This is a genomic window from Mesorhizobium sp. B4-1-3 (assembly GCF_006439355.1).
Classification (GTDB): Bacteria; Pseudomonadota; Alphaproteobacteria; order Rhizobiales; family Rhizobiaceae; genus Mesorhizobium.
This window is the reverse complement of record NZ_VFTG01000014.1, coordinates 1-55,084: the sequence shown is the minus strand read 5'-3', so window position 1 is coordinate 55,084 and position 55,084 is coordinate 1. Positions and strand designations below refer to the sequence as shown.

The 55,084-nt window shown below is 64.2% G+C and carries 55 protein-coding genes and 2 pseudogenes; 25 read left to right on the top strand and 32 right to left on the bottom strand.

Going from position 1 to position 55,084, the window contains the following annotated elements; genetic code table 11:
- The first annotated feature begins 370 nt into the window (after nt 1-370).
- Nucleotides 371-961 (top strand): glycosyltransferase family 9 protein, encoded by a 591-nt coding sequence (locus FJW06_RS30190; protein WP_181178408.1) that lies wholly within the window; start codon nt 371-373, stop codon nt 959-961.
- A 344-nt stretch (nt 962-1,305) separates the two neighbouring features.
- On the opposite strand, the gene FJW06_RS18330 is transcribed toward FJW06_RS30190, so the two are convergent.
- The 3 genes from FJW06_RS18330 to FJW06_RS18320 all read right to left on the bottom strand — a co-directional run bounded on the left by FJW06_RS18330 (nt 1,306) and on the right by FJW06_RS18320 (nt 2,779).
- A complete protein-coding gene (locus FJW06_RS18330; protein WP_140753634.1) occupies nt 1,306-1,548 on the bottom strand; it encodes a DUF982 domain-containing protein in 243 nt (80 codons plus the stop codon).
- Between the two features lie 683 nt (nt 1,549-2,231).
- Nucleotides 2,232-2,477: a DUF982 domain-containing protein gene (locus FJW06_RS18325; protein ID WP_040988331.1), complete on the bottom strand. Its 246-nt coding sequence runs from the start codon at nt 2,475-2,477 to the stop codon at nt 2,232-2,234.
- Between the two features lie 107 nt (nt 2,478-2,584).
- Entirely contained in the window at nt 2,585-2,779 is a 195-nt protein-coding gene (locus FJW06_RS18320) for a hypothetical protein (RefSeq protein WP_140753633.1), read from the bottom strand.
- A gap of 427 nt (nt 2,780-3,206) precedes the next feature.
- Between FJW06_RS18320 and FJW06_RS18315 the strand changes: the two genes are divergently transcribed.
- Together FJW06_RS18315 and FJW06_RS18310 are read left to right on the top strand one after the other, a co-directional pair.
- The gene (locus FJW06_RS18315) at nt 3,207-3,566 is read left to right on the top strand and encodes a metalloregulator ArsR/SmtB family transcription factor (RefSeq protein WP_140753632.1); all 360 of its coding nucleotides are present in this window, start codon (nt 3,207-3,209) and stop codon (nt 3,564-3,566) included.
- Nucleotides 3,567-4,147: 581 nt separating this feature from the next.
- A complete protein-coding gene (locus FJW06_RS18310; RefSeq protein ID WP_140753631.1) occupies nt 4,148-4,933 on the top strand; it encodes a fumarylacetoacetate hydrolase family protein in 786 nt (261 codons plus the stop codon).
- Here the strand turns inward: FJW06_RS18310 and FJW06_RS18305 are convergent, their stop codons facing one another.
- The 5 genes from FJW06_RS18305 to FJW06_RS18285 all read right to left on the bottom strand — a co-directional run bounded on the left by FJW06_RS18305 (nt 4,934) and on the right by FJW06_RS18285 (nt 9,907).
- Nucleotides 4,934-5,743: an ABC transporter permease gene (locus FJW06_RS18305; RefSeq protein WP_140753630.1), complete on the bottom strand. Its 810-nt coding sequence runs from the start codon at nt 5,741-5,743 to the stop codon at nt 4,934-4,936.
- A gap of 5 nt (nt 5,744-5,748) precedes the next feature.
- On the bottom strand, nt 5,749-6,582 hold the full coding sequence (locus tag FJW06_RS18300) for an ABC transporter permease (protein ID WP_140753629.1): 834 nt from the start codon (nt 6,580-6,582) through the stop codon (nt 5,749-5,751).
- Nucleotides 6,583-6,604: 22 nt separating this feature from the next.
- Entirely contained in the window at nt 6,605-7,720 is a 1,116-nt protein-coding gene (locus tag FJW06_RS18295; RefSeq protein ID WP_140753628.1) for an ABC transporter substrate-binding protein, read from the bottom strand.
- 66 nt (nt 7,721-7,786) lie between these two features.
- Nucleotides 7,787-8,881: an ABC transporter ATP-binding protein gene (locus FJW06_RS18290; RefSeq protein WP_140753627.1), complete on the bottom strand. Its 1,095-nt coding sequence runs from the start codon at nt 8,879-8,881 to the stop codon at nt 7,787-7,789.
- Nucleotides 8,882-9,010: 129 nt separating this feature from the next.
- The gene (locus tag FJW06_RS18285; RefSeq protein WP_140753626.1) at nt 9,011-9,907 is read right to left on the bottom strand and encodes a LysR substrate-binding domain-containing protein; all 897 of its coding nucleotides are present in this window, start codon (nt 9,905-9,907) and stop codon (nt 9,011-9,013) included.
- A gap of 97 nt (nt 9,908-10,004) precedes the next feature.
- On the opposite strand from FJW06_RS18285, the gene FJW06_RS18280 reads away from it, so the two are divergent.
- From FJW06_RS18280 to FJW06_RS18270, 3 genes are all read left to right on the top strand, one after another.
- Nucleotides 10,005-11,585, top strand: a complete 1,581-nt coding sequence (locus FJW06_RS18280; protein WP_246674687.1) for an amidohydrolase — start codon at nt 10,005-10,007, stop codon at nt 11,583-11,585.
- Between the two features lie 32 nt (nt 11,586-11,617).
- The gene (locus FJW06_RS18275; protein ID WP_140753624.1) at nt 11,618-12,550 is read left to right on the top strand and encodes a dimethylarginine dimethylaminohydrolase family protein; all 933 of its coding nucleotides are present in this window, start codon (nt 11,618-11,620) and stop codon (nt 12,548-12,550) included.
- Between the two features lie 170 nt (nt 12,551-12,720).
- Entirely contained in the window at nt 12,721-13,443 is a 723-nt protein-coding gene (locus tag FJW06_RS18270; protein ID WP_140753623.1) for a 3-keto-5-aminohexanoate cleavage protein, read from the top strand.
- 46 nt (nt 13,444-13,489) lie between these two features.
- On the opposite strand, the pseudogene FJW06_RS18265 reads toward FJW06_RS18270, so the two are convergent.
- The 11 genes and pseudogenes from FJW06_RS18265 to FJW06_RS18215 all read right to left on the bottom strand — a co-directional run bounded on the left by FJW06_RS18265 (nt 13,490) and on the right by FJW06_RS18215 (nt 26,066).
- Nucleotides 13,490-14,548 (bottom strand): annotated as a pseudogene (locus FJW06_RS18265) (Gfo/Idh/MocA family oxidoreductase).
- A 103-nt stretch (nt 14,549-14,651) separates the two neighbouring features.
- Nucleotides 14,652-15,437: a ThuA domain-containing protein gene (locus tag FJW06_RS18260; RefSeq protein ID WP_140753622.1), complete on the bottom strand. Its 786-nt coding sequence runs from the start codon at nt 15,435-15,437 to the stop codon at nt 14,652-14,654.
- 143 nt (nt 15,438-15,580) lie between these two features.
- Nucleotides 15,581-16,816: a glycosyltransferase gene (locus FJW06_RS18255; protein ID WP_140753621.1), complete on the bottom strand. Its 1,236-nt coding sequence runs from the start codon at nt 16,814-16,816 to the stop codon at nt 15,581-15,583.
- A 252-nt stretch (nt 16,817-17,068) separates the two neighbouring features.
- Entirely contained in the window at nt 17,069-18,607 is a 1,539-nt protein-coding gene (locus FJW06_RS18250) for a DUF2778 domain-containing protein (RefSeq protein ID WP_246674685.1), read from the bottom strand.
- A 569-nt stretch (nt 18,608-19,176) separates the two neighbouring features.
- Nucleotides 19,177-19,574 (bottom strand): annotated as a pseudogene (locus FJW06_RS18245) (DUF2231 domain-containing protein).
- Nucleotides 19,575-19,814: 240 nt separating this feature from the next.
- Nucleotides 19,815-21,074 (bottom strand): NAD(P)/FAD-dependent oxidoreductase, encoded by a 1,260-nt coding sequence (locus FJW06_RS18240; protein WP_140753619.1) that lies wholly within the window; start codon nt 21,072-21,074, stop codon nt 19,815-19,817.
- Complete coding sequence (locus tag FJW06_RS18235) at nt 21,071-21,793, bottom strand: methyltransferase domain-containing protein (RefSeq protein WP_140753618.1); 723 nt, start codon at nt 21,791-21,793, stop codon at nt 21,071-21,073. Before FJW06_RS18235 ends, FJW06_RS18240 begins: the two co-directional genes overlap by 4 nt.
- Nucleotides 21,790-22,857 (bottom strand): type III polyketide synthase, encoded by a 1,068-nt coding sequence (locus tag FJW06_RS18230; RefSeq protein WP_140753617.1) that lies wholly within the window; start codon nt 22,855-22,857, stop codon nt 21,790-21,792. Before FJW06_RS18230 ends, FJW06_RS18235 begins: the two co-directional genes overlap by 4 nt.
- A gap of 232 nt (nt 22,858-23,089) precedes the next feature.
- Complete coding sequence (locus FJW06_RS30185) at nt 23,090-23,248, bottom strand: hypothetical protein (protein ID WP_181178406.1); 159 nt, start codon at nt 23,246-23,248, stop codon at nt 23,090-23,092.
- A 97-nt stretch (nt 23,249-23,345) separates the two neighbouring features.
- Nucleotides 23,346-25,202 (bottom strand): DUF4396 domain-containing protein, encoded by a 1,857-nt coding sequence (locus tag FJW06_RS18225; protein WP_140753616.1) that lies wholly within the window; start codon nt 25,200-25,202, stop codon nt 23,346-23,348.
- Between the two features lie 381 nt (nt 25,203-25,583).
- A complete protein-coding gene (locus tag FJW06_RS18215; protein ID WP_140753615.1) occupies nt 25,584-26,066 on the bottom strand; it encodes a DUF2127 domain-containing protein in 483 nt (160 codons plus the stop codon).
- 104 nt (nt 26,067-26,170) lie between these two features.
- Between FJW06_RS18215 and FJW06_RS18210 the strand changes: the two genes are divergently transcribed.
- The 4 genes from FJW06_RS18210 to FJW06_RS18200 all read left to right on the top strand — a co-directional run bounded on the left by FJW06_RS18210 (nt 26,171) and on the right by FJW06_RS18200 (nt 27,996).
- Nucleotides 26,171-26,647, top strand: a complete 477-nt coding sequence (locus tag FJW06_RS18210; protein ID WP_348644055.1) for a phosphatase PAP2 family protein — start codon at nt 26,171-26,173, stop codon at nt 26,645-26,647.
- 123 nt (nt 26,648-26,770) lie between these two features.
- Nucleotides 26,771-27,004, top strand: coding sequence for a hypothetical protein (locus tag FJW06_RS18205; protein WP_140753613.1), 234 nt, complete (start codon nt 26,771-26,773; stop codon nt 27,002-27,004).
- Nucleotides 27,005-27,103: 99 nt separating this feature from the next.
- Nucleotides 27,104-27,250 (top strand): hypothetical protein, encoded by a 147-nt coding sequence (locus tag FJW06_RS30180; RefSeq protein WP_181178404.1) that lies wholly within the window; start codon nt 27,104-27,106, stop codon nt 27,248-27,250.
- Between the two features lie 530 nt (nt 27,251-27,780).
- Entirely contained in the window at nt 27,781-27,996 is a 216-nt protein-coding gene (locus tag FJW06_RS18200) for a hypothetical protein (protein ID WP_140753612.1), read from the top strand.
- A gap of 45 nt (nt 27,997-28,041) precedes the next feature.
- Here the strand turns inward: FJW06_RS18200 and FJW06_RS18195 are convergent, their stop codons facing one another.
- Nucleotides 28,042-28,458: a helix-turn-helix domain-containing protein gene (locus FJW06_RS18195; protein WP_140753611.1), complete on the bottom strand. Its 417-nt coding sequence runs from the start codon at nt 28,456-28,458 to the stop codon at nt 28,042-28,044.
- 97 nt (nt 28,459-28,555) lie between these two features.
- Between FJW06_RS18195 and FJW06_RS18190 the strand changes: the two genes are divergently transcribed.
- Together FJW06_RS18190 and FJW06_RS18185 are read left to right on the top strand one after the other, a co-directional pair.
- The gene (locus FJW06_RS18190) at nt 28,556-29,419 is read left to right on the top strand and encodes an NmrA family NAD(P)-binding protein (RefSeq protein ID WP_140753610.1); all 864 of its coding nucleotides are present in this window, start codon (nt 28,556-28,558) and stop codon (nt 29,417-29,419) included.
- Nucleotides 29,420-29,458: 39 nt separating this feature from the next.
- Nucleotides 29,459-30,046, top strand: coding sequence for a dihydrofolate reductase family protein (locus FJW06_RS18185; RefSeq protein ID WP_140753609.1), 588 nt, complete (start codon nt 29,459-29,461; stop codon nt 30,044-30,046).
- A gap of 215 nt (nt 30,047-30,261) precedes the next feature.
- Here FJW06_RS18185 and FJW06_RS18180 read toward each other — a convergent pair whose 3' ends face one another.
- Nucleotides 30,262-31,482, bottom strand: coding sequence for a cytochrome-c peroxidase (locus tag FJW06_RS18180; protein ID WP_246674683.1), 1,221 nt, complete (start codon nt 31,480-31,482; stop codon nt 30,262-30,264).
- 272 nt (nt 31,483-31,754) lie between these two features.
- Here FJW06_RS18180 and FJW06_RS18175 point away from each other — a divergent pair, with 272 nt between their 5' ends.
- The 5 genes from FJW06_RS18175 (at nt 31,755) to FJW06_RS18155 (ending at nt 37,214) form a co-directional block, all read left to right on the top strand.
- Nucleotides 31,755-33,287, top strand: coding sequence for an acid phosphatase (locus FJW06_RS18175; RefSeq protein ID WP_140753607.1), 1,533 nt, complete (start codon nt 31,755-31,757; stop codon nt 33,285-33,287).
- A gap of 223 nt (nt 33,288-33,510) precedes the next feature.
- On the top strand, nt 33,511-33,933 hold the full coding sequence (locus FJW06_RS18170) for an OsmC family protein (RefSeq protein ID WP_140753606.1): 423 nt from the start codon (nt 33,511-33,513) through the stop codon (nt 33,931-33,933).
- A gap of 5 nt (nt 33,934-33,938) precedes the next feature.
- Nucleotides 33,939-34,463, top strand: a complete 525-nt coding sequence (locus FJW06_RS18165) for a hypothetical protein (RefSeq protein WP_140753605.1) — start codon at nt 33,939-33,941, stop codon at nt 34,461-34,463.
- Between the two features lie 253 nt (nt 34,464-34,716).
- The gene (locus FJW06_RS18160) at nt 34,717-35,460 is read left to right on the top strand and encodes a 2OG-Fe(II) oxygenase (RefSeq protein WP_140753604.1); all 744 of its coding nucleotides are present in this window, start codon (nt 34,717-34,719) and stop codon (nt 35,458-35,460) included.
- Nucleotides 35,461-35,591: 131 nt separating this feature from the next.
- Nucleotides 35,592-37,214 (top strand): ABC-F family ATP-binding cassette domain-containing protein, encoded by a 1,623-nt coding sequence (locus tag FJW06_RS18155; RefSeq protein ID WP_140753603.1) that lies wholly within the window; start codon nt 35,592-35,594, stop codon nt 37,212-37,214.
- Nucleotides 37,215-37,224: 10 nt separating this feature from the next.
- Here the strand turns inward: FJW06_RS18155 and FJW06_RS18150 are convergent, their stop codons facing one another.
- From FJW06_RS18150 to groES, 7 genes are all read right to left on the bottom strand, one after another.
- Nucleotides 37,225-37,905, bottom strand: coding sequence for a gamma-glutamyl-gamma-aminobutyrate hydrolase family protein (locus FJW06_RS18150; RefSeq protein ID WP_140753602.1), 681 nt, complete (start codon nt 37,903-37,905; stop codon nt 37,225-37,227).
- 121 nt (nt 37,906-38,026) lie between these two features.
- On the bottom strand, nt 38,027-39,919 hold the full coding sequence (gene htpG, locus FJW06_RS18145) for a molecular chaperone HtpG (RefSeq protein ID WP_140753601.1): 1,893 nt from the start codon (nt 39,917-39,919) through the stop codon (nt 38,027-38,029).
- 57 nt (nt 39,920-39,976) lie between these two features.
- Nucleotides 39,977-40,279, bottom strand: coding sequence for a DUF982 domain-containing protein (locus FJW06_RS18140; protein WP_140753600.1), 303 nt, complete (start codon nt 40,277-40,279; stop codon nt 39,977-39,979).
- Nucleotides 40,260-40,655 carry a helix-turn-helix transcriptional regulator gene (locus FJW06_RS30620; protein ID WP_246674682.1) on the bottom strand — a complete coding sequence of 132 codons (396 nt, stop codon included), beginning with the start codon at nt 40,653-40,655 and terminating at the stop codon, nt 40,260-40,262. Before FJW06_RS30620 ends, FJW06_RS18140 begins: the two co-directional genes overlap by 20 nt.
- Nucleotides 40,656-40,741: 86 nt before the next feature.
- A complete protein-coding gene (locus tag FJW06_RS18130) occupies nt 40,742-40,963 on the bottom strand; it encodes a hypothetical protein (RefSeq protein ID WP_140753599.1) in 222 nt (73 codons plus the stop codon).
- Nucleotides 40,964-41,030: 67 nt separating this feature from the next.
- Nucleotides 41,031-42,659 carry a chaperonin GroEL gene (gene groL / locus FJW06_RS18125; RefSeq protein WP_140753598.1) on the bottom strand — a complete coding sequence of 543 codons (1,629 nt, stop codon included), beginning with the start codon at nt 42,657-42,659 and terminating at the stop codon, nt 41,031-41,033.
- A 55-nt stretch (nt 42,660-42,714) separates the two neighbouring features.
- The gene (gene groES, locus FJW06_RS18120; RefSeq protein WP_140753597.1) at nt 42,715-43,029 is read right to left on the bottom strand and encodes a co-chaperone GroES; all 315 of its coding nucleotides are present in this window, start codon (nt 43,027-43,029) and stop codon (nt 42,715-42,717) included.
- Between the two features lie 329 nt (nt 43,030-43,358).
- On the opposite strand from groES, the gene FJW06_RS18115 reads away from it, so the two are divergent.
- The 5 genes from FJW06_RS18115 to FJW06_RS18095 all read left to right on the top strand — a co-directional run bounded on the left by FJW06_RS18115 (nt 43,359) and on the right by FJW06_RS18095 (nt 47,159).
- Nucleotides 43,359-43,706 carry a hypothetical protein gene (locus FJW06_RS18115; protein ID WP_246674680.1) on the top strand — a complete coding sequence of 116 codons (348 nt, stop codon included), beginning with the start codon at nt 43,359-43,361 and terminating at the stop codon, nt 43,704-43,706.
- Between the two features lie 13 nt (nt 43,707-43,719).
- Complete coding sequence (locus FJW06_RS18110; RefSeq protein WP_140753596.1) at nt 43,720-43,998, top strand: protein usg; 279 nt, start codon at nt 43,720-43,722, stop codon at nt 43,996-43,998.
- 237 nt (nt 43,999-44,235) lie between these two features.
- Complete coding sequence (locus FJW06_RS18105; RefSeq protein ID WP_140753595.1) at nt 44,236-44,712, top strand: Hsp20 family protein; 477 nt, start codon at nt 44,236-44,238, stop codon at nt 44,710-44,712.
- Between the two features lie 91 nt (nt 44,713-44,803).
- Nucleotides 44,804-45,313, top strand: a complete 510-nt coding sequence (locus FJW06_RS18100) for an Hsp20/alpha crystallin family protein (RefSeq protein WP_140753594.1) — start codon at nt 44,804-44,806, stop codon at nt 45,311-45,313.
- 421 nt (nt 45,314-45,734) lie between these two features.
- Complete coding sequence (locus FJW06_RS18095) at nt 45,735-47,159, top strand: hypothetical protein (protein WP_140753593.1); 1,425 nt, start codon at nt 45,735-45,737, stop codon at nt 47,157-47,159.
- Nucleotides 47,160-47,191: 32 nt separating this feature from the next.
- On the opposite strand, the gene FJW06_RS18090 is transcribed toward FJW06_RS18095, so the two are convergent.
- The 3 genes from FJW06_RS18090 to FJW06_RS18080 form a co-directional block, all read right to left on the bottom strand.
- Complete coding sequence (locus FJW06_RS18090) at nt 47,192-48,073, bottom strand: hypothetical protein (RefSeq protein ID WP_246674678.1); 882 nt, start codon at nt 48,071-48,073, stop codon at nt 47,192-47,194.
- Nucleotides 48,074-48,181: 108 nt separating this feature from the next.
- Nucleotides 48,182-49,843 (bottom strand): acyl-CoA synthetase, encoded by a 1,662-nt coding sequence (locus FJW06_RS18085; RefSeq protein WP_140753591.1) that lies wholly within the window; start codon nt 49,841-49,843, stop codon nt 48,182-48,184.
- A 103-nt stretch (nt 49,844-49,946) separates the two neighbouring features.
- On the bottom strand, nt 49,947-50,645 hold the full coding sequence (locus FJW06_RS18080) for a YafY family protein (protein WP_140753590.1): 699 nt from the start codon (nt 50,643-50,645) through the stop codon (nt 49,947-49,949).
- Nucleotides 50,646-50,766: 121 nt separating this feature from the next.
- Between FJW06_RS18080 and FJW06_RS18075 the strand changes: the two genes are divergently transcribed.
- The 3 genes from FJW06_RS18075 (at nt 50,767) to FJW06_RS18065 (ending at nt 53,617) form a co-directional block, all read left to right on the top strand.
- A complete protein-coding gene (locus tag FJW06_RS18075) occupies nt 50,767-51,171 on the top strand; it encodes a VOC family protein (RefSeq protein WP_140753589.1) in 405 nt (134 codons plus the stop codon).
- 254 nt (nt 51,172-51,425) lie between these two features.
- Nucleotides 51,426-52,520 carry a KamA family radical SAM protein gene (locus FJW06_RS18070; RefSeq protein ID WP_140753588.1) on the top strand — a complete coding sequence of 365 codons (1,095 nt, stop codon included), beginning with the start codon at nt 51,426-51,428 and terminating at the stop codon, nt 52,518-52,520.
- Between the two features lie 230 nt (nt 52,521-52,750).
- Complete coding sequence (locus FJW06_RS18065) at nt 52,751-53,617, top strand: BA14K family protein (protein WP_140753587.1); 867 nt, start codon at nt 52,751-52,753, stop codon at nt 53,615-53,617.
- A 222-nt stretch (nt 53,618-53,839) separates the two neighbouring features.
- Here FJW06_RS18065 and FJW06_RS18060 read toward each other — a convergent pair whose 3' ends face one another.
- Nucleotides 53,840-55,066, bottom strand: a complete 1,227-nt coding sequence (locus tag FJW06_RS18060; protein ID WP_140753586.1) for an FAD-binding oxidoreductase — start codon at nt 55,064-55,066, stop codon at nt 53,840-53,842.
- Nucleotides 55,067-55,084: the final 18 nt, after the last annotated feature.

Sequence of the window (55,084 nt, the reverse complement as noted above, 5' to 3'; positions counted from 1 at the left end):
TGCAGTGTTGCGCATCCCAATGTACCGGGCTTTGCGTCTGGCATTCCCAACGCATTCGATTGTTTGTGCGTCTGCAGAGGGATCGGTCTGGCTCTCGACTTTAAGCGCGATGCGAAGAGAAATAATTGATAAAGTGTTGTTAGACCAGCCATTGTCGAGCGTCTCTGGATTACGTGCTCTGATCCGCCAGCTTGGCCCCGTAGAATATGTACTTGATATTCGGTCTAGCAGACGAACAATACCAAGCTACTTGGCAACCGCTGGGTTGAATCTTCGATACCTAGCATGTTTTCCTGGCTTCGCTCTGCGACACAACATTCCTGGCCTTGGAGAGATGAGACCACCGACCAACGCTCTCCGCTGGCACCGAATGGCGGAAATCGTTGCCGGGCGCCTTCTGCCGTTTGAAACGGTCGTGCCTATTATGCCGGAGGCGGCTCATGAAGCGGCCCGTCTGGTGCCCATCGGAAGTCCTTTCATAGGCCTGTCGCCAGGGCCATCGGTCAACAAGTTCTGGGGCAAGGACAAATGGCTTTCCCTTGCTGCTTACGCTGCACGAGGCGGCAACGTTCCGGTGTTCTTGATCGGCCCGCAGGAGCAGGATCAGCGAGAATGGATAGACCGCGCAGGCTTTCAAATAGTCGATGCAACGGCGGTCCGAGATCCGTTGATACTTCCTTGGATATTTCATGCTCTTGCTGATCGCGCCGTATGTATCGTCGCAGCCGAAAGCGGTTTAGGTCATTGGGTCGCGACGCGGTCGTCCGCGATCCTTACGCTTGCAGGGCCAACGAATGCACGCCTGTGGCGGCCCATCACCCCGCACCATTGGGTCGTCGAAGCGCAGGAGTTTGGGTCTTCGAAAACAGAGGACATTCCGCTGGAAGTTGCCATTGCCCGTCTCGACGAAATCGTTAGGCAACGACCACGCTTGAACCGCGATACCGGCAAAGCTGCCTAGGATTGCGTTTCCGTTAGATCGGGGGCCTTCAAAGGGCCGACGCCCCGCCAGTCCTGGCTTGCTTCTGTCGTGTGTGCCCGTGGATAATAACCGCCCGTTTACCACGTGCCGGTGCTCGCGTTGCGGCCTGCCGGTCGACTCGCCGAAATGGAGCGGCCTGAACCCGTCAGGCAACCCCGAAGCCAGCGGCCGGCGTTTTCATGTACGGGACGCGTGCTTGAACGCATTCCAAGTATGCGTCGGCCGTCACCGCGCCTCCATTGAAACGCAAGCCCGCCGCGGCAATGGGAAACCGCGACGGGCTTGGTGACGCCCGTCACGGGCGCCATGGGAAAAAAATTGGGTTACGCCAGCAGGCCGGCCACCTTGGCCGCCTTGCGCAGCGTCTTGCGGGCTTCGACCGGGCTGCGCAGGCCGTCGAGCGCGTCGCGGCAGACGCGGCTCGCCGAGCGCCAGGCGCCGTCGCGCGCCTGTCTGGGCCAGCGCTGGTCGAGGCATTCCATCGCCTCGAAGCAGCTCGAAACCTTGCGCTGGCCGTTTGGCTGGAAATCGATCACGACCGGCTCGGAAAACCAGACATCGTTCATCACTTCCTCCGTTCTTATGATCGTCTTTTGAGCAAGCAATCGGCGCCGGATGGCGCCCGATGCGGCTCCGCGATTGCGGACCCGCGCGTTAACCAATCACCGGGCGTTAGGTTCCGAAGAATTTCAAGGCTGGGGAACTGCGGGAAAGTGTGAGCGGTTAGGCTCGGCGCTTTCGCCCTAACCTTCCGCCCCGCTTGCACAAAAACAACGAGATAGAGTGATCGGGCAGCGTCCGGAAGGGCTCAGGGGCCAGCCAATCCGCGATTGCCGACGTTGAAAAAATAGCGTGACCAAAGTCACTGCCGCATCCTCGCGGGCAGCGCTAGTCAATGCGGCAGGCTGATGAAACGCGGGAAGATCTCTCATGCTTATCGCCGTGCTCGCATCCACCATGACCGTTGCCACCTTGATGGCGACCGCTTTCGGACTCTACGAGGAAGCGCGACTGCACCGCTCGCGCCCTGAGACGGATCGTGCGCGCGCGTTTCGAACGGAGCGCCGGCTTCCCGTCAAATGGCGCGACCGATAGGCCCGTCACCGCCAGGCATGTTCACGCCGCTTCAGTTGGCCATATGCATCTTCCGGGCCGGAATCCTGTTGTCTCCGGCGGCGTTGGCGGTGCTGGTGCTTTTATGGCTTTACTATCGCTAGGCGGGCCTGCGGAGCGCCGGGCTCGCCATGCTTCATTCCACCAGCACATGCGCCTCGCGCGCGGCGACGATGAAGGCCTCCCTGGCATTGTCGGCCGCAACGTCGCCGCGGATTGCCCGGCGGCAGGCGCGCAGGGCCGCACCATGCAGCGCACTGCCGGCATCGCGCCATTGGCCGGTCAGCAGTTCGACAGCCTGTTCGGCGTTAGATATGTGGCGGATCGAGCCGGAAAGCCCGACGGCCACTTCGACCGGCCTGGAAAACCATCCCTGGATCATCGTTAAACCTCCCGAACTATGTCGGATCACGATATATTTTATCGTAGAGTTACGCCGCGAAACGTCAACTTAACGTGAAGCCGTTTCACGAGGGCGGCTCAGCCAGCTCATCTTCCAAGCGGCCTGCGTGAAAGCTCGATTAGTTCCGCCTCGTCGGTGATGCCCGCCATGTAATTGGCGATGATGCGCGAGGCGCGCGCTTCCTTCTGCTCGGCAGTCTCGCCTTCGAAATTGCCGTTCTCGTAGACACGGCCGAACATAGCCGTTTCGTTGGGGGTGAACGTGTTGCGTATGACGGACATGGCTTCCTCCTCCAGCCCGGCCCCTCTTGCCTGGCTAACAATAGCACGCTTCGAGGTTGGGAGTGAGTCGCGGCAAGATCGTGGCCTAAATCTCGTCAGCCGGGCACGCCGACTGCTGTGTTTTCTTGCCTGCGGCTGGCCGCTGCTTTGCTGGCCTGGTTATATTCTTGCCGAACGAGCGCTGCACTGATACGCATTAGCAGCGCGGAATTTTTCCGAGTCTCCATTGACTTGAGCCCAGAAAAGCCGCGCATTTCGTCCGAGAGCAGCAACCCCGACGTGGTGGCAACCGGGTTACGAAGGGGTTCTGGTCGAAAAGAAGCAGGGCAGGTCCCGTGTCCAAACCGGGGCAGGCTCGTCAACGCTCTGGAACTCTGAAGCCATTGCCCCCATGGCCTTCGGAAGAGCATGAACCACGGGGAAATCGATGGTTACGAAGAAACTTACCGCCAACGCAGAAAGCGCGGCAGCCTTTCTTGCGGTGATGGGCAACGAGAAGCGTTTGCTCATCATGAACTACCTCGCCGAGGGCGAACTCTCTGTCGGCGTGCTCGCCGACAAGGTCGAACTCAGCCAGTCAGCGCTGTCGCAACACCTGGCCAAACTGCGCAGGTTTGGCCTGGTCGAAACCCGCCGCGATCGTCAGATGGTTTATTATTCCTGCAAGTCTTCGGCAGCGCGCGAGCTTCTGACACTGCTTGATGGCCTGCTGACGATGGACAAGCCGCTTGCCGGACCGGCAAGGCAGGCTTTGATCGAGAGGATGCGGCGGCCGCAGGCTGCCTGAACGGACTGCAGCGCGCGGACGAGGCCGGGGGGCCTTCGTTCGGCGCGGCGCCTCGACGGCGCGGATTGCGTACAAGTGGGCCGCATCGCGACGCCGCCCACGTTTTCTTGCATCGCTCCTGCCATGCCGCTCGCCGGGCGGTTCATCACGTTTGTTTGAGAGGCGTTGCTTCGAAGTCCGATATCCGCTGTAAATAACTGATAATAGGCTATTTTCTTGTGTTTATGGATGCCGGCCCAGCCAAAGATTACAGATTTGTAAGTCGCCCGGCCGGGCGCTGTTGGCTAAATTTCGAGTCGATCCACACCCCCGGATCATCACGGTGCCGAACTTCCACTTCGGCCCGTAAGAGGCCCGCCGCTCCCGGCGGGCCTCTTTCGTTTTGAGCTCCCATGCCTTGCCACGTCCACCAAGGGCGATCACAGGCCTGGTCCCGCCGGGAAGTTCCTGTCCGGCAGTCTGGGCACTCGATTCCCCGTCACTTATCGTCTCGCTTGGTTCACATTGCGCAATGATCCATGCTGGGTTCCCGATCCGCGACGCGGCGGGCAGCGAGGCATTCTTGATCTTCGGTGCTGACGATGTTCGATACGCAAAAGGCCAGGACTGCTTCGCGCCTGTTGGTGACCCACTGGGACAATGGTACCCGTCTCGACGCGATACCCGAGACGGTGCGGCCGCAAACGCGCTCGGAAGGCTATGCCGTCCAATCGCATGTAATGGATCGCTCGGCGGCTCCGCTGTTCGGATGGAAAATCGCCGCGACCAGCCTGGCTGGGCAGAGACACATCAACGTCGACGGTCCGATGGCGGGGCGACTGCTGGCGGAGAAGGCGGTCGAGGTCGGCGGAGCCGTTTCGCTGGCGACGAGCAGGATGCGCGTGGCCGAGATCGAATTCGCCTTTCGCTTGGGCCGCGAGAGGCCGCGCGCGGAGCCCTATGAGATCGCCGAGGTGATGGATGCCGTGGCGGCATTGCACCCGGCGATCGAGATACCGGACTCGCGATACGACGATTTCTGCGCGGTCGGCGCCGCACAGCTCATCGCGGACAATGCCTGCGCCAACCTGTTCGTCATCGGCGAGGCCGTGGAAGGCGATTGGCGCGATGTGGATTTGGCGAAGCACCCGGTGGTCGGGATCGTCACCGGGAAGTCGCGCCACGACGGATCGGGAGCGGCCGTGCTGGGCGATCCCCGGATTGCCCTTCAATGGATCGTCAACGAATTGTCGGGCCTGGGCATCGCGCTCGAGCCGGGGCAGATGGTGATAACCGGCACCTGCGTCAAGCCGATAAAAGTCGAGCCCGGCGATGAAGTCACCGGTGACCTGGGCAGGTTCGGCCGCGTCTCGGTCCGGTTTGTCTGATCAGACCTTTGCAGCGCGCTGCCTTGTGACGACGCTGCGCACCGCGAGCACCAGCACGGTGATGAGGATCAGGATCACCGAAAGCGCCGCGATCGCCGGATCGATGTTGTCGCGCAGGCCCATCCACATCAGCCGGGGCAGGGTGATGGCGTTGACTGAGGTAATGAACAAAGTCACGCCGATCTCTTCCCAGGAGAGCACGAAGGAGAGCAGCGCCGCGGTGACGATGCCGAACTTGATATTGGGCATGATGACGCGCGTCGCGCGTTCCCACACGGTGGCGCCAAGGCCGCGCGCGGCAAGGTCGATGCGCCGGTCCAGCTGACTGAGTGACACCAGGATCAGAACCGTAGCGAACGGCACCGTCATCACCGAATGCGCCATGGCGACACCCAGCCAGGTGTCGTAGCCGAAGAACGAGGTTAGGCCCGATACCGAGGTGAGCAGGAAGTAGAGCGTCACCGCCGAGACCACCGGCGGCACCACCATCGGCAGCAGCACGAAGCCGACAAGGGCGGCGGTGAAGCGCGGCTGGAACATCCACACGCCGAGGCTGAAGGTGAGGGCAAGCGCGGTGGAAAGGATGCTGCTGACGATGCCGATCCTGAGCGACAGCAGGATCGAATCCAGCCAGCGCGGATCCTCGATCAGCGAGCGGTAGTGGCGCAGCGACAGTTCCCCGGTCGGCATGGTCAGCATGCGGCTCGGCGTCAGCGACACCGGTATGACGGCAAGCAGCGGCATCAAAAGGAACAGCGCCACCAGCACGGCCAGGATCAGCGAAACGGGTCCGGGACGGTAGGTCGGCATCCTGGCTACACCAATTCTTTCGGTTTGACGTAGCGGAACAGAAGCGCCATCAGCGCGCCGACGAACACCACCAGCACGACGCTGATTGCCGCGCCAAGCCCCCAGTCCGGGCTCTGGAAGATACGCAGGTAGATCAGTTCCGCGATCATGACGGAGCGGCCGCCGCCGAGGATTGCCGGCGTGACGAAGAAACCCAGCGAGAAGACGAAGGTGATCAGCGCCGAACCGATGATGCCGGAGCGCGTCATCGGCACGAACACCGTCCAGAAGGTGCGCATGCGGCTGGAGCCAAGCCCGCGCGCCGCGAGCAGCACGCGCTCGTCCAGGCTGCGCATGGCGGACGCCAGTGGGAACACCGCGAAGGGGATCAGAAAATGCGACATGCCGACGACGACGCCGAATTCGTTGCGCACCAGGGTCAGTGGTTCGGAGATGAAGCCGATCGACTGCAGCCATGTGTTGATCAGGCCGCGATTTGAGAGCAGCGCCACCCAGCCGAAGGCGCGCGTCAGCACCGAGATCCAGAACGGCACCAGGATGCAGAATTCGGCAAGCACGCGCTGTACCGGGCTGCCGCGCACCCACACCACGGTGATGGCATAGGCTGCGGTGACGGAAACCACGGTGACGATCGCCGCGATGCGCAGCGTGCGGATGAACACCGACTGCACCAGATCGTCGGTAAGCAAGGCGTGGTACTGGCCGAGCCCGGGCGTGGGGAGCGTAAAGCTCCACTTCACCACCCCGAGGAAGGGCCAGGCATAGGCAAGGATGAGGAACAGGAGCAGCGGCGCCATCAGCAGCGCCGCGCCCACCCTGTCGGAGAGGATGCCTCTCATCGGTCTGAAAATCTCGGCCCGATCAGGCCGAGATGATCTTGGTGTATTCGTCGAGCGCGGCGCCGTAGTTCTTGGCGTACCACTCCATATCGAGCGGGATCTGTTTCGACATGTTCGCCGGATCGACCGGGTTGATGCGCTTCTTGTCGGCCGGGATCAGCGCGTCGGCCGCCGGATTGGCCGGGCCCTGGCCGAGCTTGTCGAACATCACCAGTTCCCTCTGCGGATCCTGGGTGCTGGCGATGAACTTCATCGCCGCTTCCTTGCCGCCGGGATTGTTCTTCAGCACCGCCAGTGCGCCGGGCGAGATCAGGCCCTGGTCCCAGATGAACTTGATCTGCCCGCCGGAGTCCTGCTCGATCAGCGAAGCGCGGGTCGACCACACGATCGCCATCGAAGCCTCCCCGTTGAGCAGCACGCTCTGGCTCTCGGCGCCACCGCCCCAATAGGAGACGACGTTTTCCTTGAAGGCGGCGATCTTGTCATGCGCGCGCTTCAAATCCAGCGGATAGAGCGAGGCCGGCGCGACGCCGTCGGCGAGCAGTGCGGCTTCCCAGCTCGACACGCCCCATTTGTAGAGTGAGCGCTTGCCGGGGAATTTCTTGACGTCGAAGAAGTCGGCCATGCCGGTCGGCGCATCGGAGCCGAATTTCTGCGAATCGTAGGCGATGACATAGGAGAAGAAGTAGGTGGACGCGGCATATTCCCAGCCGAAGCCAGGCCGCATCTTGCTCTTGTCGACGATCTTGTAGTCGATCGGCTCGAGCATGCCCTGGCCGCCGAGCGTGATGGCCGAGAACGGATCGACGTCGACGAGGTCCCAGGTCGGCGCCCCGCTCTTGAACTGCGCGGCGATCGCGCCTTCGGTCGGGCCCGAGCCGTCCATTTTGACCGGGATGCCGGTGTCCTTGGTGAAGGCCTGGCCGTAGGCCGTGTCATAGGCCGTGATGGCGTCGCCGCCCCAGTTCACCAGCACCAGGCCTTTGGTCTCGGCCTGAGCGCCGGTCGAGCGCAACAGCATCGGCGTGCCGGCGAGCACGAGGCCCGCGAGCTGCGCGAACTGGCGGCGTGAAATCTCGCCGCGCTTGGTCCGCTCGGCCAGTGATTCGATGGTCTGTTTCTTCGTGTTGTTCGTCATGTCAGTTCCCCTTCGTTGATCTGAACCGGAAGCCGGTGCGGCGATGTCAGGCCGCGACGGCGCTCTTTACTGTCCTCCGTCCGGAAGGAGGAAACCTTTTTCAGCCGGCCATGTGAGCCAGACCGAATTGCCTTTGCTGAGTGCGGCCGCAGCCACCTCGTTCGGCACCGAGACGGTTACCTTGGCGCCCTGGCGCGTGGTGAGGTCGAGCTTTGTCGCGGCACCCAGATAGGTCGAGGCGACAGCGGTCGCGGCGATGCCGTTCTCATTGACCGACGCTTCCGGCGCGATCGACATGTCCTCGGGGCGGATCGCGAGGATCGCGTCGCCTTTGATCGCTTCGGCCTTACAGCGCATGTTGACCGCGCGGTCCTCGCAGAGCCCGGTGGCGCCATTGTCGGCGGGGCGCACGCCCTTCACCGGGAGCATGTTGATCTCGCCCAGGAACTCCGCGACGAAGCGGTTGGCCGGCCGGTCGTAGACCTCGTCCGGCCTGCCCACCTGCAAGAGCTTGCCGTGATTGAAGATCGCGACGCGCGACGATAGCGCCAGCGCCTCGCTCTGGTCGTGGGTGACGAAGACGAAGGTCGTGCCGGTCTCCTGATGCAGCCGCTTCATCTCGGCCTGCATCTGGCCGCGCAGGCTCTTGTCCAGGGCCGAGAACGGCTCGTCGAGCAGCAATACGCCGGGTTCGAACACCAGCGCGCGGGCCAGCGCCACACGTTGCTGCTGGCCGCCGGAAAGCTGTGCCGGCAGCTTCTTCTCATGCCCCTTGAGGCCGACGCGCTCGATCATCTCGCCAACGCGTTGCTTGATCTCGGCGGCGGATTTCTTGCGCACCTTGAGCGGGAAGGCGATGTTCTGTTCCACACTCATATGCGGAAACAAGGCATAGCCCTGGAACACCATGCCGGCTGCGCGCTGCTCGGCCGGCCGATTGGTGATGTCGACGCCATCGCTGAAAAGCTTGCCTTCGCTCGGCTGCACGAAGCCGGCCAGGATCATCAGGAAGGTGGTCTTGCCGGAACCGGAAGGTCCAAGAAGCGTCAGGAACTCGCCGCGGCCGATATCGAGCGACAGATTGTCGAGGGCCCGGAACGAGCCGAAGCTCTTGCCGATCCCGTTCGCCTTGATTTCTGCGGCCCGGCCGGGTTGCTGCATCCTGGCTCTTTCCTAAGTTCCCAATGAAATCGTAGGCATCGCTGCGGCTCACCGCAACCGAATAGTTTTCGCCTGATCGGCAAATTTGATTCACGCGTGGTGCGGAGGGGCGACGTGGCAGCGCCGATCTCAATACTTAGCCAGGCTGCTCTCCGACAGCTTCGCCCTCAGCCAGTCGCCGAAAGCATTGAGCACCGGGTGCCCCGCCTTGGCGTGCTCGAAGACGAGGAAATAGGATCGCGGCGAGGGGACGGTCGCTTCGAACGGCTTGACCAGCCGGCCTTCGCTCAGCGCCTGGCGGCCGGTCAGCTCGTCGCCCAGCGCAATCCCCTGGCCGGCGATCGCCGCCGAGAAGACGAGATTCATGTCGGAGAAGAAGATACCACCCTCGGTATCGGGATTTTCCACCTTGGACAGCGCCAGCCAGCGCGCCCAGTCCTCGGTGTCGGAAAGATGCAGCAGGTTGGCTCGCAGCACGTCGGCGGGTCTGGAAAAACCGCCGACCTTGTTGAGCAGTCTCGGGCTGCAGAGCGGAGTGAAGGACACTTCGCAGAGCAGTTCCACGGCCCGGTTCGGCCAATTGCCGACGCCGAAGGCGATGAAGGCGTCGGCATCCGGATTGCTGACGTCGTCGAGCCGCCGCGGCGTGAGCACCGAGAGCGTCACGTCCGGATACATCTGCTGGAACTCGCCGATATGCGTACACAAAAACATCGAGGCGAAGCCCGGCGGGCAGGAGATGGCGAAGGAGCCGCCGACTCCGGCGCCGCTGTTCTGGGTCCTCGCGTCGCCGAGCACGGTCAGCGCCTTCCTGACATCGGCCGCGTAGCGCTGGCCGCGCGGCGTCAGCGCCACGCCCTTGCCGATGCGCTGCAGGAGATCGAAGCCGAGATCGCGTTCGAGGAGCCGTAGCTGATGCGAAACGGCGCTCCGGGTGAGGTGAAGCTCGTCGGCGGCGCGCCACACGCTGCCGTGACGGGCGAAGCTGTCGAGGGCGCGCAGCGCCTGCGTGGACGGTATTCGCAAGGGGCCTCAGGTGAACCGAATTTGCACGAGCCGGGAAAACATATCACTTTTTGCTGAGCCACTTCACTGCTTTCTTTGAGTCATGGACAAACCGGTCATGACCTCGGCGCAAGAAACCGCGCTTGCCTGTATCGATAAAATCCAGCCGCTGCTCTCGGCCTGGACGCGCACCATCTTCGATTTCGGCGAAACCGCCTGGCGCGAGTACCAGTCGGCCGCCTGGTATGTCGAGCGGCTGAAGCGCGAAGGCTTTTCGGTCGAGGAAGGCTCGGGCGGCATGCCGACCGCCTTCTGCGCCCATTGGACGAATGGCGATGGCCCGGTGATCGGCATGTATGGCGAGTATGACGCCGTGCCAGGCAACTGCCAGGATGCCGCGACGGTGAAGCGCCCGCGAGAAGGCCTGGGATTCCAGGCAGGCGGCCACACCGATCCGCATTCGGGGCTCGGCATCGGCAGCCTCGGCGGGTTGCTCGCCACCAAGGCGGCGATGCTGGAACACGGCATCAAGGGCACGCTGCGCTTCACCGGCGAGCCGGCGGAGAAGGTGAGGGGCTCGAAGCCGATCCATGCCGCGAAGGGCTATTATGACGGCCTTGCCGGCATGATCTCCTTCCACCCCTTCTACATGCTGCCGCTCTGCAATACGGCGCGCTGGGACACGCATTGCGGCGCCGCCTATTCGATGATCTACCGCTTCGTGTGCGACGAGCCCGAGAACTGGACCCGCGCGGCAAGCGACGGCGCCCCGATCCCACAGGCGCACTCCGCGGTCAGGGCGCCCGGCGCCAATGACGCGCTGATGATGATGTACTTAGCCTCCAAGGCGTTGCGCGATTCCATGCTGACGCATCAGGGCGGCTGGTCGATCAGCGAGGCAATCCTGACCGCGGGCCAGGCGACCGCCGACAATTTGCCGGCCGGTCTGGCCGAGATCCAATACATGATCCGCGTGCCGACCATCGCCATGGCCGAGCAGGTGACAGCAGTGCTCGACCGCAACGCGGAAGCGGCGGCTAGGATGAGCGGCTGTCGCTACGAGCGCCACTGGGTGTCGAAGTCGCGGCCGGGGCTCGCCAACCACGCCATGGCCGACATCACCTACGCGGCGCTCTCCGCTGTTGGCGCGCCGCACTGGAACGAAGAGGCGAGGGCGATCGCCCGCGAGGTTCAGGTCAATGCCGGCGGTGAGGCGACGGAAAATCCGTTCATCGACAAGCTGGAACAGCTGATTTCGCCGCAAGAGGCCGAAGCGATCCTGCGCCGCGACTTGCCGCCATCGCAGGTGAATTCCACTTCCGACGACTACACCGACATGAGCTGGCACGCGCCGACATCGCGTTTCTACATCGCCCGTCCGGCGCTGCGCGCAGCCGCCGGCCACACCTATCCGGCCTGGGCGATGAATGCGCTGGGCGGCATCCCCGCCACCATCGATCCGATGGTCACTTGCGCCGCCAAGACCGTCGCGCTGACGGCGTTGCGCCTGCTGGAAGACAAGGCCGCGCGCGATGCCGCCATGAACGAGTTCGTCAGGCGAACCGGCGGAGGGGTCGGCGGCTCGAACTGGGTCGCGCCGCTTTGCGACTACGAGCCGCCGATCAACTTCCGCTGGCCGGAATATGTCACCACGCCGCGCGGGCGCGATTGGTGGATCCCGGCCGCTTCCACCGCATGATCGATCAACAGAACAGTCCAGAGGAGAACACCATGACCGTCCATGACCGCATCGTCGCCGAGCCGTTCTCGCTGCAGCGCCGCAACCCCAATGGCGGCACCAAGCCGCTGACCGCCTGGGGCTTCGCCAACGAGACCGATGTGCTGACCGACGTGCTGCTCGGCTCGCCGAACTTCCTGCGTCATCTCTCGACCAGCTCGCTGTCGAGAAAGCATCTGCGCGAGGCGCCCTGCAACATCCAGATCGCGCAGGCGCAGCACAAGGACCTCGTCGCGGCCTACGAGCATTTCGGCGTCAACATCCACTGGCACGAGCCGACGCCGGAACTGCCGATGCAGGTTTATTCGCGCGACTCCAGCGTCATGACGCCTTACGGCGCCTTCATCACGGCCATGGCCAATTGGTGGCGGCGCGGCGAGAACTATGCCGCCATCCGCACCTATGAAAAGCTCGGCATCCCGATCTACGACATGGTGACTGCCGGCACCTTCGAGGGCGGCGACTTCAACGTCATCGAGGAGGGTGTCGTGCTGATCGGCTGCGGGGGCGCCCGCACCCAGGAAGAGGGCGCGCGCCAGGTGAAGGAATGGTTCGACAAGGAAGGCTGGGAGACGCGTTTGGCCTTCATCGACGAATATTACGTCCATATCGACCTGATGGTGGTGCCGATCGCCGAAAAGCTCACCGCCGTCTGTCTCGCCTGCACCGAGCCCGGCATCGTCGAGTGGCTTAAGGGCAAGGGCCACGAGATCATCGACGTACCCTTCCAGGACACGATGGCGCTCGGCTGCAACTTCATGTCGCTCGGCAAGGACAGGGTGATCGCGCCGACTTCCAGCAAGACGCTGATCGGCCAGCTGAAGGCGCGCGGCTTCGAGGTCGCGGCCGTCGACATGAGCGAGATCTCCAAGACCGGCGGCGGCATCCACTGCATGGCGCAGGCGCTGAAGCGCGTGCCCGCGTAACGGGCTTTCAAGGTCCGAAACCACCGAAGGGGAACGCTTACCCCCTGGCCGGCGCGCCAGGGGGTATTTCTGTTTGCAGGTCCGGCCTGTCAGGAGACTTCGCCACATCCGTTCCGATCGTCCTGGCCCTGCGCTAGGCTCCCGCCAGCCGAAACAGGATTGCCGCAGAGATGATTGTCCAGGCCTGCATCAACGGCGCCCGTCCCGCCGACTTCCATCCCGCATTGCCGCTCGATCCTAAGGCGATGGCGCGCGACGCAGCCGCCTCGGTCGCTGCGGGTGCGGCCGAGTTGCATGTCCATGCGCGCGACGCCGACGGCCAAGAGAGCCTGGCGCCGGGAGCGATGGACAGGACGGTCGCGGCACTGCGCCGCGCCTGTCCGGGCACGCTGATCGGCGTTTCCACCGGCGCCTGGATCGAGAAGGACGATCTTCGCACGCTGGTCGCCATCTCCGGATGGCGCGAGCTGCCAGATTATGCCTCGGTCAATCTCAGCGAGACGGCGGCCCCCGTCGTCATGGAAAGTCTGCGCCAGCGCGGCATCGGCATCGAGGCCGGCCTGGCATCCATCGCCGACGCCGAACGGCTGGTTGGCCTCGATCATGGCGGCCGGGTGCTGCGCGTGCTGATCGAGATTTCCGAGCAGACGCTGGACGACGCGTTTGCCGTCGCCGACGGCATCGAGACGGTGCTGCAGCGCGCCGGCATCCGCCGCTCCATCCTGCTGCATGGCGAGAACGCGACGGTATGGCCATTCGTGGAAAGGGCGGCGGCGCAGAAGCTTTCGACGCGGGTCGGGCTGGAGGACGGCAAGGAATTGCGGGACGCAAGCGTGACGGATGGCAACGCCGCGCTGGTGGCTGCGGCGGTGGCGATTTATCGCGGGGCGTAGCAACAGCCAATCTCCCCCGCAAGGAGGGAGATCAGCAGTTCCAGCTTCACTGTGTATCCGCGTTGGCCCTCAGCTCCGTGCGTTTCTCGTCTGACACCGCCGCAAGGTCCAGCACCTTCTGCAGACCCGCCGCGTGGCGGAAGGTCGGCTCGGTTTGCGCGCCGCTCCTCACCGCCTCGACGAAGCGCTGGTAGTTGGTCGGCACGGAGCCTGCATCGAGCTCTTCCCACTTGGCGTTCTCGACATTGCCGCCGACACAGGCCTTGAGCAACGAGCCATCGAGATTATGCACCACCTCGACGGCGCCCTTGTCGCCATGGATGCGCAGGCGCAGTTCGTTGATATGTCCGGTGGCCCAGCGGCTGGCATGCACCACCCCGAAGGCGCCGTTGGCGAAGTCGAGCGTCATGGCGAAGCTGTCATTGGCGTCCAGCTGGTACTCGCCGATGCGGTTGCCCGGCGCCTTGTCGAAGGCACGCAAGCGGCAGAACACATGGTCGATGCCGAGCGCCGCGCCATAGCTGGCGAAATCGAGGATGTGGATGCCGACATCGCCGAGCACGCCGTTGGAACCATGGCCGTGCGACAGTCGCCACAGCCATTTCGGATCGGTGCGCCAGTCGCCCCAGAATTTCGACACGAGCCAGCTCTGCAGGTAGGATGCCTCGACATGGCGCACCGTGCCGATCTCGCCGGCCTGCACCATCTGGCGCGCCCTCTGCAGCGCGGCGACGTTGCGATAGGTGAGGTTGACCATGTTGACGATGCCGGCAGCTTCCGCCGCATCGGCCATTTCGTTCGCTTTGCCGAAATTTTCGGCCAGCGGCTTCTCGCACAACACCGGCTTGCCGGCGGCGACCAGCGCCATGGTGGTCGGGTGGTGGATGCGGTCGGGCGTGACATTGGCGACCGCGTCGAAATCGCCCCAGTCGAGCGCCGCCTCCAGCGAGGTGAAGCGCTTCGGAATTTTGTAAGCGTCGGCGTATTCGCTGACGCGGGCCGCATCGACATCGACCGCGCCGACGATCTCGACCCCCTCGATGGCGCTGAAGCGGCGGGCATGTTCCTACGCCATCCAGCCGGTGCCGAGTATCAAAAGCCGCATTTTCTGCTCCTTCGAGCGATTTGGTTCGATTCAATCATGAGGAGCGAATGTGACCCAGGCGCTGTTTGCGCGCAATCCCAGCCGAAGCCGGGAGGCGCCTTTTTTAGCGGAAGCCAGCCTCGCCATGCGCATGCAGCTTGGGCCCGCGCTCCTCGATCGACTCCAACGCCTTCTCGACCGGCACGTTCGGCGCGTTGAGGATGGCGGGATTCGACCCTTGTGGGTTCACCGCCCACTTCACTGCGTTGCAGAGCACCTTCTGCACGGTAGCGTCGTGATAGGTCGGATAGGTCTCGTGTCCGGGCCGGAAGTAGAAGACATTGCCGGCGCCGCGCCGGTAGGTCAGCCCCGAGCGGAACACCTCGCCACCCTGGAACCATGAGATGAAGACGGTTTCGAGCGGCTCCGGCACGGCGAACTGCTCGCCATACATCTCCTCGTTCTCGAGTTCGAAGAACTCGCCGACGCCTTCGGCGATCGGATGGCTGGGGCTCGTCACCCACAGCCGCTCGCGCTCGCCGGCCTCGCGCCATTTCAACGTGCAGGGGGTGCCCATCAGCCGCTTGAAGATCTTCGAGAAGTGCCCGGAATGGAGCACGATCAGCCCCATGCCTTCCCAGACGCGCTTTGCAACACGCTCGACCATCTCGTCGGCTACCGCGCCATGGTCCTTGTGGCCCCACCAGACGAGCACGTCGGTTTCCGCAAGGCGGGCTTCCGGCAGGCCGTGCTCCGGCTGCTCCAGCGTGGCCGTCGAGGCGGAGATCGCCTTGTCCGCATTCAGCGCGTTGGCGATGGTCGCGTGCATGCCCTCCGGATAGATGCCGGCCACCACCTCATTGGTCCGCTCATGGATGTTCTCGCCCCAGACGACAGCGCGAATTGTCATGGATAGCCTCGTGATGATTGGGAGCCGCCCCGCGCCATAGATAGCGCCTCCGCCGGGTATTGAAAGCGGTTTTCGAGGCTCGCTTTAGGGCGGTGTGGAGAAAGGGCTAGGAGAGCGGCACAACACCCAACTCTCAGTTCTCTTCACCTCATCCTTTCCGCCAGCCATCTCGCTGCTGCGTCCGCCCCATCTGCGTGGATCTCGCGGGCCACCTTGTGGGCACGAACCCGGACCTTCGGCGCCAGTGCCACGTCCAGCGCCGCTGACAGCGATGCCGTCGTCGGCACCGGGCCGTCATGCGCGGCGCCGACGCCGAGTTCGGCCACCCGCCGCGCCCAATAGGGCTGGTCGCCGGTCTGCGGCACAATCACCTGCGGCGCTCCCGTCCGCGCAGCAGCGACGGTGGTGCCGGCGCCGCCATGATGGATGACTGCGGCGACGCGGCCGAACAGCGCCTGCTGGTTGACCTCGCCGACGGCGAAGCAATCGTCGCCGTCGTCGACGGGGGCCAACTCGGCCCAGCCCTGCGCGAGCACTGTGCGGAGGCCCTTGGCGCGGATCGCGTTGACGGCCGCGCGGCCGGCTTCGCTCGCGACCGATATCGAGCCGAAGCCGACATAGACCGGCGGCGGGCCCGCATTGAGGAAAGCTTCCAGCCCGTCGGGGAGGGGCCGTTCATCCGGTAGGATGAAGGCGCCGGTCCGCACGGCGTCGATCAGGTCCGAGGGCAGCCACGGTGCCAGTGTCGGGTCGCAGGCGAGTAGGACCGGATTGCCGTAGACATAGTCCCGGACATTCTTTACCGGGGGCAGCCCGAGCGACGCGCGGTGGCCGTTGATCGCCTCGCCGAAAAGGGCGTTCTTGGTCCGGATGTCGATGTCCCACAATAGCCGATTGTCGGTCACCCCGGCCGGCAACGGATGTCCAGGATATTCATGCGGCCGGTTGTGCGGCGAGGGCAGCCAGATCGGGCAGAACGTGCCGAGCATGTAGCGTATGCCGCGCTGCTCCGCGACCAGTCGCGCGGCGGCGCAGGAAGGGAAGAGGCCGAACGCCACCACCGCGTCGCAGCCTTCGGCAGCCGCGCTCAGCGCCTCATATTGCCTGGCGACGATCTCGGCGGCCTGGCCGGAAATGAGTCTGGCCCGGTCCTCGGGCGAGGCCGACCGCGACCGGTTGATCATTTCCTTCGCCCATTCGCGCACCGGCGCGAAGGCCGGCGCCAGCGACACGCCGGCGCGGGCGAGAAGGGCGGCAAATTCCGCATCGGCCGGCGCGCTTACCCTGGCCTCGACGCCATGCGCCTGCAAAGCCGCGCCCAGCGCCGCCAGCGGCTCCACGTCGCCGCGCGAGCCGTAAGTCGATAACAAGATCCGCATTCCCTGCTCCGTCGTCGTTTTTCGGAGCAGCGTTGATACGCCACGGCCGGGGACTTGCCGCAAGCCCGGGCTGCGCCATATCTACATCCTGGGAAGGGTCGTCACCGTTTCCTCGGGTGAGAGGTCGCGATGGTTGCCATGGTTTGAAATGGCGATGGCAAAACACCCGGGTGCCTCTCGGCTACCAGGCCCTTCCGATCAGCAAGTGGGGATCGATAAAAGCCGGCGACCCGTTCGCCGGCCGATGAGGGTTTAACCTTGGCGGCCTTCCTGGGCGACCTGGGTGGGAGAGCTTGTGAGCCGCGGGACGACGACAAGGCGCTTGATCTTGCCCTTTTTGTAGGCGGCAAGGAAGCGGTGGTAGTCCTTGAAGACGACGCACCCATTCGACTCGGCGCGGCCGCCGCGCAGCATATAGGTGTGTGCGAGCAGGCCGTTGCGGCCGTATTTGTTCCGGCCGCTGGCCGGCGTCAGGCGTATCGCCTCGACGCCGTGAAAGCGCGATTCACGGATCGACAGATTGTAGGTGTCGGGCGGCGTCGGGCCGACATTCTTGCGGTCGACGAAGCGCGGCTGATCGACCATCGAACCCAGACCCGAATGCGCCTCCAGCTTCGAACCGTCGGGCATGTATACGGTTCTCGCCGAAATGTCATAGACTGCCACGCCGTTGCCCGTAGAAGGCCCGCTGAAGAGGTTGCGGAAGGCATTGCCGAGCCCGCCTCGCTCCGGCGTGTCCGGCTTGGCATAGGCGAGCATTTCCGACGCCTGCGCCTTGCGCTTGCCAGGCTTGGAATCTGCCACCATCGGCTTCGAATTCGGCACGCCCGGCAGGGCCTGGTCGCCGCTTCTCGGCGAGGCCGCCGTCGGGGTGCTTGGCGCGGTGTCGGCCGCGACCGGCAGCGGCTTGGCCCTGGCCATCTGCGGCTTGGTGGTGGTCTCCGGCTGCCTGATCTCCGGCTTCTGCGGCTTCGCCGCCTTCTGTTCGGGCGCCTCGGTGGCGCGCTCGAGCGTGGTGCGCGGGCGAAGGCCGGGCACGGCGATCGTGTCGGGCAGATCGTCCTGCGGCGGCAGCGAGGCGACCTGATACGTGCCATCCTGCCCATTGTCCGGCTTGCCGGCGGGCGCGTCGCTGTTTTGCAGCGCGACGGCGGTCGGAACGTCGGCCGTCTCCTCCGGCGATATGTTGGCGAGCGCGAGCGCCAGCTCGGCGCCGGCGATCTGAGCGGGCTGCGAACCGAACCGCTCTTCCGCGGGGGCACCCGGCAGCGCGCCGCCGAAGCGGCTCGCCGAAGGCAGGCTGGCGAGCAGGAATGGCGCCTTCTCGGCACGGGCAAAGGCATCGGCAAGCTTTTGCGGCGAAAGCGCTGCACGCTTCACCACGCCGTCGAAACGATCGGCGGCTTCGGCGGCCGACGCCACCACGACCTTTTCCTGCGCGACGCTGTCGGGAGCAGGCAACTTGAGGCGTGCCATCTTGCCGTCGCGGCCTTCATTCTTCAGCTTTTCAAGAGCTTGGCCGTTATCCCTGAAGCTTGCCGCGAGGCTGAAGCAGCCGGCGTCGCAGCCGCCGGTGAGCGAGCCTGCCTTGTAGCCGCCCTTGGCGGCAAGGCGCGGCGCCCAGGCGTTGGCAATCTGCCGGCGCTGGTCGCCAAGCGCTATGGTGCGCGGCGAAAGCAGACTTTGCGGCAACCCGTTGGAAGCGGCGGTCAGCGAGGTGCTTACCGAATAGAGCCCCGCCAAGGTGCCGATGGACCATAGGGCAAGAGCGGCGCCGACAGCAGGCACCACGACCCAACGATGACCAGACTTTTTCGAAGTTACCTCCCCATGAGGAGTGTCACCCCGGTTTTTCAAACGCAAAAACGCCATACGACCACTCTCAATCGGCATGCCGGTTTGCGGACCTGGCACCCGTCACGATCACAGTTCGCCGGTGCCCCCTGCACCTTCACGCGTCTGTTGCCGATTGATTCAAAAGATGGACAAAGATGGTTAACCAATCCCTCCACCAATCGCCGATTTGGCGACGGTCCATACGAAAAGAGCCCTCCGTAGTCTTCGCCACGGTAAAAATGCTCTCCCTCACCCGCTTTGCTGCCCGTTTTTCCGGCCCCTGTCAAGAAACCGTGAAGACCGGAACCGCAACATCTTCAGCCGGCTAGAGGCCGATTTGGGTCAAAATGCGACCAAGTGGTCGGCGCTGTGACAAGTTCGTCCAAGATATATTGGACCAGCGGGCAAGCGGGCCGAACGGTGTCGCCTCGACGGATTACTCCAGAAAAGGCGCTTCCGCCGGGAGGCGGAGGCGCCTTGAAACGTGAAAACTGTGCGTCAGAGTCGTTGCGTCTTCGGCGTAGTCATTCCGGCTGATCGGCGACGCCGACAGATGCCGGTAGACCATTCCCCAGCCCTTCCAACCGGTGAACAAAAGGATGAGAACGACGATCAGCGACAGGACCAGGCCGACAGGCCACCGCCGTTTCTGCATGGGCATATCGCGAGTACCGGTTGTAGAGCTCGATCAGGACGACGATTACATTGCCACCGGCGTGGAGCCATGCGTCCTGAAGATTGCGGATCTGGTATTGCCGAGCACATCGGTGAGACCGGCAAGCGCCGCCAGGGCGGCCATGATCAGACCGTCCCCCAGCAGTCAGACTGAAGCGGTGACCCAGCCCGGATTGCCGGTTCGCCAGAAGATGACGTCGGAAACCAGGGTCGCAACGAAGAAGGCGATCGGGAACGGGATCAGCATTGCATGGATAGGATGCCCGGCAATGCTTGCCGTGCTGTGCGGATTGTGGGGGAGATCGTATGCTGGACCATGGCACTGCCTTCGTAAAGCGTGGCGAGCGCCGCCCTCAGTCCACATCACTACGCATTGCGGGCTTGGCCGCAAAAAGCCGGACAATATACGACTCCGGATGGCCCGGAATGTTCCATAACCCCGCGTCCACAATGCTACTGCGTTGCGAACTGGCAGGGGCGGCAGGGCTCAGCCGCCTCCCGCCGAGCATGCCGCGGCCAAGCCCGGGACGGGGTTCGTTTTGCCGCTGAGCCGAGCTCCCAAGGAGAGCGTCCGCGGAAAATTGCGGACGACCGCCCTCATCATGGCGGCACCGCCGGAACCAAGCGCAATGCGTGCGATGGCCTCTGCGGCCAGGACACGGGTAGAGAACAATTCTTTCCAGGCCGCCTCATAACGTCTGCCGGCCGCATCGCGCCCTCTCTGTCCGCTTGCCGCCTCGTTCAGTTCCATAGCCAGAAGCCAGCCGGACTGAAGCGCCATCGATATGCCTTCGGCAATGATCGGATGCGACTCGCCGGCAGCGTTGCCGACGCGGAAGACGTCTGCTGCGTAGCCAACGCGGATGCCCGGCCGGATTGGGCCGGCGGCAAGCCATGGACCGTCGAGGCGGGCTTGCTCCAAGGCTTCCCGCACGCCCCGGCATGTCGCCACGATATGATGCTCGACGGCTTCGGCGGCGGAGACATGGCCGTCGCGTTCGCGGGCGAGGCCGCCGCGCAGGCGGATGAGCATGTCGCGTCTTATGCAACATGAGAGGGACATGCGACCATGATCTGCGAGCACCATGCCACCATAACCGCCGGGAAACGTTAGCAGGGGCATCAGGTCGGGCGGCAGCGTCGATCCTAAAAAATGCGCCTTGAAGCCGAGGAGATCCGAGGGGCGGCTTTTCTTCTCGAGTTGGCTCGGCAGCGTCCCCGGCTCCCATGAGCCGTGCGCAGCGATGATCACCGGCGCCCGTAGGATCGTCGCCTCATCGCGGGAAGTCGCGGCTCCCGCCTGGATCCGCACCCGCTGGCGATCGCCATCCCGCTCGATGGCGATGGCGCGGTAGGGCTGGAAGATTTCTGCGCCGGCCGATCGGGCCGCATCGAGCAGCAGTGTATCCAGTATGTCGCGGCCGAGCGCGCGGCCGAAGCGGCCTCTCGCCGGGTCCCCGGACTTCGCGCCCGGCATCGGCGCCTCGACCTTGGTGTCGCCGGAAAAGAGGCCGACCCGGCGGATTTCGGGACCGGCCTCGGCGCGCCAGGCATCGCCGATCTCCAGCCGGTCGAGAAGCGCCAGATTGCTTGCAGAGATATATTCGCCACATACCTTGCGGCGCGGAAATGCGTTTTTTTCCACGATCGCCACGGCCCAGCCACGCCGGGCGAGCGCCAGAGCCGCCGACGTGCCCGCCGGGCCGCCGCCGATTACGATCGCATCGTGGGTGGGCGGCCGCCTCATGGCATATTCCCGGCAGGCATCGACGCGGCACCGACGAAGACATGAGAGAAGAGACCGGCGCGTCGCTCCTCCAGTGGTCTGCCGCCGGCGGCGCTCCAGAGATCGGAAAGCTCGCTCCCGCGAAAGCCGGCCCGCACGCTCTGGGCGGCGTCATGCCTGGTGACGTCATTGGCGCCGATCGCCGGGAGAAGACGGGCGGCGGCCAGCGCGAAGCCGGCCCTCAGCGGTTCCGTAACCAGGATGAGCGGAGCCATGCGCCGCAATAGCGAAAACAGGCGCAGCAGGCTGTCGTCGTCGAAATGATGCAGGAACAGATTGACCATGATCGCGTCGAAGGGCCTGCCACCCGCCTTTTCCGCCCAGTCGAAGACATCGGCGACAAAGGTTTTGACCTGCCATCCCAGACCGTCGAAATCCGCCACGAGCTCGGGAGTGATGAGGCCGACGCGATCGAGCATCGTCAGTTCCACCCCTGGCCAATCTCTTGCCATGCGCCGGGCCACCTTGAGCATGAAGGTGCCGTCGCCAGCCCCGATCTCCAGAATGCGGGCAGGCCTGACGGCCAAGAATTTCCTCATCAGCGACGCCATAATGGGCGCTTGGAACATCAATGCGTTGATGCGGCGCAGATCGCGCCGCGAGCGGAGCGCCCGCGGATCGTCCGGCCCGAGGCAGTCGAGGATTTCTGGGACGAGGTTCCGTTGATCGAGCGCGTTCATGAAGCGGTCTGGAACAACATGGTCTCGGCCGTCAGTCCGGGTCCGAACGACATGCCGCAGCCGCGCAGGTCGCCCGGCGCTTTCAGCATCTCCTCCATCACGAACATAACCGTTGCCGACGACATGTTGCCATATCGGCGCAGCACCTCGCGCGACGGCTCGAGTGCCGCGGGTGTGAGGTTCAGCGCCCTCTCGACGGCGTCGAGAATGGACCGCCCGCCGGGATGCACGGCCCAGAGGTCGATCGCTTCGGCTGGCCGGCCGTCGAGGATCGCGTCCTGGTTGTTGCGCAGAGCTTCTTGGATTGCCGCCGGCACCTGACCGGAGAGGAACATGTTGAAGCCATGGTCGCCGATGTCCCAGGTCATCAGGTCCCGCTGCTCGGCCGCGATGGTGCAGCGGAAGCTATCGAGCTCGATGCCGGGCGGCTCGGCAGTGACGAGCGTCGCCGCGCAGCCATCGCCCCAAAGGCAGAAGGACAGCAGCTTTTCCAGCTCGCTGGTTTCCCTCAAATGCAGCGTGCAGACTTCGATGTTGACCAGGAGGACCTTCGCACGTGAGTCGGAGCGGACGATGTGACGGGCAAGCTTGAGGGCGTTGATTGCAGCGTAGCAGCCCATGAACCCGATCATCGTGCGTTCAATACCGTCCGGCAGGCCGCAGCGCGCGGCAAGATCAAGGTCGATGCCGGGCGCGGAGAAACCGGTGCATGTGGTGACGATGAGATGGGTTATGCGCGATACCTCGTCACCAAGGCGCAGCCCGTCGACTGCCTTTTGCGCCAGGACGGGTGCTGCTTGAGCAAACATGGCCATCCTGGCGGCCGTTCCGGGAAACGCGCCGCGCTTGAAGGCTCCGCCGAGATCGGCCGACGGCCCCTCGGGGTCGAGAGCAGGCTCAAAGCAGGAGAAGCGGTGCTCAATACCGGCAAGTCCGGCCATGCGTTCGAATATCTTCCTGCGATCGGCGGCGAGCATCGAGGCCGCGTAGTCCAGATAGAACTGGTGGACCTCATGCTCCGGAACCGCTGTCGCGATCCGGTTGATATAGGCGCTGACGGACATGTACTTGTCTCCCTAGCCTCGGGCGCGGGGACGCGCTGTTGCCGGAAGGATTCCTTGCTCATGAACGCCCGTGACAGGCGCAAGACGCTGAGCGTTGCCTGTTCGATAAACGTTTGGGAAAACCTGCTTCTTCCCCGACGTGAGATCCCGAACTCAAGAATTGCAAGGGATGACAGGCAAATCAAAGCGTTACAGCCTTTCCATACCCTGACGGGCAAGGACTGCTGGCCGATCATTTGCCGCCCTGCATCGCTCCGGGCACGACCAAGGCACCTTGATCGCGCTCCGAATATTTGAAGCCGATAAAGAACAAGGCGATGATGATCAGGCAGATCGCCAGCACGGTGGTGAGGATCCTTCCCGGGTTTTCGGCTGGTGGTTTGTCTTCCATGGTGGTTCGTCTCGCATATCAACCCCGCGAGAGCGGCAAGAGTTCCGAACTCCGAACGGGTGCGTCGGACAAGCGAATGCAGGGCGCTCTGCCACGGTCACGTGACATCGATCACCACCATCAGCCCGCCGCCGCCCTTCTCTTCGACATTGTTGTTCGTGGTGTGATGCGGGATGTGACAGTGGATGAGCCACTTGCCGGGTCGCTGCGCCTTCCAGATGACATCGTAGCGCTGGCCCGGCCCGACATTGACGGTATCGGCAAGGAAGCGGGCCGAGGGAGGAATCGTCTCGCCGTCACGGGCAACCACCTCGAACGGGCCGCCATGGATGTGCATCGGATGGATAAAGCCGTTGTTGGTGCCGATAAACCGAACCTTGAGCGTCTCGCCGACCTTCATATGGATGGTGTCGGTAGATGGATAGGACTTGCCGTTGATCGTGAAGAAGTTCGGCATCCCGCCGTCCATCGGCATCGATGGATAGGTGAGGCCTTCGCGCACCAGCCATTCCTGCAGTTCGATGACATAGTCATGGTCGGCGGCGACCTCGTCGGCGGGGTTGGCTGGATCGATGATCAGCGCGCCATAGAGGCCGAGTGCCTGGGTGCGGTCGGGCTTGGCGTGCGGGTGGTAGAAATAGGTGCCGTGTTGGGTGGCGGTGAACTCGTAGGAATAGGATTGTCCGGGCTCGATTGGCGGCTGGGTGATCTCGGCCGGCCCGTCCATCTGGTTGGGCAGGATCAGGCCATGCCAGTGCACTGTCGTCTCCTCCGGCAGTCCGTTGGTGACGTTGATGCGCACCCGGTCGCCTTGACGGATATGGATGCGCGGGCCTGGAATCTGGCCGTTATAGGCATAGGCGTCGACCGCCACATCCGGCAGGATCTGCCAGCGGATCACCGCCGGCCTCAGCTCGAACAGCTTCACGCCATTCTCCATCCGGAACGGCAGGTCTTGGTCCCCTCTGGCCGAAAGGCCATAGGATGCAGTCACCAGGCGCGGGTCGGCCGCCGCCATGTCGCGCATGGCGTCAGCCGGCGTGTCACGGTCCATGATCATGCCCTGCGGCATGATCACTCCGCCGACGTCGCGGGCCGAGAGTCTGAGGTTCAGCCAGTTCGCAGGCGCTGCCATGCCGAGCGCCAGGGCCAGCGCCGACACCGTACCGAGCGCCGCTATCTGCGGCGTGGTCGCATCCGAGCGCATGTGATGAGCGGCAGCGCTGTGTTCGCCCGCCGGTCCATGGGCCCGCCGGTGATGGCCGTGCTCGCTCGCTTCAGCCTGCTGTGGGCGCTCGGTCATCAGCCCATGTTTGAGGCCGCGCGCGACCAGCCAGACATTGGCGGGATAGGCCAGCACGAAGCCGGCGATGACGCCGAGTGACATCACGCCCCAGAACAGAAGCTCGGTGGGCTCCATTGCGCGCATGTCGCGGCCCATCATCAGGAAGCTCATGACCGGAGCCATCCCGGCCATCATGAAGTTCATGGAGATGAACTCGGGCAGGAAGCTCTTCCTCACATTTTCCCGATAGCTGCCGCCCATCATTGATTTCATGAACAGCGATTGGAAGATGAAGAGGCCGAAGGCAAAGCCGGCAAGGTATTCGACGATGAGGTCGAGCCACATCGGCAGGCCGAGCGTGGCGGTGACGACCGCGGCAAGGATAATCCCGGTGGCATCGCCGGCGACGCAATGGATGGTCGAGCCTACGCCCTGCTTCCAAAGAGGTTTTGTGAAGGCCTCATGCTCGCCGGGGCGCGGTTCCTTATCGGCCAGCACATAAAGCAGCAGACCGAGCGGACCCATATAGAGCGTTACCAGGATGAAGCCCCATTTCATCACCACCGGCTCGGGATTGTTGCGGTACTGGTCGAAGCCGACATAGAGCGTCGAAGCGGCCGCGACTACGAACCAGGCAAGCAGGAAATAGTCCATCGGCTGGATGAGCATGATGCGGCCTCTGCTCGACGGAACGGCTGGTTGCATCCCCTGCGCATGAACGCGGCCGGTGGCCACTACGATCCATCCTGCGGAATTTCTGGCTCCAGGCTCGATCGAGCCTGGCCTTCCATTAGCTGGAACCCTTACCTTCGCGACGAAGTCTCGACATGGCGCATCGATGTCTTTGCCAGGGCCGGCGAGACGGAGTTGTGGGAAATAGTCAACCAGGCCGACATGGACCACCTTTCCATCTCCACGGCACAAGCGCCAGGACGTCGCCGAGGCCGATCCGGCAAAAATGCCGGCAGAGCATCGCCTGCACCTCGTTCTGCAGGTTGCACGAACTGCCATTCGAAGTTCCGGCGCAAAGTCGAATGAGGCGGGGCGTGATCAGGGCGCGATATGGCGGCGCACCGTCTTCCACTCCCGCCAGATCAGCCACATGACGATTGCATCGAAGACGGTCAGCACGAGCAGGCCGGGCGAATGCGTGTAGGAGTAGCGATAGATCTGGTAGGCCATGAAGGCGCCGAGCGCCACCAGCGAGGCCGGGTAGGACCAAAGCTTGCCGCGCAGCAGGCCGATGACCAGCAAGAGTTTGATCAGCCCGTGGCTGAGCAGGTAGAAGGCATAGAATTGCTTGCTGGCGAGGGAGAACTCGGCCGCCATCCGCGACAGGTGGGCGGCAATGAAGTCGGTGGGATCCTCGATCAGTTCGTCCTGGGTGAACATGTTGACCCAGGAGGCGATCGTTTCGGTGGTGATGAGGTAAAGCAGCACACCGCTGACGCACTCGATCAAGGCATGGGCACCTTTTAGCCATACACCGACCTCAAAGAGCTGGTGAATGCGGTGCTCGCTGGCGGGTTTCAACGATCGACCTCACTTTTACACAGGGACATCAGGTAGGAATGGACGCTTCTCTCACGCACTGGATCAATTCGGCCGCCGGCATAAGCCTGCTTCTTGATAGGACAATGATCATCATCTCACAAATCGGCGTGCCGCTGATGGTGATCGCGGTCGCCCTTCAATGGTGGTCGAGGGCCGATCGCTCCCATGTGCGCCATGCCTGCCTGTCCGCCGGGCTTTCCTTTCTGCTCGGGCTGGCGATCAACCAGGGTATCCTGCTCTTCGTTCACCGGATCAGGCCCTACGACGCCGGCGTCACCCATCTTCTCATTGCGCCCAGCGCCGATTGGTCGTTCCCCTCCGATCACGCGACCGCCAGCACGGCCATCGTCGCTGCCTTCGCCATGCAGGCGCTGCCGCGCCGCACGCTGGCGCTGTTCGCGGTTGCGTTCGTCATCTGCTGGTCCAGGATCTTCATCGGAACGCATTATGTCAGCGACGTGATCGGCGGCGCCGCCACCGCCGCCATCGCTGCGCTGGCGGTCCGGCTGGCCTATAAGGAGAATTCGCGGCTCGACGCCTTCGCCACAAGGCTCCTCTGAACGCGCCGCCAAGGCGCCCGGCTGCGGTTTCACGAAAAAGGATGATGGACGGCGCATCACAAAACTGACGCGCTCGACCCGTTATATGCTAAGGCTCCCGTTGCCAACACAGAGTTCATCGTCATGGAAGCCAGCGAATTGCAGGCCATAGGTGATACGCTGATGCGCGTCGTCACCCCCGATATGAAACCGAAAGACCTGCTCAAGGCCGTGCGAAAACTGCATCCGGATGCCAAGAAGAAGGACATTGCCCGGGCAGCCTTCCACGCCATCATCGCCAACGCCGACCAGGATCTCGGCAAATCGGGAAATCTCCAGGCCTTCGCGCTTGCCGAGCGTACCCAGCGATCGGAATAAATTGCCGCGAATTGTAGCGTCGGGCTTGCCGGAACATTAATAAGCGATTGCTAATTTAAAGGCTCGGCCGGCAGCTGGCCCCCAACCGGTAACAAGTCCATGACCAAAAACCTCGGCAATGCCAAACCCAGCGCGCCCGCCAAGGAGATGAACCCCTCGCTGTTCAGCAAGGCCGCGCCGGCACTGTTTCCGCTGATCGTCGCGGCGCTCGGCTACCTCATCGGCCGGCATTTCTTCGGCTTTTGACGCTGGCGTTCGGCGCGTTTGCTTGCCGGTCGGTCGAAGCACAACTGGTCGTGAGGGCATGCCTTGCAGCTTTGGTCCTAGGGCCTAGGTCGTTCTTGTCCTTGGCCAGGCCCGAGCGCATGCTTGTGACAGCCGGCGGCCTCGCAAACTCCGGTCAGGCCCGGCCGCCGAACCCAGTATCACCCCCCAAGGCTGCCGGGCCGCCACCGCGCGAATTCGTCCGCACTCCCGTAAAGCAAATGCCGGATCGCGCGATCCGCAGTCCCATCCGGACGCTTTCGAAAATCCGCTGCCGCGTCCTCGCGCATACCAAACGTCGTGGCGAAGTGGAATTCCGCTACGCCAAGATGCAAAGGCATGCCTGATCCGTCATGCTCGTTTTTACTCGCGAGGCCCAGCAATTTTATTGAATAACGGCGGGCCCTTTGCACTAACTGTCGACAAGCCACACTTCCCAGAAACTCAAAGAACGCTAGGTCATATTGGAAAGCAACTAGGCAGTTTCTTCGAACGAAGAGCAGGAGCTGTATATGGTAACGAGCGAGCCAAACAGTGTCCGCGTAAAAGCCGTCAATGGCCAATGGATCGTGCGCGTTGTCGATGGCGGCAGGCTGACGCAGCAAGTGTTCGATATTCACGCGCAGGCCGAAATCTTCGCCGAGGAGGAGCGGCTGCGATTGGGGCTGCCCGGCGAGCCGCCGACGGAGGAGCCGGTCGGGCCGCTGCGGCGCGGGCGGGCGCGCTGAGGCATCTTCCGCACGAGGAGCTTGGCAACCGCGGGCGTCCTGCTGCTACCCCAAATGCTCCGCCCTGAGCCGCTCTTTCATCCGCTCAAGCGCCGGCTCGCCGCCGGCCGCGAGTTCATCCGCGATCCGCGCGAGCTTGTCGTCGGCTCTGCGATGTTTGCTGCCCCAGGCGCCCAGCGTCGCCAGCACCGGTAGAAGGTCGATGCCGGCTTCGGTCAGCCGGTAGATCGCCTTCAGCCCGTGCGTCGGGTCGCTGCTGCGGGTGAGGATGCCTTCGTCGACCAGTGTCTGCAGCCGCTCGGCGAGCGTGCGGGACGAGATGCCTTCGTCGGATTGCAGGAACTCGCGAAAATGCCTTTTCCCGGCGAAGACCAGGTCGCGGATGATGAGCAGCGTCCAGCGGTCGCCGAGCAGTTCGAGCGAGAGGTTGATCGGGCAGCCGGATCGTCTTTTGGTCGACATTAGTACGGTTCCATTTTTAAATCACTTTACTATTGACATCATTCATGCCTTGCGTCAATTAGTTCCAAAAGTAAATCATTGGCGAGAGGAGATCGATATGAACCGGCATGCCATCCGCACGATCGTGGTCGTCGGCGCAACCAGCGAAGTCGGCGTCGAGGTCTCGGCCAGGCTGACCGGGGCAGGGCACACGGTGCGCGGTGTCGCCCGCAGCCTGGGCTTTGCCCTCGACGATCAGGCGGCGCTCGACGCCGCCTTCTCGGGCGCCGACAGCGCTTACGTGATGATCCCCTTCGATGTCACGGCGACCGATCTGCATTGCTTTGAGGACGATGTCGGCGCACGGCTGGCATCCTCCATCGCCAAGGCGGGCCTGCGCCGGGTCGTGCTCCTCAGCGGTCTCAACGCCCATCTCAAAATGGGCACCTCGCTTGGCGCTGCGCTGATGGAAGAGCGGCTCGCGGCGCTAGGCCTGGAGGAACTCGTCTATCTGCGCGCCTCCTTCTTCATGGAGAATTTCATCAAGGGCATGGGCTTCGTCGAGCAGGCGCCGTCCGGCGTCTTCGCCTCGCCCTTCCGTGGCGACCTGCCGATGCCGCTGATTGCCGCCAAGGACGTTGGCGAGCGCGCCGCCGAGCTATTGAGCGCCGAACATTTCCCGGCCCGGCGCGTTGTCGAATTGCACGGCGGCGGCCGCTACACGCTCGAACGGGCCACCACGATCCTGGGCCGGGCGATCGGCAAGGATGTCACCTATCATGAAGCGCCGTTCGCCGATGCGCGCGCCGGCATGGTCGCCAATGGCATATCGGCGAGTTTTGCCGATGCGCTGGGTGAGACGGCGGCAAGCTTCAACAGAGGCGAGCGCTGGGCGCTGGAAGTCCCCTCTGCCGAAAATGCCACACCGACCAGTTTCGAAGCCTGGGCCCAAGCTTTCGCCCGTTCGCGCGCCGCGGCCTGAGCCTTCACAGGCAGCCAATTTCTGCAAGGGAAACCGGATATGAAAAAGCTCATCCTGCAAATGCAGATGTCGGTCGACGGTTTTGTCGGCGCCGACGAGGACCGTCGATGGCAGCTCTGGGAGTGGGGCGATGACAGCGCCTGGGACGAGGAGCTTAAGCAGGACTTCAACGCCGTCTTCACGACCGTCGACACCATCCTCTTGAGCCGCAAGATGGCTGAGGAGGGCTATCTAACCCATTGGGGCAATGCGGCGAAGAAATATCCGCAGGATCCCTTCTATGCCTTCGCGCGACGCATCGTCGAGGTCGAAAAGGTGGTAGCGAGCGACAAGCTCGAGGCTTCGCGCTGGGAGCGCACGCGGGTTGTGAGCGGTGACCTGCCGCGCGAGGTGCACAGGCTGAAGCAAGGCCAAGGCGGCGACATCGCCGTGTTCGGCGGTGCCGGCTTTGCCTCGGCGCTGATCGCCGCCGGCCTTGTCGACGAGTTCCAGTTCTTCATCAATCCGGCGGTGCTGGGCAGCGGCCATCGCATATTCGGCGAGGGCGACTTTGGCAGGCTGAAGCTTCTCGGCTCGAAGCCTTATGCCAGCGGCATGGTGGTGAGTCGCTACGCGCCGGAGCGATGAGAGATGATAATCGAAGCCGTGCTACCGTGATTCAATCCGGCAGCCTGCCTTCCTAACTGCCTGTCTGGCCGCGCCTTTCCCGGACGGTCGGAAGCTTCCTCCGCTGACCAGCCGCAGGTGGCCGGCTGGCCGTCCGGGCCGCGGCCAGGCTGCATGATCGTTGCCCGCGGCGACGAACCCGCGGGCCTCATGATGTCAGGCCGATAAGCGCTTGCCTACTGCCCCGCTTGGTCGGCGTCCGTCAGCGTGCCGAGGAAGGCGACGATGTCGTCGATCTCGGCGTCGGTCAGCGCCGGCTTGTCGCCGGGCTTTCTGCCGTTGAACGGCGGATCGGTGTTGAGGTTCGGCCAGTAGGCTTTTGGCAGATCGTCGAATTTGTCGACCGTGCCATCGGCTTTCTTCGGATACCAGCGCGCGGGATCGCTGTCGCGGCTGGCGTAGAAGGCGACCGCCTCGCGCAGCGTGTGGAAATAGCCATTGTGGAAGAAGCTCTTGCGCAGCGCCACGTTGCGCAGAGTCGGCGTCTTGAACAGGCCGCAATAGTCGGTCCGCCCCTTGAAGTCAGTGCGCAGCGGACCGCACAGGCCGAGGTCTACATAATTCGGGTCGGCATTGGCGGGGATCGCCGGATTGCGCGGCACGGCGATCCCGATCAGGCCGTAGTCGGTGAATTGCGGCGGCTCGCCGTCATTGGCGGGCTCGCTCAGATGGCAGCTGGCGCAATTGCCCTTGGTCTCGTCCTCGAACAGCATCCGGCCATGCAGCTCCTGCACAGAAAGCTGTGCCTTGCCGGCGAGGAAGGCGTCGTAGCGGCTGGAATAGGGATAGAAATCTGCGCTGCTTTGCTCGAAGGTGCCGAGCGCTTCGACCGCGGCATCGAAGGCGTCCTGCGGATGATCGAAGACATCGGCGCCGAACGCTGCCTTGAAAGCGTCGGCATAGGGCGCCTTGCGCAGGCTGGCGACCACGGCGCCCTCATCCTTGTTGCCCATCTCGAAGGAAGATAGCAGTGGGATGCTCGCCTGGTCCTTGCCGTGGTCGGCGCGGCCGTCCCAGGTCAGGCCGCCGGTCGGGCCGTTATCGATGCTCTCGTCGCCTTCATCCTCGGAGTCGTAGAAATGCTCGGTGAAGGCTGGCGCCGCCTGCAGGTAGCGCAGCGATTGCACGGCGCGAACGCCGGGCCGGTCGAGATTGGCTCCGCCCATCTCGACCGGCGAGGCTGAGGCCGGCCCGAAGGCGTGATTGGGATCATGGCAGGACGAGCAGGCCTGCTTGCCCGAGGCTGAGAGAGACGGATCGAAGAACATCTGCCGCCCCAGCGCCGTCAGCGCGTCCGCGCGGGCATAGGCTTCCTGGCGCGACATTGGGCCGGGATGGACGCCGGAAGGTTTCGCGGTGTTGGCAGGTGCGGTCAAGCCGACGATCGAAGCTGCCATAAGAGCGATCGCGCGGTTTTTCCGTCCCAACGTCTGCGGCGACATCCCTGATTTTCCTCGCCCGATCTCGTTCGCGACGTAAGGCCCGATTTTTCGCGACGTAGGGATCAAGTGCAACGGATTGATGACTGCCCGTCTCGCTCACGAAACCGTGTTCGGACGCTGCAGAACTGTCACATAGGTGACAAGGCGTCGAAGTAGCTGGGCATTAATGCAGCTGCGTTCCTGCATTGCCGTCCTCCAGCCATTTCCAAGCCACGAGGCATTTCCCGATGACCCGGACCTTTCTCTCACTTTGCCTCGCCTCCACGGCGCTGGCATCGCTCGCCGCTGCTGCCCAGGCCGCTCCTCCCGGCTACGACAAGATCGACACCGTCGTGGTCATCTACGCTGAGAACCGCAGCTTCGATAACCTCTATGGCGGCTTCCCTGGCGCCAATGGCCTGGCCAATGTATCGCCCGAGCAGGCTCGCCAGCTCGACCGCGACGGCAAGCCGCTTTCTGAACTTCCGCCGGTCTGGGGCGGCTTGACCGGAAAGGGTGTAACCCCGGCGGTGACGGAAGCGCAGAGCGCGCATCTTGCCAATGCAGTGTTCGCCATTGACGATCCCAAGGGCTTCAACGAAGGGACCAATGTCGTCACGCACGACCTCTGGCACCGCTTCTATCAGGAGCAGATGCAGATCGACGGCGGCCGGAACGACAAGTTCGTCGCCTGGGCCGATTCCGGCGCGCTGGTCATGGGCCATTACGACGGCTCCAACCTGCCGATGTGGAACGTCGCCAAGAAATACGTGCTGGCCGACAATTTCTTCCAGGGCGCCTTCGGCGGCTCCTTCCTCAACCACTTCATGCTCGCCTGCGCCTGCGCGCCTTATTATCCGAATGCGGACACCAGTCCGGTGAAGGGCCAGATCGCCGTCGTCGAGGCGGACGGCGTGACGCTGAAGCCGGCCGACAATTCGCCCGCCTCGGCGCTGGGCGGCGTGCCGAAATTCGCCAATGACGGCGCAATCACCCCCGACTTCTACGCCGTCAACACCATGCAGCCGCCTTACCAGCCGAGCGCCAACAAGCCGGCCGAGGGCGGCGACAAGGCGCTGGCCGATCCGGCTCAGCCGAACACGCTGCCGCCGCAGCACGAGATCACCATCGGCGATCTCCTGACGCTCAAGGGCGTTTCCTGGGCCTGGTATGCGGGCGCCTGGCAGGCGGCACTTGACGGCAAGAACGCGACACCGGTGCCGAACTTCCAGTTCCACCACCAGCCCTACAACTATTTCGCCGCCTATGCGCCGGGCACCGCCGCGCGGGCCGAGCATCTCAAGGATGGCGGCCTCGACGGCGTCGACTTCGTCAAGGCAATCGATGACGGCAAGCTGCCGGCCGTCACCTTCTACAAGCCGCAGGGCAACCTCAACGAACATGCCGGCTATGCCGATGTGACCTCGGGCGACCAGCACCTGGCTGATCTCGTCGCGCATCTGGAGAAGAGCCCGCAATGGGCGCATATGCTGGTGGTCATCACCTATGACGAGAATGGCGGCTTCTGGGACCACGTCGCGCCGCCCAAGGCCGACCGCTGGGGTCCAGGCAACCGCATTCCGGCATTCATCATCTCGCCCTATGCGAAGATGGGCATGGTCGACCACACGCAGTACGACACCACCTCGATCCTGCGCTTCATTACCAACCGTTACGACCTGCCGGTGCTGCCCGGCATCGTCACCCGCGACAAGGCGCTGCGCAACAACGACCAGCCGCCGATGGGGGATCTGACGGCGGCGCTGGATCTGACGAGGTAGCGTTTCAGGACTTGAGTTCCTCGCCCGCCAGAGGCGGGGAGGGGTGTCCGCGAAGCTGACGGAGAGGGGCTTTCGTAGGGCGCTCCCCTTCTCCGTCTCGGCTTCGCCGAGCTCTCCCCATTTCCTGCGGGCGAGGAAACGCCAATCGCCCACGATCTGCGCCGACGATTGCCTCAGTGAATTCCCGTCCGCTATCAATGGCCTCCAAACTGGAGACGACACGATGGCGGACCTCAAAATCAGAACCCGCAACGTCGGCGCGCTCGCCGTCCTGCCACCTGGCGGCCTGCCGGCGGTTACGACGCCCACCGGCGGCACGGTCGATGTCGTCACCCAGGTCAGCGCTCCGGGCTTCAGCCCGCTCGATTTGCTCTACGCTTCTTTGGCCGCCTGCATGGTGCTCAGCGCCCGCATCGCCGCCACCCGCCTCGGCGTCGCCGACCGGCTCGGCGAGGTGAGGGCGGAGGTCACCGGCGACAAGGCGAAGGACGAGCCCTCGCGGGTGGAGACATTCACCGTCAGATTGGAGATCACCGGCGACCTCGACGTTGCGACCAAGCAGCGGATCCTCGCGGACGCCGAAGACATCTGCACCGTCTCCAACACGCTGCGCCGCGCGCCCGCGCTTCACGCGACGCTGGGGTGAGGGCGATGGCGCATCTTTCGCCGATCGACTACGCGACCGCCTCGGACGATATCCGCGCCGAGCACGACCGCGAGCTTAAGCTGCGCGGCCGCATGACAAACATGAAGCGTATCTTGCTGCATTCGCCCGCCGCCCATCGCATCTACGCCGAATGGTTCACGCTGCGCGACCTGCTCAGGCCCACGCTCGACGACCGCGCGATCTGGCTGTTCTCCAAGGCGATCGCTGAGACGATGCGCGCCGAAATCCCGGTGACCTTCTTTCGTCGCGCATTGATCGAGAGCGGCATCGATCCCGAAGCGATCGAGCCCACCGCGCATGAGGCTCTGCTGATATCCTTCGGCAAGGCGGTCGCCGCCGATGGCAATGCCGTTCCGGACGAGACCTGGGCCGCGCTAAAGGCACGCTACGACGAGGCGCTGCTGGTCAACCTCACCGCCTTCGCCGGCGTCATGGTGGCGACCTGCGTGTTCACCAATGCGGTCAAGGTCGATCTCGATCCCGAGCTGGAGATGTATCGGAGGCGGTGAGGCGCGACTTCTCTCTCTCCCTGTGGGAGAAGGTGGATCGGCGCGCAGCGCCGAGACGGATGAGGGGTGTTCCAGCTTGGCGACAAGGTTGAAATCGCCGCCGCCTCATTCCTTCCAGCATCCCTCATCCGACCTCGCTTCGCGAGGTCACCTTCTCCCGCAGCGGAGAAGGGGAGGCCGCCCACCTCCGCAGGAATCGGGTGGCCGATGCACGTTCTTCGCCCCACTTTGGCACCAAGCGAAGGAGCCAACCATGACCATGCATTCCCTCAGTGCCAAGCGCGTCGGCCGGTCCTCCGAATCTCGCGTCGCCGCGCAGGATTGGCGCGGCATCGTCTCCGATCTCAACGCCCATGGCTGCGCCGTCATGCCCGGCCTGCTGTCAGCGGAAGAATGCGCCGATATCGCCGGCCTTTATCCGCATGAGGAGCATTTCCGCAGCCATGTGGTGATGGCCCGCCACGGCTTCGGCAAGGGCGAATATCGCTATTTCAAATACCCGCTGCCGGACCTGATCGAAGGCCTGCGCTCCGCCCTCTATCCACGCCTCGCCACCGTCGCCAATGATTGGAACGAGAAGATGGGCGTGGCGCTTCGTTATCCCGCCGATCACGCCGCCTTCCTGAAGCGCTGCCACGACGAGGGCCAGACGAGGCCGACGCCGCTTCTCTTGCAATACGGTCCCGGCGACTTCAACTGCCTGCACCAGGACCTCTACGGCACGCTCGCCTTCCCGCTGCAGGTGGCGATCCTGCTGTCCGAGCCCGGTGAGGATTTCACTGGGGGCGAGTTCGTGCTCACCGAGCAGCGCCCGCGCATGCAAAGCCGCGCCGAAGTGGTGCCGCTCAAGCGCGGCGATGCGGTGATCTTTACCGTGCACAATCGACCGGTGCAGGGAACGAAGGGGTACTATCGTGTGAATTTGCGCCACGGCGTGAGCAGGCTGCGGTCCGGGCGGCGGCATACGGTGGGGATCATCTTCCACGACGCGAGGTGAACAGGCAGCAGGCAGTGGGTTACGTCCGGGCCAAGCAGCGGTGAGGGGTTCCCTTATCGCACGTACTCCCTTATTGGGCCTACTCCCTACTCCCTACTCCCTACTCCCTAATCCCTAATCCCTACGAGCCCATGATCCGCCTTGAAAATATCGGCAAGCAGAACGGCCGACAGATCGTCTTCATCGAAGCTTCGGCCGCGTTGCAGAAGGGCGAGAAGGTTGGGTTGGTCGGCCCGAACGGCGCCGGCAAGACGACCTTGTTTCGCATGATCATCGGCCAGGAGCAGCCTGACGAAGGCCAGGTCTCGGTCGATCGCGGCGTTACCATCGGCTATTTCAGCCAGGATGTCGGCGACATGGGCGGATTAAGCGCCGTCGCCGAAGTCATGGAAGGCGCCGGGCCGGTGAGCGCTGTCGCCGCCGAGATGCGCGAGCTCGAGCACGCCATGGGCGATCCCGAGCGCGCCGACGTGATGGACGCCATCATCGAGCGATACGGCGAATTGCAGCATCGCTTCGAGGAGCTCGACGGCTATGCGCTCGACGGCCGCGCCCGCGAGGTGCTGGACGGCCTCGGCTTCTCGCAGGAGATGATGGATGGTGACGTTTCAAAACTTTCCGGCGGCTGGAAGATGCGCGTCGCGCTCGCCCGCATCCTCCTCATGCGGCCCGACGTCATGTTGCTCGACGAGCCGTCGAACCATCTCGACCTCGAAAGCCTGATCTGGCTCGAAAAATTCCTGAAGGACTATGACGGCGCGCTGCTGATGACCTCGCATGACCGCGAGTTCATGAACCGCATCGTGTCGAAAATCATCGAGATCGACGCCGGCGCGCTCACCTCCTATTCCGGCAACTACGAATTCTACCAGGAGCAGCGCGCGCTGGCCGACAAGCAATTGCAGGCGCAGTTCGAGCGCCAGCAGGCGATGCTGGCCAAGGAGATCGCCTTCATCGAGCGTTTCAAGGCGCGCGCCTCGCATGCCGCGCAGGTGCAGAGCCGGGTGAAGAAGCTCGACAAGATCGACCGCGTCGAGCCGCCCAAGCGCCGCCAGACGGTAGCCTTCGAGTTTCAGCCGGCGCCGCGCTGCGGCGAGGACGTGGCGACGCTGAAGGGCATCCACAAGGCCTATGGCAGCCGCACCATCTATTCGGGGCTCGACTTCCAGATCCGCCGCCGCGAGCGCTGGTGTGTGATGGGCGTCAACGGCGCCGGCAAGTCGACGCTTTTGAAGCTGGTCGCCGGCGCCTCCGAGCCCGACGAGGGCACGGTCGCGCGCGGGCCGAGCGTCAAGATGGGCTATTTCGCCCAGCACGCCATGGAATTGCTCGACGGCGAGCGCACCGTCTTCCAGACGCTGGAGGACAATTTTCCGCAGGCCGGGCAGGCGCCGCTGCGCGCATTAGCCGGCTGCTTCGGCTTCTCGGGCGACGAGATCGAGAAGAAGTGCCGCGTGCTGTCGGGCGGCGAGAAGGCGCGACTGGTGATGGCCCTGATGCTGTTCGATCCGCCCAACCTCCTGGTGCTCGACGAGCCGACCAACCACCTCGACATCACCACCAAGCAGATGCTGATCGAGGCGCTGTCGCAGTATGAAGGCACGATGCTCTTCGTCTCGCACGACCGCCATTTCCTGGCGGCGCTGTCGAACCGTGTTCTGGAGCTTACGCCCGAAGGCATCCACACCTATGGCGGCGGCTACACGGAATATGTCGCCCGCACCGGCCAGGAGGCGCCGGGGCTGAGGGGGTAGCGACCGCTTCTCAGCCGAAAAGTCTCGTCACAAAGCCGCTGAACCAGGCTTGCTGCGCTGCATGGTGGGCTTCCATCAGCTGGTCCTGCTCGTCCCGGTCCTGCGCGCCGAGCGTGCCATAGGGTGCGCCTTGCCGCTCCTGCCAGCGGCGGAAGCCGGCCGGACCCTGCTCCGCATGGAACTGCAGCGCGTAGGTCCTGTCGCCGATCCGGAACGCCTGATTGGGGAAGGTTTCGCTCGAGGCGAGGTGCACCGCGCCCGCCGGCAGGGCGAAAGTATGGAAGTGATTCTGCGGCAGGAAGAGCGGCCGATCGAGAAAGTCGCCGGCCTCGGCCGTCGGCGTGATCTCGAAATAGCCGAACTCCCTGATGCCGCTTTCCACCGGCCCGACATCGGCGCCGAGATGCCAGGCGATCTGCTGCGCGCCCTGGCAGATGCCAAGCAGCGGCAGATCGTTGTCCAGGCAATGCTCGATCAGCGCGGCTTCGTGATCGAGGAACGGATGCTTGTCGGTATCGAAGACGTTGAACGGGCCGCCATAGATCACGGCTCCGTCGACATTTTCGAGATCGATCGCTTCGCCCTTGAAAGGCATCGCCGTCGTGACCGCGTGGCCGTTAGCCTCCAGAGTGGTCTGAACATGATCGTCGCCCGGTTCTTCCGAGTGCCGGACCAGAACGATGCGCTTCATCGGAGGCTCCTGCCGCTCGTTTCGCGAGAACCACGATAAAGCTTAGCGGGCTGCTGGAAATGTACCAGCGTCCAGTTCCGACTGGACGCTGGTAGGCTGCACAAGCGCGCCACCGGCGCGCTTAACCCTTCGCCAAGCCGCGATCGATCAGCCGCGCAAGACGCGCCGAGAAGGCCTTGGCATCGGCCGGCTTGTCGCCGTCGAGCACCCGCGCTTCGTCATAAAGCAGATGCGCGGCGTCTTCCTTGAACGCCTTGTCGTCGTCGCCGAGCTTTGCCAGCGCCGCCACGCGCTGATGGCGCGGGTTGATCTCGAGGATCGGCTTGGCAGCCTTGTCGAGCCGGCCGGCGGCGTTGAGCAGGCGCTCGAACTGGCGGTCCGGGCCATGCTCCGGCGCGACGAGGCAGACGGCGCTTTCGGTCAGCCGGTCGGAGGCCTTCACGTCCGACACCTCCTCGCCGAGCGCCGTCTTCACGAAAGCCAGGAAGGCGGCGATGTCCGATGACGTCTCGGCATCCGGTTTCGCCGCATCGTCGGGCAGCGGGATGTCGGCAAGCTCGGCCGCGCCCTGCGTCACCGACTTGAACGGCTTGCCGTCGAATTCCGGCGCCATCGTCACCCAGAAACTGTCGACGGGATCGGTGAGCAGCAGCACCTCGATGCCGCGCGCGCGAAACCCTTCGAGCTGCGGCGAGGCTTCGAGCCGGGCACGGTCGTCGCCGGCCATGAAGAAGATCGCCTTCTGGCCTTCCTTCATCGCTCCGACATAGTCGGCAAGGCTGCGCCAGCCTTCGCCCGAAGCGGTCGAGCGGAAGCGGGCAAGCTTCAGCAACTGCTCGCGGCGCTCGTAATCCTCGTAAAGCCCTTCCTTCAGCACGACGCCGAAATTATCCCAGATCTTCCCGTAGGCTTCGGCATCGTTTTCCGCGGTTTTGGCGAGGTCGCCCAACACGCGATTGGTCACGCCCTTGCGGATCGCGGCGAGCAGGGGGCTTTCTTGGATCATCTCGCGCGAGACGTTGAGCGGCAGGTCGGCGGAATCGACCAGGCCGCGCACGAAGCGCAGGTAGCGCGGCAGGAGATCGGCATCGTCTGTGATGAAGACGCGCCGCACATAGAGCTTCATGCGGCCTTTGCGGTCCTGGTCGAAGAGATCGAACGGCCGCGATCCGGGCACGAAGGCGAGCACGCTGTATTCCTGCCGGCCCTCCGCGCGGAAATGGATGGTCGAGGCCGGCTCGTCATACTGGCCGGCGATGCTGCGGTAAAAATCAGTATATTCCTCCGGCTTGATCTCGCTCTTCTGCCGCACCCAGAGCGCCGTGCCGTCGGCGATGTCGCGCGGCTCGGCGCCGGGTTTTTCGACCAACGTGATCGGCACGGGCACATGGCCCGACTGCGACTTCGCCAGCCCTTCGAGCCTGTAGGGCGTGGTGTAGGAAGAGGCGTCCTCCATCAGGTGCAACACGATGCGCGTGCCGCGCTTGGGCGCGGCCTCGAGCGGCGCCGGCGCGATTTCATAAGTGCCTTTGCCGTCGGACGACCAGCGGAAGGCCTCGTCGCTGCCGGCCTGTCGGCTGATGACGTCGACCCGGTCGGCGACCATGAATGCAGAATAGAAGCCGACGCCGAACTGCCCGATAAGCTGCGTGTCTTCCGCCGCCTTGCCGGCCTCGACGCGCTCCATGAAGGCGCGCGTGCCGGAGCGCGCGATCGTGCCCAGCGCCTCAGCCATCTCGTCGCGGCTCATTCCGATGCCGTTGTCCTCGACGGAAAGCTGCTTATTGTCAGGGTCCGCAGCGATCGTGATGCGCGGCTTCGGATCGTCGCCCAGGAGCTCGGGCCGGCTCACCGCCTCGAAGCGCAGCTTCTCGCAGGCGTCCGCTGCGTTGGAGATCAGCTCGCGCAGGAACACATCGCGGTCCGAATAGACCGAATGCACCATCATGTGCAGCAGCCGCGAGACATCCGCCTCGAATGTCCTGGTTTCCGTCGCCTTCGTGTCCGTCGTCATTCAGAATTCCTGGGTTGGTCGTTGTCCGCCGCGCCAGCACGCGCCGGGCTCAAATCTTCAGCCATTGTTGCTTGTGGACGCGCGCCCGGCCGGCGCTGCGGGCGCCAGTGAGATCATGTCCGGGGCTAGAATATCGTGACGGCGGGCGAAGGCAACAAGGGTCGCCCGCACCGTCTCCGCGTCGATTTCGCCGGCAATGCCGGCTTTGCAGGCGTTGAGCGCGGTCCCATGCGCGCTGCTCCGGCTCGCCGCGGGCCAATCCTGCAGCAAGCCATAGGCCTCCGCCACGGTCTCCAGCCGCACCGGCAAGCCGATGCCGACGAGCACCGTGACAGGCTCTTCAAAGCGGTCTTGGTTCATGGTCTGAACCCTCTTTCGCATGTATGACCATGGCGCCGGAGCGAAGCCCTCCGGCGAGCGCGTGACGGCGCGGGTAGGGCGGTTGCAGGACGACGCCGTGCGGCCGCGGCTGGCCTATCCCCGGGAAGGCCTGCACGACCACCGGCCCCGCCGGCGTTGAGTGCGTCGCTGAACTTTGCTGGTTCAGGCGCGGCGGCGGCAGCGCGCTATGCGCCTTGGCCAGGGCTTCGATCCAGGCGGCGACCGCCAGCGGCACCGGCGCGCGCCCTTCGATCCAGCGCGTCGCATCGGTCCTGGAACAGCCAAGCTCCTGCGCGAGGTCGGCGGCTTCCCATCGCAAGGTCCTCAGGCATTCCCGCAAGCGTCCCGCAATCATGGCGATCGTATTCCCTGTGCAAGCGTCTATCCTATCTCGATGCAGTTGATGGACCCCGCCCGCGAGGGGCGGGGGGCCAGTCTCGCTCAGCTTCGCGCGGATGTTTCGCTGGCCGACACCTGCTGCGCGGCAAGGAACATCAGCGTCGAGGCGACAGTCCGCCGGCTCCATCCGGCAGCTTCGGCCGCGTCGAGCAGGCCGGCTAACAGCGGCTTCAGCGCGCTTCGGCATTCGGCTTCATAGGCAAGGAATTCGCTTGCCGGATGCGCCGGCGCCGGAATCGAACCATTGCCGCTCATCATGTTCATGAGGGCCTCCCATTTGTTCCTGGTGAGGTGCCCGCTCCCAAATGGGAGCGGGCTTTTCGTCAGCGCCTCAGAAGTCCATCCCGGCGCCGGCCGGCATGGCCGGGGCGGCTTCCTTCTTCGGCTTCTCGGCCACCATCGCCTCGGTGGTGACAAGCAGTCCTGCGACCGAGGCCGCGTCCTGCAGCGCGGTGCGCACCACCTTGGCGGGATCGATGACGCCCTGCTTGTAAAGATCGCCATACTCGCCGGTCTGGGCATTCCAGCCAAAGGCGAAGTCAGTCTTCTCGCGCAGCTTGCCGACGATGATCGAGCCTTCCGATCCAGCATTCTCGGCGATCTGGCGCGCCGGAGCCTCGATCGCGCGCCGCACGATATCGACGCCGTATCTCTGGTCTGGATTATCGACGGCGACCGTGTCGAGCGCCTTGGCCGCCCTGAGCAGGGCGACGCCGCCGCCGGGCAGGATGCCTTCCTCGACCGCGGCGCGCGTGGCGTGCAGCGCGTCGTCGACGCGGTCCTTCTTCTCCTTGACCTCGACTTCCGTGGCGCCGCCGACCCGGATCACCGCGACGCCGCCGGCGAGCTTGGCCAGCCGCTCCTGCAGCTTCTCGCGATCATAGTCGGAAGTGGTCTCCTCGATCTGCGCCTTGATCTGCGCGACGCGGCCTTGGATCTCGGCCTTCTTGCCGGCGCCGTCGACGATGGTTGTGTTCTCCTTCTCGATGGCGACCTTCTTGGCGCGGCCGAGCATCTCCAGCGTGACGTTCTCCAGCTTGATGCCGAGATCCTCGCTGATGGCCGTGCCGCCGGTGAGGATGGCGATGTCCTCCAGCATGGCCTTGCGACGGTCGCCGAAGCCCGGAGCCTTGACGGCGGCGACTTTCAGTCCGCCGCGCAGCTTGTTGACCACCAGCGTGGCCAGAGCCTCGCCCTCGACATCCTCTGCGATGATTAGCAGGGGCTTGCCCGACTGGACCACCGCCTCGAGCACGGGAAGCAGCGCCTGCAGGTTGCCGAGCTTCTTCTCATGGATCAGCACATAAGGCTCGTCGAGCTCGACGCGCATCTTGTCCTGATTGGTGATGAAATAGGGTGAGAGATAGCCGCGGTCGAACTGCATGCCTTCGACGACTTCCAACTCGGTCTCCGCGGTCTTGGCTTCCTCGACGGTGATGACGCCTTCGTTGCCGACCTTTTCCATGGCCTCGGCCAGGAAACGGCCGATCTCGGCATCGCCGTTGGCCGAAATGGTGCCGACCTGCGCGATCTCGTCGTTTCTGGTGATCTTGCGGGCGTTGGTCTTGAGTTCGGCGACGACCGCATCCACCGCCTTGTCGATGCCGCGCTTCAGATCCATCGGGTTCATGCCGGAGGCGACGGCCTTGGCGCCTTCGCGAACGATCGCCTGGGCGAGAACGGTCGCGGTGGTCGTGCCGTCGCCCGCGAGATCGTTGGTCTTCGAAGCGACTTCGCGGACCATCTGGGCGCCCATGTTCTCGAACTTGTCCTCGAGCTCGATCTCCTTGGCGACGGTGACGCCGTCCTTGGTGATACGAGGCGCGCCGAACGACTTGTCGATGACGACGTTGCGGCCCTTCGGACCGAGCGTCACCTTCACCGCGTCGGCGAGGATGTTGACGCCGCGCAGCATGCGCTCGCGGGCGTCGGAATGGAATTTGACTTCCTTGGCAGCCATTGGATCACTCCTTGATTAGGCAGTTTTCATTGACTGGGTTCAATCGAAGCGCCGGTCAGGCGGCTTTCTTCAGCGTCGCGGCTTGCTCGATCACGCCCATCACATCGCTTTCCTTCATGATGAGCAGGTCCTCGCCGTTGAGCTTGATCTCTGTGCCGGACCATTTGCCGAACAGGATGCGGTCGCCGACCTTCACGTCGAGAGGCACGAGCTTGCCGCTCTCGTCGCGGGCGCCCGCGCCGACGGCGATCACTTCGCCTTCCTGCGGTTTTTCCTTGGCTGTGTCGGGGATGATGATCCCGCCGGCCGTCTTCTCTTCGGCCTCGATGCGGCGGACGAGCACGCGGTCATGCAATGGACGGAACGTCATATCGTTCTCCTTCAGGACAAACAGATTGCGAGGTTCCTCCGCTCCGGACCGGCAGGGCCGGAGCGGGGCTCGCGCGACCCTTTCGGCATCGCGCGCATGTCGAGCTAATTTTGCCTTCTTCTACTTTCAAGAGGGGGCCGAAAAAATTTTAGCACTCTCGATCGCTGAGTGCTAGCGCGCTGAAAACATGCGGTAAATTGGATCGAGCAGACAAGGAAGAGGCTTGAATTCGCGCGTGAGCTGAACAAAATTATCGGCGCCCGGCAGCGCCGGGACCGCTGAGAAAATCGAAACCGAAACAAGGAGTTTTTTGGAGACGGAGGACAGAAATGGACCGACAGATGCTTAAGCCGATCATTCCTTCCCTTGCTCCCGAAATAGCAGACCTTTCGCTCGACCGGCTGCTTTCGCCGGCCAGCCATTTTCAGCACCCGCGGGATGTGCTGGAGGACGGCTCGCTCGACATTTGGGAAAAGCGGGCGATCCTTTCGTCCTGGGCGTCCGACGCCTGCGCCGTGGAATCGATGCCGGCGCTTCGCCAGCCGCCGGGCACCGAGCGGCCGGTCTCCTTCGACGACATCATGGATGCGCTGCGCCGGCTTGATGCGCTCGCCCCGCCGCCCAGCAACGCTGCCGATGACGACCACCGGCAGTTGATCGACCGGCTGAGCGCGTAAGGCGCAGAAGACGATGGCGAACGCGGTCAGCAGGGAATTCCGCTTGCAGATGAATGGTTACGGCTTGACCACTGCCGAGATCCATTATCATCTGCCGGACCATCCCAGCCTGCTCCAGCTCTATGTCTGGCAGGACTATGATCTCGCCCCGGATTTCCCCGCGCTGAGGGGCTTTCTGGGCTTTTGGGAACGCGATCTGACGGGTGCCTTGCATTCTGTCCGTGTCGCCCACCATCGGCTCATCAGGCCATCGGAATGGCGGGCCGTCGATGGGATCATCGCAGTCCATTGAAGATCATCTCCCCGAGGCGGTCGTGTTGTGCGACCGCCTTCAAGTTATCACCTGCCTGCCTGCACGCAGACGAAGGGTGACTTTTCATGGCCTTGAAGGCGGCTTCGGGGCTGGCCCTTGACGTCCCGGCATTGAATTCCCAAATCGATTTTGCCGGTGCTTGAGAGACCGGCAGGTCAAGGAGCGCCGCTTCCTTGGCGCTCCTCGTATCTATGTTGCTCAATGGAGGATGTAGCTATGAGAACCACATTTGACTTCAGTCCGCTGTTCCGGTCGAGCATAGGCTTCGATCGAATGCTGAACGCTCTCGAAACGGCAAGTCGGATCGAGACGGTCGACAACTGGCCACCTTACGACATCGCCAAAACCTCGGAAGACGACTATCGCATCAGCATGGCGGTGGCCGGATTCTCGCAGGAAGAACTGGCCATCACCCAGGAGCAGAACATGCTCATGGTCTCGGGCCAGAAAGCCGGCGAGGATAAGGGCGAGTACCTGCATCGTGGCATCGCCGGCCGCGCATTCCAGCGCCGCTTCGAGCTTGCCGACCATGTCAAAGTCGTCGGCGCCAGCCTGGTCAACGGCCTGCTGACGATCGATCTGAAGCGCGAAATTCCGGAAGAGATGAAACCGCGGCGGATCGAGATCGCAGCCGACAAGGCAACGCTCAAAGGCACCACAAAGAAGATCGAAGCCGAGAAGCAGGCCGCCTGAGGGCCTTCCTGGAGCGCATCCGCGCTAGGCGCTGGGCATTTGCCCAGCGTCTAGGAGCTTTTCGAGCCGATGAACAGAAAGGAGCAAAGCCATGAGTGTCCGTGATCTGATTCCCTGGGGCCGGAGCAGCGGCAACCAGCTTCCGAGCCTGTTCCGCGATAGCGAACGCGATCCGTTCCTGTCGCTGCATCGTGAGGTCAACCGCCTTTTCGACGATGTCTTCCGCGGCTTCGACAGTCGGTTGCCGTCTTTTGGCGGTGCCTCCGCCCTCGGCGCCAGTTGGCCGAGCGTGGAGATCTCAAACGGCGAGAAGGAGATCAAGGTGATGGCCGAGGTGCCGGGTCTCGAGCAGAAAGACATCGAGGTCCTGCTCGACGACGGCGTGCTGACGCTGCGGGGCGAGAGGCGCTCCGAGACGGAGGACAGGGATAGGCAGTTCTCCGAGCGCTATTACGGCCGCTTCGAGCGCCGCATCCCTGTCGGCTACGAGGTCAAGGAAGACGAGGTGGATGCCCGCTTCAAGAATGGCGTGCTGACCGTCACCTTGCCGAAGAGCGAGAAGGCGCAGTCGCAAGTCAAGCGCATCGACATCAAGAGTTGATGCACCGACGCGGGGGGCGGCCGAGCGCCTCCCGCGTCGCAGTCCATGAAAGCCACGGCGATTGACTGCCCGCGCGGCGCAACGCTTCGCGGTCGCTCGGCGCAGCCGGGGACAGAGGAAATTCATGCGACGGGAGCTTCAATCTTCCGTCCGAAAGTCTTCGCATCGGTCATGTGAATGATGACAAGCAGCGCGCTGTCTTTCCCTGTTGCGGCGTGGGCTTGTTCAGCGCCAGGCCGAGAGGGAAATTAACATAAGTTAAAGCGGAAGAGCAGTCACCTGGCGGTGGATCCGCATAAGATTGGGGCCGGCGATAACCTTAATTTTGGTTTCCTTTGCACAGGCTTCCCGAACGGAAGGTAAAAAGATAGATTAGCAATTCGTTAAGTACGCGTGGGGCGTGAGTAAGGGATGTGCCGTGATGAATTTCAAGTCTCTGATCAAGCGGGCCGAGGACGTCGATAAGGAATTTCAGGACCTCCAATCGGATCTGGCGGAAGCATTCGAGGACGTTCTGAAAGATGACGAACGGCCGCCGTCGGAAGACGACGCCGTTGCCGGTCAGGAACTGGTGGCAAGCGACGAAAATCCGCCGCCTGCAGAGCAGCCCGAGCCAGCTCCATCGCGGTTGACGCCCCATACCCAGACGCGGCTGGCCGCGCTCGAGGCCGTCGCCGGGCTTTTCCGTGACGGGCAAGGGCATCTGCAGGAGATCGAAGCGAAGCTGGCGGAGATCGCGACCGCGCATCATATGACGCGTGAGGTCCTCAACGTCTTCCATCGCGATGTGTTGCGCTCCAATGAGTTGGAGCTGGCAAACCTCGCTCTCACCACAGAACATAAGGCGCTCTCGGAACAATTGCTGGACGCCGCACGCAAGCAGCGTGAACGCGACGGCGCGGCCGAGGCATGGCACCAGCGCGAGGCGAGCCTCGTCCAAGACCGGGAGCAACTGCGCTCGGCGCTGGCGGCCGTGCGCCTGGAGCTGGTGGAGATGAGCAATGAGAGCGCCAGGCGCGAGACGGAGTTCGGCGAGATCGTCAAGGCCTTGACCGCCAAGACTGTCGAAGTCGACAGGCGCGGCGCCGAGAACAAGCTGCTGCGTGAAAAACAGGTCGGCCTCTCGGTCGATCTCGAGCAGGCGCAAAAGCGCGAGGCGGAGGCTCGGCACAAATTCGACGAGTTCGCGGCGACCCACGCCAGCGAAACCGCCCATATCGCCGAGCTGATGGCGCAACTCGGCAACCATGAAAAGGAAGAAACCCGGCTGCAGAAGGCGCTGGAGGCGACGCAGGCCAAGCTTGCCGAAACGGCCGAGGCGGCGCGGATCGCCGAAAGCGACAGTGCCGCCGAATTGGCGCGCAGCCAGGCGGAAATGCGCGGTTTGCGTGCCGAGATCCAGGAGTTGCAGTCGCGTCTCGATAAGGTCTCGACCGACAATGGCGAAGCCACGGCCGAGATCACCACGCTAAAGGCGCAGCTGAACGACGCGGTCACCGAACGCCAGATTGCGGAGAAAAGGCTCGCTGTTCTCAAGGAGGAGAGCGAAGCCGACAAGAAGAGCCTGTCCGATATCAGCACCAATCTCTCCCGACTTTCGCTGCAGCAGGCGTCCGAGCAGATCCAGCTCGATATCCAGAAGCAGGAATGCGAGGATTTGCGCGCCGAGGTTGAAGCGCTCAACGCGCGCATCCGGGAATTGCTGCCTTATGAGCGCCTGCATCGGGTGACCGACGCAAGGTCGCGCAAAGATGCCGCGCCTCAAACCAACGGGATCATCGCGGAGGCGGCGCGCCCCGTCGCGCGGCGCGTTTCTCGGCGCAGCATGCGAGTGAACGGAGGCTGAGGAACCGCCGCGCCCGAAATTGCTTCGGAAGGCTATTTGCCCGCCATGCTGTCGGCGAGGTCCTGCGCCTGTTTGAGCAGCGCCGGGAAGGACGGGTCGCCAGGCAGGTGCTGGGCCATGCAGGCGCGGTAGTCGGCGTCGCCCTTTTCCCAGGCGGCATTAGCGGGATCGGAAGCCTGCGGGTCGTCCTGATCCGAGCCCTGATCGGCCTGTTGGGCTTTCTGCGCGGCGGCGTCCGCGGCGGCCCAGATCGAATCGCAGGCTGCGATCTTCGGCACGGCGGGTGAGGCTGGCGCCTCGGCGATCAGCACGCGGTCGCCTTTGACGATCGCCACCACGACATGCTGGTCGTAGATCGGCCCGACATCCTGTGTCCAGCCGCCGAGCCGCGCGATCGCGATTTCGGCGCCGTCGGGCTTCTTCAGCGGAAAGTCGAGCGTGCCGGAGAACGCCGCGTCGCTGCCGATGGCCTGGGTGTAAAAACCGTCCAGCTTCAGCGCCGCGCCGATGTCGGTGGGCAGCTTGAAATCCGCTTCCGTCTCGGCCGATTTGGATTTGAGCCAGCGCTCGGTCAGCCCGCGCGTTGAGACCACGATGCTCGGGCCGTCATCGCTCTGGGCATAGCGCAACCCGTCGAGCATGCCGTAGCCGATGTCGGAAGCGTTGAGGCTTTGAATGTTCATGGTGCCAGTCGTCGGAAAATCCTTGACCGTAAGCGGCCCGAGAATGGCGTCGAGACGCTGCTTCAGGTCGGCCAGCGCCTTCTCGTTCTGGGCATCGATGGTTTCGATGTCCGTGTTGGCGTTTGCCTGCGTCGCGATGTCGGCAATCGCCTTGTCGCGCGCCGCGATATAATCGTCCTCCGGCGAGGCCGCATATGCCGCGCTGCCCGCCAGCGTGAGGAGAAGTGTCAAGACCAACCGCATGCTGCAACCCCCAAGGTTAGCGATCAAGAGCCCTTGAAAGCTATCGCCCGACTTGGCGGCTTTTGCGTGGCGGAAATCGAAGCGGGGAGCAAATCTTTATTCCGCCTTGCGCTTCTCCACCTCCGCCTTGCGCAGCAAGAACCGCTGGATCTTGCCGCTCGGCGTCTTCGGCAGCTCGCTGACGAACTCGACCTCGCGCGGATAGGCATGCGCCGACAGCCGCTTCTTCACATGCTGGGCGAGTTCCTCGGCCAGCGCTTCGCTGCCCTGGAAGGCGGGCCCCAGCACCACGAAAGCCTTGACGATCTCGGTGCGCTGCGGATCGGGCACGCCGACCGCCGCCGCCTCGTTGACTGCCGGATGCTCGATCAGCGCGCTCTCCACGTCGAATGGCCCGATGCGGTAGCCGGACGAAGTGATGACGTCATCGGCGCGGCCGATGAAGGAGACCGAGCCGTCCGGCTCATACTCCACCGTGTCGCCGGTGCGATAGTAGCCGCCCTCGATCGCCGGCGTTTCCGCCTCATGGTAGCCGCCGAACCAGCGCAGCGGCGAGTTGGCAATATCGACGGCAAGCACGCCCGGCTGGTTGGGGCCGAGCTCGTTGCCTTCGTCATCCAGCACCACCATGCGATAGCCCGGCATGGCAAATCCGGCCGAGCCCGCGCGGACAAGGTGCTTGAGCCCGTGATGATTGTTGACCATCATGCCGTTCTCGGTCTGGCCGTAATGGTCGTGGATCGGCGCGGCAAGGTGCGCGTCGAACCAGCGGATCACTTCCGGGTTGAGGGGCTCGCCGGCGCTGCTCACCGCGCGCAGCTTCCCTTTGACGCGCGCGGCTGCTTCCGGTCCTTCCGCCATCAGCAGGCGGTAGGCCGTCGGCGAGCCGGCAAGGCTGGTGACGCCGAGGCGCTCGATGATGTCATAGGTCGATTTGGCGTTGAACGCGCCTTCGTAGAAGGTGGTGGCGACGCCGAGCAGCAAGGGTCCGGTGATGGCGTAGTAGAGCCCATAGGCCCAGCCGGGATCGGCGATGTTCCAGAAGATGTCTTCGGGCGTGAGCCCGATCGCGTCGCGCATATAGGCGCCGAAGGCAAGCAACGCGCTGAGCGGCACCGGCACGCCTTTCGGATGTCCTGTCGTGCCCGAGGTGGACATCATCATGAACAGGTCCGAGCCCTGGCGCATCACCGGTTCGCAGTCGGGGGCGGCGGCGGCAAGTGCGGCGCGGAAGTCGACATCACCGGTGGGCAGCGTGTCGCCGGCAGCCAGAATGATGGCGATGCGTGGATGGTTTTCCACCTCGTCGAGCTTGCCGCGGTTCGCGGGGTTGGTCACCACCAGCTTCGCCTTGCTGTAGCTAAGCCGGTGCTCGACCGCCTTTGGCCCGAAAGCGGTGAACAGCGGCTGGTAGACCGCGCCGACGCGCCATGTGCCGAGGATCAGCGCCACCAGCTCGGGAATGCGCGGCAGCATGCCGGCCACGACATCACCGGCGCCGACGCCGAGACTTTTGAGGAGGCTGCCGACGCGGCCCGACATATCGGCCAGATCGTCGAAGGAATATTCGCGCAATTCGCCGGCCGCCGAGATGGCGCGCAGCGCCAGCCGGTTTTGGCCGGCATAGCGGCCGCAACATTCGACATAGGCGTTGATGCCGGTCGCCGGATCGCCGTGAAGCCTGGCGATCTCGTCCTCGATGCGGAATTGCGCGACGGCATCTTCGTAGCGCGGCAGCGCTGCTGGCGTGTCGGTCATGGCAATCCTCCCTCGGCGGCGGATCATCTCCCCATAATCGCCGCCGCAGGAGATTGCATGAAAAGAGGGCGCTGGTCGATTGCGGCGAAAATCGGGGGCCGTTCTATGGCAGTTGAATACCCTGCGCCGCCATATGCCGCTTCCAGCGGTTGCGCAGCTCTCCCGGCCGGCAGCCGATGCGCTCGTCGAGAAAGCTCGCGGCCGATATCCGGTCGGCGCGAAAATGGCGGAAATCCTGGCGCAGCTCGCACCAGGCGGCGATGAGCCGCACCGTCTCGGCATAGCCGATCATCGTCGGCCAGATGACGCGCTCGCTCTCGTCGCCCTGTTCGTTGCGGTAGCGGATCCGGATCTTGTGACCCTCGCGGATCGAGGCCCGCGCCTTCGCGATGTCCAGCCCATCCGGCAGGTTCGCGCGGCCGAGCGGCGCGCCGACGGTTGGATTGCTGACGAAGGGGCGCAGCCGTTCGGGCACCACGGTGACGATCTTGGCGATCAGGTCGCGCGCCGCGCCCGCCAGCACGGCATCGCCCTTGTCCGCCACCCATTGCGCGCCGAGCACCGCCGCCTCCAGTTCGTCCGGCGTCAGCATCAGCGGCGGCATGTCGTAGTCGCGATCGAGCACATAGCCGAGTCCGGCCTCACCTCGGATCGGCACGCGCTGTCCGACGAGGTCGGCGATGTCGCGATAGACTGAGCGGCGCGAGGTTTCGAGTTCTTCGGCGATCCGGCTGGCAGTGATCGGTCGGCTCGAGCGCCGCAGGATCTGGATGATCTGGAACAGTCTGTCGGCGCGGCGCAAGGCATGTCTCCTGTTGCCACTATGCTGGCAGCAGGCCTGGTCCACAAGCCGGGGCAGGGCGCCTGAACGGGCGCGGCCGACGAAGAAAGTCTTCGTCGGCCAGCCAACGGAGAAGACCAGGATGAATTTCGTTTCGACCCGCATCATCACCGCCGACGTCAAGCGGCTCGTCGACTTCTATGAGGCGGCAACCGGCACAAAGCTCACGCTCTACACCGAGGATTTCGCCGAGCTCGTCACGGAAGTGGGGACTCTGGCGATCGGCAGCACGCGCACCTTGCAGCTCTTCGGCGGCGACCATGTCGCGAGCCCGGGGGCAAATCGCACCGCCATCATCGAGTTCCGCGTCGCCGATGTCGACGAAGAATACCGCCGGCTGGGCGGTCTCATTGACGGCGCGCTGGTGCAGGCGCCGACGACGATGCCCTGGGGCAACCGTTCGCTGCTGTTTCGCGATCCCGACGGCAATCTGGTGAATTTCTTCACGCCGGTGACGGCGGAGGCGATGGCGAAGTTCGAGCGGTGAGAGAATGGCCATCAATCTCCGGGGCCACGTCCCTTCGCGCCCCGCTCTTCCTGCAGCGTTGCCAGTTGGCGAAGCCTGCGCGACATCCGATCTCCCCCAAAGTGGGACCCAAATGGGGGAGATGTCCGGCAGGACAGAGGGGCCGCAAAGGGTTGAGACGTGGCCGGTTGGCGGGCTTGGCTCTGCGTCAACCGCGCGGTTGACGCCGTGCGCCATACAGCCGATATCCCGCGCAAATCTGTCCCGGGACGCAAATGACCACCGATCTCAAACAACCGGCCGCCGACACCGCCTGGCAGGACGACGTCCGCGCCGGTGTGCGCCATGTCCGCGACCTCGCCCCGCTGCCGCTCTCGCCGGCCGAGCGCGCCGCCGCGCAAGAGGCCGCGGCCGCCCACAAGGTGCGCGTGCCAAAACCTTATCTCGACCTGATCGACTGGAACGACCCCGAGGACCCGATCCGCGCCCAGGTGATCCCGTCGCCGGACGAGCTGGTCGCCACAGAGGGCGAGCTCGACGATCCGATCGGCGACCATGCCTTCAGTCCGGTGCCTCGGCTGACGCACCGCCATACCGACCGCGTGCTGCTGTTCCCGACCTATCAGTGTGCCGTCTATTGCCGTTTCTGCTTCAGGAAAGAATCGTTGACCTCCATCGGCCGCGGCTACACGCGCGAAGCGCTGGAGCCGGCGCTGGCCTACATCGCCGGCCACCCGGAAATCCGCGAGGTGATCCTGACCGGCGGCGATCCGCTGTCGCTGCCCGACAAGGCATTGGCCGAAATCCGCGCCCGCCTGGAGGCGATCCCGCATCTCAGGCTCTTGCGTATCCACACCCGCGTGCCCGTGGCGCTGCCGTCGCGCATCACGCCTGGCATGATCGAGGCGCTGCAGGGCCGGCTCATGGTGACGGTGGTCACCCACTTCAATCACCCGCGCGAGCTCACCCAGGCGGCCGAGGCGGCTTGCCGCGTCATGCGGCAGGCGGGTTTCGTGCTGCTCAACCAGAGCGTCCTCTTGAAAGGCGTCAACGACAAGGTCGAGGTGCTGGAGGAGCTCTGCCGCGACCTGATGTATCGGCTCGGCGTAAAGCCCTACTACCTGCATCACGGCGACCTCGCGCGCGGCATGGCGCACCGTCGCACCACGATTGCCGAAGGCCAGGCGCTGGTCGCCGAATTGCGCCGGCGGCTCTCCGGTATCTGCAACCCGACCTATGTCATCGACCTGCCCGACGGCGGCGGCAAGGTGCCGCTGGCGGCGAACCATGTCGAAGGGCGCGATGGCGACACCTGGCTGATCCGCGGCCAGGACGGCACGGTGAGGCGGTACAGGGAGCTGGTTGGCTAAAGCGCGTCGCGCTGAAAGGGATTCAGGCGACGCGCTTTAAGTCTTTGTCTTGGTGCATGTCGTCCGCCCAAACCGCTGCGCACTTTTGGGCAACATGCATCAGGCCTGACGCCGACATCTGTCAGCTCCGGCGCCGGCGTTTCCTGGCCTGACTTTGGCTCCCATTGCGCAGCACAAGGAACTCCATCCCGCGCCCCGCATTCTATGAGCGGGGGCTGAAGGAGCATTGCGTGAAGGCTTTGTTGGGAATTGCCGGCGGCTTCGTGCTGACCCTTGCCGTGTTCGCCAGCGGGCTTGCCTTCGCCACGTGGCTGCTCGCCGCCAAGCCGGTGCGCCAGGGAACGCCGGCGATCGGCGTTTCCGAGCTCTGGACGAAGGACGCGCAGCCGGTCGATCCGCAGAAACAGAACCTTGAACGCATTCCCGCCCAGCAGGCGGCGGTCGCACCCGCCAAGGCCGGCGAAGCGGTCCCAAGCGAATCAACCAAGGCGGATAGCGGAACGCAGACGACGGCGCTGGCTACGCCCGCACCGCCGCCAGCGCCGCAACTGCAGCCACTGCCCGACGTCTCTGGCCCGGGCCAGCCCGCGCCCGGCGCCGCCGCGGCCCAGCAGCCGGCCGCGGCCGATCAGCGGGCGCAGCAACAGCAACTGCCCGCCGCCCATCTGCAATGGTGCGCCACCCGCTATCGCAGCTACCGCCCGGCGGAAAACAGCTACCGCTCCTATAGCGGCGAGCTGCGCCCCTGCATCTCGCCCTATTACGATCCCGCTGGCGACCGCACCGCCTCGACCGAAGCTGGCCAGAATGACCAGGCGGCAGCGAACGATCGCCCGGACGCCATGGCCGACGACCAGATGAGCGACGACCAGGCCGAGATGGAGGGCTATGCCCCGTCCTCTGGCGGTTACGCCACCACCTATGGCGGCCCGCCGGAAGAGATTTCGCCAGAGGCCGAGGCCGGACGGGGACAAGTGTCGGGCCGGCAGTTCTCGGGCGACCATGTTGACGACTGCTTCAGCCGCTATCGCTCCTACGATCCGCGCGACAACACCTACCAGCCCTTCGACGGCGGCCCGCGCCGCCAGTGCGAATAGGATCACCTTTTCTGAAGGCTGGGCGCGAGGCACCCCTCTCTGTCCTGCCGGACTCCCCCCGCAATGGGGGAGATTAGCAGTTCGATCGGGGACGCCTCTTCTGCAACGTAGGTGATTGGCGAAAGCCCGCGTGACATCTGATCTCCCCTCAAGTGGGGGAGATGGCCGGCAGGCCGGAGGGGGGCGCTGTCACGCTAGCCTCTGAGGGCTAGCCCGCCGATCTCAGCGCAGGACCTTCCCTGGATTGAGGATGTTGTTGGGATCGATCATCTCTTTGATCGCCCGCGCCAAATCCCGCTTCACCGGATCCGCATATCGCTCATAGGCCTCGCGCTTCTCCAGCCCCACGCCGTGCTCGGCCGAGAACGAGCCGCCGGCTTCGCGTAGACCGTCGTAAAGCACATCCTCGATCGCCGTGTGCCGCTCATGCGGGACCGGCCCTTCGCAATTGATCGAGATGTGCAGATTGCCGTCGGCGAGATGGCCGTAGACGTAAGGTGCGTAGGAAGCGTCGAGCGCCTTCAGCCCCGCCTCGATGCGCGCCACATAGGCGTCCAGCGCGCCGCCCGCCACCGACACATCGAAGGAAGGCGCCATCGGGTGCGCGCGCTCGATCTCGGCGGTCTCCTCACGCAGCCGCCACATCGCTGCGGCTTGTGCCTCGGAGCTCGCGACCAGCCCGTCGATGATGCCGGCCTCGTCCCAGATCGCCGCCAACCCGTCCCCCAGCACTTGTCGCGCCGCCTCGATCGAATCGGCGCCGAGCCCCAGCACCAGAAGGCAGGGCGCATCGAGCGGCAGGCTGCCGGGCGCATAGTTCAGCGCCCGCTGCATGAGCGAAGCGAAATTGCGCCACAGGATCTCGGCGGCAGTGAGCCGCGCGCTGGTCGAGGCCAAAAAATGCCGCACGATGCGCTGCGCGCTTGCCGCATCCGGCACGCCGACAAGCGCCGTGGCGCTGGCGCCGGCGACCGGGTCGAGCCGCACCGCAACGCGGGTGACGATGCCGAGCGTGCCCTCCGCGCCGACGAAGAGATGCTTCAGGTCATAACCGGCGCTGGTCTTCAGCACCCTTGTGAGATCGGAAAACACCCGCCCGTCCGGCAGCACGGCTTCGAGGCCGAGCACGCGGTGGCGCATCGTGCCGTTGCGAAACGCCATGATGCCGCCGGCATTGGTGGAAACCATGCCGCCGATGGTAGCGCTGCCGCGCGCGGCAAGGTCTATGCCCGGGTCGAGCCCGTGGACGGCGCAAGCCTGCTGCAGCGCCCCCAGCGTGACGCCCGCCTGCACGATCGCTACGCGTGCGAACGGATCGATCTCCTCGATTTGGGTAAGCCCGCCGAGATCGCAGATGACCTGTCCTTGGGAAGTCGCCGCCCCGCCCGCCAGCCCCGTGCGCCCGCCCTGGGCGACAAGGCTGACGCCACGCTCCTGTCTCTTATACAAATATGACGCTGCCGACGA

Excerpts from the sequence above, each read along its gene's own strand:
- FJW06_RS30190 (WP_181178408.1), top strand. The coding sequence starts at position 371 with ATGGCGGAAATCGTTGCCGGGCGCCTTCTGCCGTTTGAAACGGTCGTG.
- FJW06_RS18330 (WP_140753634.1), bottom strand. The coding sequence starts at position 1,548 with ATGAACGATGTCTGGTTTTCCGAGCCGGTCGTGATCGATTTCCAGCCA.
- FJW06_RS18325 (WP_040988331.1), bottom strand. The coding sequence starts at position 2,477 with ATGATCCAGGGATGGTTTTCCAGGCCGGTCGAAGTGGCCGTCGGGCTT.
- FJW06_RS18320 (WP_140753633.1), bottom strand. The coding sequence starts at position 2,779 with ATGTCCGTCATACGCAACACGTTCACCCCCAACGAAACGGCTATGTTC.
- FJW06_RS18315 (WP_140753632.1), top strand. The coding sequence starts at position 3,207 with ATGGTTACGAAGAAACTTACCGCCAACGCAGAAAGCGCGGCAGCCTTT.
- FJW06_RS18310 (WP_140753631.1), top strand. The coding sequence starts at position 4,148 with ATGTTCGATACGCAAAAGGCCAGGACTGCTTCGCGCCTGTTGGTGACC.
- FJW06_RS18305 (WP_140753630.1), bottom strand. The coding sequence starts at position 5,743 with ATGCCGACCTACCGTCCCGGACCCGTTTCGCTGATCCTGGCCGTGCTG.
- FJW06_RS18300 (WP_140753629.1), bottom strand. The coding sequence starts at position 6,582 with ATGAGAGGCATCCTCTCCGACAGGGTGGGCGCGGCGCTGCTGATGGCG.
- FJW06_RS18295 (WP_140753628.1), bottom strand. The coding sequence starts at position 7,720 with ATGACGAACAACACGAAGAAACAGACCATCGAATCACTGGCCGAGCGG.
- FJW06_RS18290 (WP_140753627.1), bottom strand. The coding sequence starts at position 8,881 with ATGCAGCAACCCGGCCGGGCCGCAGAAATCAAGGCGAACGGGATCGGC.
- FJW06_RS18280 (WP_246674687.1), top strand. The coding sequence starts at position 10,005 with ATGACCTCGGCGCAAGAAACCGCGCTTGCCTGTATCGATAAAATCCAG.
- FJW06_RS18275 (WP_140753624.1), top strand. The coding sequence starts at position 11,618 with ATGACCGTCCATGACCGCATCGTCGCCGAGCCGTTCTCGCTGCAGCGC.
- FJW06_RS18270 (WP_140753623.1), top strand. The coding sequence starts at position 12,721 with ATGATTGTCCAGGCCTGCATCAACGGCGCCCGTCCCGCCGACTTCCAT.
- FJW06_RS18260 (WP_140753622.1), bottom strand. The coding sequence starts at position 15,437 with ATGACAATTCGCGCTGTCGTCTGGGGCGAGAACATCCATGAGCGGACC.
- FJW06_RS18255 (WP_140753621.1), bottom strand. The coding sequence starts at position 16,816 with ATGCGGATCTTGTTATCGACTTACGGCTCGCGCGGCGACGTGGAGCCG.
- FJW06_RS18240 (WP_140753619.1), bottom strand. The coding sequence starts at position 21,074 with ATGAGGCGGCCGCCCACCCACGATGCGATCGTAATCGGCGGCGGCCCG.
- FJW06_RS18235 (WP_140753618.1), bottom strand. The coding sequence starts at position 21,793 with ATGAACGCGCTCGATCAACGGAACCTCGTCCCAGAAATCCTCGACTGC.
- FJW06_RS18230 (WP_140753617.1), bottom strand. The coding sequence starts at position 22,857 with ATGTCCGTCAGCGCCTATATCAACCGGATCGCGACAGCGGTTCCGGAG.
- FJW06_RS30185 (WP_181178406.1), bottom strand. The coding sequence starts at position 23,248 with ATGGAAGACAAACCACCAGCCGAAAACCCGGGAAGGATCCTCACCACC.
- FJW06_RS18225 (WP_140753616.1), bottom strand. The coding sequence starts at position 25,202 with ATGCTCATCCAGCCGATGGACTATTTCCTGCTTGCCTGGTTCGTAGTC.
- FJW06_RS18210 (WP_348644055.1), top strand. The coding sequence starts at position 26,171 with ATGATCATCATCTCACAAATCGGCGTGCCGCTGATGGTGATCGCGGTC.
- FJW06_RS18205 (WP_140753613.1), top strand. The coding sequence starts at position 26,771 with ATGGAAGCCAGCGAATTGCAGGCCATAGGTGATACGCTGATGCGCGTC.
- FJW06_RS30180 (WP_181178404.1), top strand. The coding sequence starts at position 27,104 with ATGACCAAAAACCTCGGCAATGCCAAACCCAGCGCGCCCGCCAAGGAG.
- FJW06_RS18200 (WP_140753612.1), top strand. The coding sequence starts at position 27,781 with ATGGTAACGAGCGAGCCAAACAGTGTCCGCGTAAAAGCCGTCAATGGC.
- FJW06_RS18195 (WP_140753611.1), bottom strand. The coding sequence starts at position 28,458 with ATGTCGACCAAAAGACGATCCGGCTGCCCGATCAACCTCTCGCTCGAA.
- FJW06_RS18190 (WP_140753610.1), top strand. The coding sequence starts at position 28,556 with ATGAACCGGCATGCCATCCGCACGATCGTGGTCGTCGGCGCAACCAGC.
- FJW06_RS18185 (WP_140753609.1), top strand. The coding sequence starts at position 29,459 with ATGAAAAAGCTCATCCTGCAAATGCAGATGTCGGTCGACGGTTTTGTC.
- FJW06_RS18180 (WP_246674683.1), bottom strand. The coding sequence starts at position 31,482 with ATGGCAGCTTCGATCGTCGGCTTGACCGCACCTGCCAACACCGCGAAA.
- FJW06_RS18175 (WP_140753607.1), top strand. The coding sequence starts at position 31,755 with ATGACCCGGACCTTTCTCTCACTTTGCCTCGCCTCCACGGCGCTGGCA.
- FJW06_RS18170 (WP_140753606.1), top strand. The coding sequence starts at position 33,511 with ATGGCGGACCTCAAAATCAGAACCCGCAACGTCGGCGCGCTCGCCGTC.
- FJW06_RS18165 (WP_140753605.1), top strand. The coding sequence starts at position 33,939 with ATGGCGCATCTTTCGCCGATCGACTACGCGACCGCCTCGGACGATATC.
- FJW06_RS18160 (WP_140753604.1), top strand. The coding sequence starts at position 34,717 with ATGACCATGCATTCCCTCAGTGCCAAGCGCGTCGGCCGGTCCTCCGAA.
- FJW06_RS18155 (WP_140753603.1), top strand. The coding sequence starts at position 35,592 with ATGATCCGCCTTGAAAATATCGGCAAGCAGAACGGCCGACAGATCGTC.
- FJW06_RS18150 (WP_140753602.1), bottom strand. The coding sequence starts at position 37,905 with ATGAAGCGCATCGTTCTGGTCCGGCACTCGGAAGAACCGGGCGACGAT.
- htpG (WP_140753601.1), bottom strand. The coding sequence starts at position 39,919 with ATGACGACGGACACGAAGGCGACGGAAACCAGGACATTCGAGGCGGAT.
- FJW06_RS18140 (WP_140753600.1), bottom strand. The coding sequence starts at position 40,279 with ATGAACCAAGACCGCTTTGAAGAGCCTGTCACGGTGCTCGTCGGCATC.
- FJW06_RS30620 (WP_246674682.1), bottom strand. The coding sequence starts at position 40,655 with ATGATTGCGGGACGCTTGCGGGAATGCCTGAGGACCTTGCGATGGGAA.
- FJW06_RS18130 (WP_140753599.1), bottom strand. The coding sequence starts at position 40,963 with ATGAACATGATGAGCGGCAATGGTTCGATTCCGGCGCCGGCGCATCCG.
- groL (WP_140753598.1), bottom strand. The coding sequence starts at position 42,659 with ATGGCTGCCAAGGAAGTCAAATTCCATTCCGACGCCCGCGAGCGCATG.
- groES (WP_140753597.1), bottom strand. The coding sequence starts at position 43,029 with ATGACGTTCCGTCCATTGCATGACCGCGTGCTCGTCCGCCGCATCGAG.
- FJW06_RS18115 (WP_246674680.1), top strand. The coding sequence starts at position 43,359 with ATGGACCGACAGATGCTTAAGCCGATCATTCCTTCCCTTGCTCCCGAA.
- FJW06_RS18110 (WP_140753596.1), top strand. The coding sequence starts at position 43,720 with ATGGCGAACGCGGTCAGCAGGGAATTCCGCTTGCAGATGAATGGTTAC.
- FJW06_RS18105 (WP_140753595.1), top strand. The coding sequence starts at position 44,236 with ATGAGAACCACATTTGACTTCAGTCCGCTGTTCCGGTCGAGCATAGGC.
- FJW06_RS18100 (WP_140753594.1), top strand. The coding sequence starts at position 44,804 with ATGAGTGTCCGTGATCTGATTCCCTGGGGCCGGAGCAGCGGCAACCAG.
- FJW06_RS18095 (WP_140753593.1), top strand. The coding sequence starts at position 45,735 with ATGAATTTCAAGTCTCTGATCAAGCGGGCCGAGGACGTCGATAAGGAA.
- FJW06_RS18085 (WP_140753591.1), bottom strand. The coding sequence starts at position 49,843 with ATGACCGACACGCCAGCAGCGCTGCCGCGCTACGAAGATGCCGTCGCG.
- FJW06_RS18075 (WP_140753589.1), top strand. The coding sequence starts at position 50,767 with ATGAATTTCGTTTCGACCCGCATCATCACCGCCGACGTCAAGCGGCTC.
- FJW06_RS18070 (WP_140753588.1), top strand. The coding sequence starts at position 51,426 with ATGACCACCGATCTCAAACAACCGGCCGCCGACACCGCCTGGCAGGAC.